Raw genomic sequence first — 57,671 nt, 5'->3', positions numbered from 1 at the left:
CGGCGGAGCACCCGGTCACCGTCACGCTGCAGCACCTGGAGAACTTCCAGGAGACCGGCCGGACCTCCACGGTCCGCGCCAAGTACGTCGTCGGATGCGACGGGTCGCGCAGCGGCGTGCGGTCGGCGATCGGCCGTGAGCTCGTCGGGGACCCGATGAACCAGTCGTGGGGCGTCATGGACGTCCTGGCGGTGACCGACTTCCCGGACATCCGGCTCAAGTCGGCGATCCTGTCGGCGAACCAGGGCAACCTCCTCATCATCCCGCGGGAGGGCGGCTACCTGGTCCGGCTCTACATCGAGCTGGACCAGGTCAGCGACCGGGAGATGCTCGACAACAGGAGCGTCACGCCGGAGAAGCTCGCGGCGGTGGCCAACCGCGTCCTGCACCCGTACACCCTCGAGGTGAAGGACGTCGGGTGGTGGTCGGTGTACGAGATCGGCCAGCGACTGTGCGACAAGTTCGACGACGTGCCGGCCGAGGAGACCGGCTCGCGCGTCCCCCGCGTGTTCATCGCCGGCGATGCCTGCCACACGCACAGCGCCAAGGCCGGCCAGGGCATGAACGTGTCGATGGCCGACGCCTGGAACCTCGGCTGGAAGCTGGGCGCCGTCCTGCGGGGCACCGCCCGGCCGGAACTGCTGGACACCTACTCCGCGGAGCGCCAGGTGATCGCCCAGGAGCTCATCGACTTCGACCGCGAGTTCGCCCGCATGTTCAGCGCCCCGCCGAAGGAGTCCGGTGAGGAGGAGGGCGAGGGCGTCGACCCGGCCGAGTTCCAGCGGTACTTCGCCGCCCAGGGTCGCTTCACCGCCGGCGTCGCCACCAGGTACGCACCGTCGGTCATCACCGCTGGGACCCAGTTCCAGCACCTCGCGGAGGGCTTCCCCGTCGGGATGCGCTTCCACTCGGCCCCGGTCGTGCGGCTGGCCGACGCCAAGCCCGTGCAGCTGGGCCACGCCGCCCGGGCCGACGGCGCCTGGCGCATCTACGTCTTCGCCGACCGGAGCGACCCGACCAGCCTGGACTCCGGAGCCCGCGCACTGTGCGACTTCCTGGGGTCGGAGAAGTCTCCGATCACCCGGCACACCCCGGCCGGGGCCGACCCGGACTCGCTCATCGACGTCCGCGCCGTCTTCCAGCAGAACCACCGGGACCTGGCCGTCGAGGCGATGCCGCCGGTCCTGCTCCCGAGGAAGGGCACGTTCGGGCTGATCGACTACGAGAAGGTCTTCTGCCCCGACCCGGCGGGCGACGACGTCTTCGACCTGCGCGGGATCGACCGGGAGACGGGCTGCATGGTCGTCGTCCGACCGGACCAGTACGTCGCCCACGTGCTCCCCCTGGACGGGCACGAGGAGCTGGCCGACTTCCTGTCCGGCGTCCTGACCGACGCCCGGTAGCGGTCACCCGCGCCCGATCCGCTGCGCGCCACGAGACGGCGAGCGCTCATCCCGGCCTCATCGCCGCCGCCCCCACCCTGCAGCACTGGGACGGCGACACCAGGGCCGGGGCGAGGAGCGCGAGGCCCGCTCACGCGGTCAGCGCGGCGACCACGTCGGGGTAGACACGCTCCGCGATGGTGCGGAGCTCGTCGTCGGTCCGGTCCTGGACCGGGTGGGGCACGAGTACGAACGGGGCGGGGAAGCCGAGCGCCTCGCCCTGCAGCCGCGCGGCCTCGGCGAAGGCCTCGCTGGCGAGGAAGAGGGCCACCACGCCGCGGCGCTCCAGGTCGGCGATGTCGTGCACACTGCACGACGTGCAGGAGCCCTAATCGGCGAGCGCCTCGATGACCACCTCGCACTGCTCGGCGATCTCGTGCCGCAGGTCCACCGGGGCGGGACGGGCGAACGTCGGCTTGCGGTACCGGCGCACGTGAGCACCGTCCGCGGTCAGCAGCTGCTCCAGCCGGTCGAGGACGACGTCGCCGCGGGCCTTGCTGATGTCGAGCAGACCGACGGTGCGCCCTTCCAGCGCGACCGGACGGGGCAGGAGCGCACGGCCGGGTGCCTGCCGCTCCCCGGTGGGGTCCAGCACCGTTCTCATGTGCGCACCTCTCGTGTCACGGGAACGCTGCCCGTCTCCCCGCCGACCCAACCGCCGACGATCGCGCTGAACAAGCCCGCCGGACCGCCGGCGTGAGCCACGAGCAGGCCACCCGGCCGGAACTTGGGTAGCTCTCGGCCCGCCATGGAGTCCGGCACCCCCTCGGCCATGCCACCGGCACCGCGGACCAGCTCGGCAGCGGGCAGCAGGAGCAGGCGCTCCAGCTCGGCCAGGAGACGTCCACGGTCCCACCCGGCCTCGCGGAACACCCTCCCGTGCTCGGGCGAGACGACGAGCAGCGCATCCCAAGCCACCGGCAGCTTGGGGTGTGCGTTCACCCGGAGGCAGGCCGCCAACGTGCGAGCCAGCGACTCCGGGTCGCGGCTGAGCTGGTCCACCACCGGCTGCACCCCCGACCCGGCGACCACCGTGACCGCGTCTCCGGCGACACCGCGGTCGGCCGCGAGCGGCGGGAACGGGCTGTCCTCCTCCCGCTCGGCGAAGCAGAAGGTGTACTTGCCCGGATTGCCCATGGCCGCCCGGTCGACCTCCCCTGGCCGGCCGCCGCCGACGTTGCGCACGACGAGCTGGAGCGCGCGTCCGATCGTCGCGTTCGCGCGGTTGCCCTGGCCGAGGGCGTTCACCCCGCTGTTCATGCCGATCCGCGCCGCGACCGGCCCGTTGACGATGACCACCGGCCCTGCGAAGTGCGTGGTCGCGAGGAGCCCGTGCAGCGCGAACTCCTCCGACGTCGCGGCCTCGAGCGCGGCCAGTACGACAGGCAGGTACTCCGGCAGGCAGCCGGCCATCACCGCGTTGACGGCGACCTTCTCCACGGTGCACTCCACGAGGTCGGGCGGCACGACGGCCACCACCTCCCGCGGGTCCCGCGTCGTCCCGCGCAGCATGCGCAGCACCCGCTCGGGCGTCGGCGGCACCACGGGCAGCCCGTCGGTCCAGCCGCGGTCGAACAGCGCCTCGTGCTCGTCCTCGGCGTCGGCGAGCTCCACTCGCCGGCTGCTCAGCCCGCTGACGCCGTAGCGGGCCTCGAGTCCGTCGATCCGGAACGGGTCGACCGAGAGCGAGCCGCAGCCGGGCCGGTGGTCGGGCAGCGCCGGGCCGAGCCCGGACACGCCGGTGAGCTGCTCCCACTGCTCGCGGCTCCAGCCGACGACCCTCGCGGTCTCCACCCCGGCCCGGACGCGCAGCAGGGTCGGCACCGTCTCGATCCCCAGCCGGTAGGACAGCTCGAGGTTGGTGTCGTCGCCGTCGAACCAGGCCGCGTCGTCCTGGCACCAGACGGCCGCACCGAGCGCCCGCAGGACCGGCTCGACCAGCACGCAGGTAGGACAGTCGCGCTTGACCACCGCGACGAGTCCGTCCGGGAGCCGCACGCAGCCGACGGTAGCCCCCATGCCGCGTGACCGCGTCCTCGACGGCAGGCTCCGTCCGGCGGACGCACGTCCTCGTGCCTCCATCACTCGCCGGACGTGCGCCCGCGATCGGCGCGGCGGACGCGCTGGGCTTCTGCTATCCCACCTCGGCCGCACGCCTCGTGAACGGCAGCACGAGGCGGGAGTGGTGGAGGGCGTCGCGGTAGATCTTGTGGGTGACGGGCCGGCCCACCGGCAGGTGGAAGGCGTCCGGCGGCAGCAGCGCGTTGTGGGCGTCGGCCAGCGGCTCGTCGTTGGACAGCTCCACCACCAGGCGGTGACCCGGCCGGAACGTGCTCGCGAACGGGTAGAGGCGCAGCACGTACTCCTCGATCTTCCCCGGCTCCACCGGCACGGCCCGGGTGTGCGGGTGGTACGGGTTGCCCTCCGTCGTCCGATCGTCCAGCTCCCGGTGCGACGCCTTCAGGTAGCCGGTGGTGATCAGCTGGCGCTTCCCGTTCGGAGCGGCGTCCCACAGCCGGAGGATGAAGTTGGTGTCCGGCTGGTCGATCTCGGCGAACAGGTGCGCGGCACCGGTGCCGATGAGCTCGGTGGCCTCCTCGAACGGCGCGGTGCTCCAGCTGAGGATCTCCACCTTGTCGGTCACCGTCAGCGGCGCCTGGTAGAAGCCCTCCGGCGCGGCGTGCTCGGGGCCCAGCAGCTCCGGCTCCGCGGAGAGCTTGCCGCGCGGACGCAGGTACAGCGACCGGTACTCGACGTCCTTCGGCGGCCACTGCTCGGCGGTGACCACCTCGCGCGAGCCCTCCACGAAGACGCTCACGGCGGGCTCGTCCATGATCCCGTTGTCGACGCCCTTGAGCCAGTACTCGTACCAGCGGAACATCTCGTCGTGCTCCTCGACCCAGGGGCGCGACTGCATCGGGGGGTACGAGCCGATGACCAGCTTCTTGGGGCCGGTGAGGGTCTCGAACAACTCGATGTGACCGTCCACCGTCCAGCCGCGGCCCTGGTCGATCTGGAGGTAGACCGGGATGTCGATGTTCCGGGCGAGGTTGATCGGGTTGCGCTCCTCGTACCACTCGCCGTCGAGGTCGTTGAGGACGATGTCGAACCAGGCCTCGTGGTGCTTCGGGTAGTGGAGCACGTGGACGAGGTTCGGCCAGGCCGCGACGTCCGGGTCCTGCAGGCGTTCGGCGACCCGCTTCTCGACCTCCTCCGCGGAGTACGTCTCGAGCATCCGCGACGTGATGCGGTCGGTGAAGGCCCAGCCGGAGTCGCCACCGCGGCCCTCGCGGGCGGCGCGCGGCATGAACCACATGACGCCGCCGTGGTACGTGGTCTCGTAGAAGTCGAAGTGGCCGCCGGAGACGAAGATCGCCTTCAGAGACGGCGGGCGCTCGGCGGCGGCGAGGACCTGCATCGAGCCGTAGTAGGAGATGCCGATCATGCCGACGTTGCCGTCGCACCAGGGCTGCTCGGCCACCCACTCGATGACGTCGTACGCGTCCTGCCCGAGTGGGACGCCCCCGGCGTTGTAGTTGCCGATGTGCTCACCCTCGGAGGCGCCGGAGCCGCGGAGGTCACCGATGACGTGGACGTAGTCCTCGCCGACCACGCGGGCGATGTCACCGGCCTCGATGCACCCGTCCCACATGGGGCTGGGACGGCGCTGCGGCGGCATGGTCAGGGCGAGGGCCTGCAGCTCCTTCCCGTACGGGCTGAGCGCGACCAGGGCCGGGCGCGGCTTGTCCTCGACGCCGGAGTAGGCGTCGGCGGCCAGGGTGACGCCGTCGCGCATCGGGACCCGCAGGTCCTTGCGGACGGCGATCGTCTGCGTGCCGGCCTGGACCTGGCGGATGTCGGCCATGAAGTGCGGTGCTCCTTCGCGTGGATGGATCAGGACGTCTGGTCGAGCTGCGCGCGGTAGCCGTGCAGCGTCGTGAAGAACGGGGACGGTTCGAGCGTGGGATCGCCCGTGTACCCGAGCTCCTCGGCGACCCGGGCGAACGGCGAGTACGCCGAGTCGGTCTCCTGCAGCCCGTCCCGCAGGTACCGGGTGGCGGCGTCGGCGACGCGGGCCTCGATGTCGAGGCTCTGCTGGAGCGCGTGGCGCGCCTGCTCGCGGTCGAGTTCGACGCCGTAGGGCACGCCGTCGGCCGTCCGGTACGGGTGCCCCAGGTACAGGTGCTGCGGACGGACGACGTCGCGCAGGTGCTCGAGGCTCGCACGGTAGGAGCGCGGGTCCTCGTAGCCGGGGAACCCGTTGGCGGCCCCGTGCACCTGCACGGCATCGCCGACGAACACGTCGTCCTGACCGTCGACGACGTAGGCGACCGACCCGGGCGTGTGGCCCGGGATGCCGTGCACCGAGACGGTGACGTCCCCGCCGAGGGACAGCGTCTCGCCGCCGCGAAGGAGCACGGACGGCTCCATCTCACCGGAGATGGCGCCGGCCGCCATCGCCGCCTGCTTCGCCTCGGCCTCGCGGTCGTGCAGGTAGCGCGCGCGCACGTCCAGGTAGTTCTGCACGTGGGCGCGGCGCGAGCGCAGCAGAGGTGCATCGGCCTCGCCGATCACCACCTGCGCGCGCCGGCCGGTGAGCTCCCACAATGCGTGCGCGCCGCCGACGTGGTCGATGTGCCCGTGGGTCAGGAGGATCCAGCGGACGTCCTCGATGCGGCGACCGAGCGCCGCCAGCGCCGGGGCCATCCCCTCGGCGGGCGACGAGGCCACCCCCGTGTCGACGACGGCGGGCTCCGGCGCGTCGATGAAGAAGCTGTAGAGCCCGAACCGGCCCCAGGGCGAGACCAGGGGGTGGATCTGCACCGCCACCGCGCTCAGCGCCTGTTCAGGAAGGCAGCCGTCTCCTGGAAGGCCCGGTAGTACTCCGGGATCCAGGAGAAGTGCTGCACGAACCCGTGGCCGGCGCCGGCGTACCGGCTGACCGTCGCGTCCACGCCGGCCTCCTGCAGCCGCCGGCCGTAGAGCTCGCCCTCGTCCCGCATCGGGTCGTACTGGCCGGTGATGATCAGCGCCGGGGGCAGGCCGGTCAGGTCCGCGCGCTTGATGGGCGAGACGAGCGGATCTGCGGGGTCGGCGCCGCTGTCGAGGTAGAAGGCGTTGAACGGCTTCAGCCCGGCCGTTTCGAGGCCGTACCCCTCGGCGTTCTCCCGCAGGGAGGCGTACCGGTCGACGTCGAAGTCCAGGTCGAGGGACGGGTAGAACAGCACCTGGTGCGTGATGCGGTCGAATCCGTCGTCATGGGCCATCGCGGCGACCGCGGCGACGAAGGTGCCACCCGAGCTGTCCCCGGCGACCGCGAGGGTCCGGCCGTCCCACCGCAGGTCGTCGCCGAACTCCTGAGCCCACCGGACGACTCCGTAGCAGTCCTGCAGGCCGGCCGGGAACGCCGCCTCGGGCGCCCGACGGAATCCGACGGAGACGACCTTCTTGCCGGTCTCCTTCGCCAGGGACCGCGCGACGTGGTCGTGCGTCTCCAGGCTGCCGAGGAAGAAGGCGCCGCCGTGGAAGTACACGAGCAGCCCGTAGGAGTCGGCCTCGACCGGCGTGTAGATGCGCACCGGCACCTCGCCCGCCGGCGTCTGCGCGGTGGTGTCCTCGACCGCGTGCAACGGCAGCCGCTGCTCGACGGGCGGTACCTGCGCCTCCTCGCCGGCGCGCATGGCGACCGGATCGAGTGAACCCGGGGGCGGCGCGGGCAGATGGGCGAGCGCCTTGGCGATCTCGGGATGCAGTGTCATGCCTCGATCTCCTCGGTCAGTGCGCCGAAGGCTGCTGGGCGGCGGGCTTCTGACCGGGGAAGACGTCCTCGAGCTCGTCCTCGGTCCACCCGTGCCGCGAGATGCGCTGCAGCTCGTCGGTGACCGGCTTGCGGGTCGCCTGGAACAGGGCCAGCGCCGCCGGTACGGAGTCGGCCTCCACCAGCGCGTCGGCGAGGGCGCCGGCGTCCATGATCGCCGAGTTCGCGCCCTGACCCTGGTGGTGCAGCATCGCGTGCGCCGAGTCGCCCATGAGGACCACGGAGTCGGTGTGCCAGGTGTCGACCGGGTCGATGTCGTAGACCGCGCGGACGTTGACCTTGTCCATGTCGAGGTCGCGGGCGATGTTCACGATCCGCTCGTCGAAGCCCTCCACCTTCGCCAGGAGGTCGTCCTTGGTGACCGTCGGGTTCCAGGTGCTGTCCGGGTCGAGAGCGGTGACGTCGAAGGACAACCCGTTGCGGTGGCGCAGCGGGAGCAGGTAGACCTTGGTGCCCCGGCCGATGTACATCCGCAGGTTGTCGTCGGTGACCATCCCGCACGCGTCGTCGGCGGAGATCACCACGCGGTAGGCGTGCTCGCCGGAGAACACCGGCTCCTGCGCGCTGAACAGCTGCTTGCGCACCGTCGACTTGATGCCGTCGGCACCGATCACCAGGTCGGCCTCGACCGTCGCGCCGTTGGTGAAGCGCAGGACGGCGCCGGCCCCGCGGTCCTCGATGCTCTCCAGCTTGTGGCCCAGGCGGACCATGCCCTCGGGCAGCACGCCGGTGAGGGCGTCGATGAAGTCGCCGCGGTGGATGAGGTGGGTGTGGGTCTTCACCTCGAAGTCGTCCATGCCCGGCCACGAATCCTTCGCGATCGGGTCGCCGGTGGCGGTGAGGATCTCGAAGTAGTCGCTCGGCGAGCTCACCTTCGCGATCGCGTCGAAGATGCCCCATCGGCGGAAGAGGTCCATGGTCGACGGGCGCAGGCCGATGCCGGCGCCGACCTCGTGGATCTCGCTCGCCTGCTCGTACACGGTGACGTCGGCGCCCTGAAGGCTGAGGCCCTTGGCCACCGCGGCGCCGCCGTACCCCGCACCCACGACGGCGATCTTCAGGTTCGTGATGTCCATGGCTGTGCTTCTCTCAGTTCGTGGTGAGGGTCAGGAAGTCGGCGGGGTTCTCGACGAAGATCCGGTGGATCGTGGCCTCGTCGATCCCCTCCTGCCGCAGGTCGGGGATCAGCTGCTCGTAGATGTAGTTGACGGTGTGGCCCTTGACGCCGGGCCACCCGAGCGGGCTGCAGTTGGCGTCGGCGGAGGCGAGCACCTGGTCGAGGTGGCCCTCGTGGATCAGGCGGAGGAAGTGCTCGAGGCGCTCGCGGCGGTGCCGGCCCCAGAACGGCGGGTCGGGCAGCTCGAGGTCGTAGCCGAAGGTGTCGAAGCCGATCCGGCCACCCCCGCCGAGGATCGCCTTCTCGTTCACCTTGCCCTGGCTGACGCCGTCGTCGGCGTGCCCGAACAGCACGCGGTCCAGCGGCAGGCCCTCCTCGGCGAAGACGGCGAGCGCCGGCTCCACGTCGACGGCGAGGTGGGTGAAGATCGGCACCCCGGTGAGCAGCGCGGCGCGCGCCGCTGCGCGGTAGATGCGCAGGTCGAGCTCCTTCATGCGGAAGCCGCGGCTCACGCCGACCTTGATGATCCCGGCCTTGCCACCGGTGTTGCCGATGCCGACGGTGATCTCGTGCACGAACTGGCGCATGAGGTAGTCGACGCTGGCCTCGGCGAAGAACCGCAGCGCGGTGTCGCCGCCGACGAAACCGGTGGCCGCGACGATGTGCACCCCGGTCTTCGCCGAGAGCGACTGGTAGTAGTCGACGTCGCGGCCGTTGCAGATGCCGGTGGCGTCGACGAACGTGCAGCCGCCGTAACCCCTGCTGTACTCGGCGAACCGGCGCAGCTTCGGGACGGTCTCCTCGTAGCGCTGCTCGGGGGTCTTCCACCACTGTGTGTCGAGCTCCGAGCCGGGCATGCCGTAACCGATGTGCTCGTGGACGGCGACGAAGCCGAGCTCCGCGGCCGCGACCGGGCCCAGGACGGTGTTGACGCGGGACATGTTCTGCCTCTCTCCTGAGGGCTCAGCGCACAGTGAGCAGGGCGCGCGGATTGGCGACCAGGATCTGCTGGATGTCCCCGTCGGCGACGCCGTGCGAGGCGAGGAGCGGGGCGAATGCGGTCTGCACGTGCGCGTAGGGCAGCTCGTACGCGGGGTGCCCCTTGGCCACGCCGACGGCGTTGCTGGACAGGAGGACCCGGTCGACTTGACCCGCCGCGACGAGCTCGGCCACGAGCGCGGCGCGCTCGGCGTCCCGGATGAAGGCGTCGTCGTCGTTGCGGCCGACGTGGTCGACGGCTACGAAGGCGCCGCGCTCGGCGACGGCCGTGGGCCAGCCGGCTGCGACGGCCTCGGTCCGGTCGAGGTCGCCGACGACGACGCGGTCCGCAGGCAGCCCCTCGTCCAGGACCAGCTGCAGCTCGGTGACGGCGTCGACCCCGTAGCGGATCGAGACCGGGACACCGGTGGCCAGCGCCGCACGGGCGGCCCCGCGGAACAGGCTCTCGTCGGTGGGCGTCATGCCCCCGCGCGTCGCGGTGGTGGCGACCAGGCCGGCGGCTCCACGCCGCTCCACGCGCGGGACCACCATGCCCTCGGTGACCTCCTTGCCGAAGAGGTCGGCGAACCGCTCCGCCGGCCATGGGGTCGGCGGGTTGGTCTGCGGCGTGAGGAAGTAGCCGCCGAGGTTCTCCTCCGGGCCCATGCCGGTCGAGGCGACGATGTGCACGCCGGTCGAGCGGGAGAGCGCCTCGTACAGCCGCAGGTCGCGGCCGTGAAACATGCCCGTGCTGTCGACGATCGTCTGTCCACCGGCGTTGCGGAAGTCGGTCAGCTTCTTCGCCAGGATCTCGAAGATCTCCGCGCGGTCGAGGGTGATGTCGTACGCGTGTTCGGCGCCCGGGACCACGGAGAGCAGGGCCTCGTGGACCGAGACCACCCCCAGGTCGTCGGCGGGCACGGGGCCGAGGACCGTGTTGACGGTCGGGCTCGTGACCTTCATCGGTGCAGAGGTCCTCTCGAGTGTGGAAGGGCCCCGCTGCCCCCCGCCGCTCCCAAGCTCGCGGCGGGACCCTGCAGCGGGGCCGAGCGGGGACGGATCGGTCGTGTTCATGCGCGTGCCTGGGCCGTCGGCCGCAGGAGGCGCTTGAGCTTCGCGGGCGGGGTGTGGTGGTTGAGCGCGATGACGGTGCGCGGCGCGGTGGCGTCGGGCCAGGCCAGCAGGGCCGACCCCTGCTCGAGCGAGCCGTCGAGCACGGTGGGCTCACCCTGCGGGTCGAGGTCGCCGACCAGCTTGACGTCGAGCCCGAACTGCTCGGTCCAGCAGTACTGCGACGGCCGGTACGGCGCGGCCTCGTCCCCGTGCAGCAGCGCCCGGATGGCTGCGCGTGCCTGGTCGACGGCGTTGGTCCAGTGCGGGGAGCGGGTCAGGTCCCCGTTCCCCTGGCTCATCACGGTGACGTCGCCGGCTGCGACGACGTTGGGAGCGACCCGGCAGTGATGGTCGACGACGACCCCGCCGTGCAACTGCACCCCGGAGCCGGCGAGCCACTCGACGTTGGGCACGTCCCCCACCGCCGAGACGACCAGGTCGGCCTCCAGATGCGTGCCGTCGACCAGTTCCACCCCGGTGGGAGTGGGGGCGCCGAGCAGCCGGACGCCGCCGTCGGTCACGACGATGCGGACCCCGGCCTGCGTGGCCACCGACCGCACGCGGCCGCCCACGACGGTGCCCAGCAGCCGGTCCAGCGGCGGGGCGAGGTCGACGACGGTGACGTCCTTGCCCAGAGCGCGGGCGGTGGAGGCGACCTCCATGCCGAGGAACCCGCCGCCCACGATGATCACGGAGGAGGCGGCGGCCAGGTCGTCGCGCAGGCGAACGCAGTCGTCGTGGGAGCGCAGCACCCGCTCGACCTGATCCGGGCCGCCCAGGCGGCGGGCGCGGGCGCCGGTGGCGATGACCAGACCGTCGTAGCGCACGGGCCCGGCGGGGGTGTGCACGACCTGCGCCTCGATGTCCAGCGCCGTCGCGGGCGTCCGCAGGCGCAGGTCGACGTCGTCCGAGAGCGGCGCGAGGACGATGTCGTCGATCGACTCGGTGCCGGCGAGCACCCCCTTCGACAGCGGCACCCGGGTGTACGGCGGCACCTCTTCGTCGCTGAGCACGGTGATCCGGCCGTCGAACTCCTCCATCCGCAGCATCTCCACCGCGGTCAACGCCGCGATGGAGCCACCGACGACGACGACCTGGCGCAGGCTCATGCCTCGACGCTCAGCTGCTCGACACGGAGCGCGGCGACGGGGCACACCCGCGCCCCGGCCTCGGCCTTGCGCTCCAGCTCCGGAGGAACGACCTCGTGGCGGAGGACCACGATGGCGTCGTCATCGAGCTCGTAGACCTCCGGCGCCGTGTCGGCACACAGACCGTGTCCCTCGCACCGGTCCCGGTCCGCGACGATCTTCACGCGGGCACCACCTCGAGGACGGGGAGCTTCTCGATGCTCCGGGTGATGTTGCTCGGCACGCGGACCTCCTCGCCCACGACCAGGCGCTGGACCCTGCCGACGAGTGCCTCGATCACGGCGTGCGCCTCGAGTCGCGCCAGCCCCTGGCCGGCGCAGCCGTGGGGCCCGTAACCGAACGACAGGTGGTCGACGGGGTTGCGCTCGACCAGGAAGGCGTCCGGGTTCTCGTAGTGGCGCGGGTCGCGGTTGCCGGCACCCAGGAGGATCGCGACCTGAGAACCGGCCGGCACCGTGGCGCCGTCGATCTCCACGTCCTTCGTGACGTAGCGACCCCAGGCGTGGATCGGTGCCCAGAAGCGGAGCACCTCGGCGAAGGCGGCCGGCACGAGCGAGGGGTCCTTCCGCACCAGGTCGAACTGCTCGGGGTGCGCCCCGAAGAGGGCGACGATGTTGCCGATCGCGGCGATCGTCGTGTCGACCCCGGCGCCGAGGTACTGGTGGATGATGTGGCCGGCGGTGTTGGGCGGGATGTCGCCGCGTGCCTCGGCATCGAAGATGCCGCGGCCCACCGAGCCGGGCGCGAGGTCCTCGGCAGTGACGCTGGAGCACCAGCCGTAGAGCTCGCCGGCGATGGGGAAGTTCTCGGCGGTCCGCTGGTTCATCGGGCCGATGACCTGCATGGCGGCCTGCCCCCAGCGGAGCATGTTGTCGCGCACGTGCCCGGTGAAGCCGATCAGGTCGGCGACGACCTCGAGCGGGAAGGCGCGGGCGAGCGCGTCGATGGCATCGAAGGAGCCCTGCGCGACCAGTGCGTCGACCAGGGCTGCGGCCTTGGCGTCCATCTGCGTCTTCAGACCCCGCAGCGCCCGGGGGGACAGGTTCTCGGTCAACGTCGCACGGAGCTGGGCGTGGATCGGCGGGTCCGAGGCGAGCGAGGTGCCCTGCAGCGCCTCGTTGACCATCGGGTTGAACCCGATCGATCGCGACGAGAAGGTGTCCGGGTCGCCGAGCGCGTTGCGGATGACGTCGTACCGCGTGAGGGCGTAGACGTCGTTCGCCGGCAGGTGCACGACCCCGCCGAGCTCGCGGAGCTGGGCGTAGTAGGGGTAGGGGTCGAGCAGTACCTCATCGGCGAAGAGGTCGATGTCGGAGGACGGGACGGACATGAGTCACCTCGGTAGTTGGACGTCGTTGTCAGGACTGCCGGTCGTCAGCTCCGATGTCGAGCCGCTCCGGCCGCATTCACTGGTGTTCTGACCCCTCCAGCGCCATGGGCAGATCGGCCTGGCCCTGCTGCAGGAAGCCGCCGCGAGCGCGCGGGCGGTGGCGGGGCAGCGGGGTCCGCCAGCTCGCCGGGCGGCTCGGGGTGCATCGGTCGGTGCTCCTGTGTCACTGGCTCATTCCTCTGCGAACGGGATGCCGTACCGGCCGACGACCGGCGATCGACGGACGTGCTCGTTGTGCTGCGGTGCAGCGCGGTGGCTGCGCTTCCTCCGTCCGAGCTCCGGGAGATCAGCCCTCGGACGCGGCCAATGCGACCGCGCCAACAGGGTGACCGACATCATGTCCGCTCACTTTACGGGCTGTCAATCGGAACGCGGCTTCGATTCTGCACGCCGCCCGGTTTCGATCCGGCGCCCAGGCGCCGGCCCGCCTGCGAGCGCAGGGCCGGACGGGCCGGCTGGCCTATGGTTGACCGGTGACGCTCCGCGAAGCCCAGAAGCGCATGACCCGTGAGCTCCTGCTCAAGGAGAGCCTGGGCCTGTTCGCGAGCAAGGGCTACGCGGCCACGACCATCGACGACATCGCGGCCGCCGCAGGCACCACGCGGCAAACCTTCTACCTGCACTTCCCGTCGAAGGCCCAGCTGCTGAAGGAACTCATCAGCGACGTCAACGCCATGCTGACCTCGGATGACCCGTCCCTCGCCGAGGTGGTGGCCTCGGGCGAGCGCGCCCAGATCCGCGCCTGGCTGGGGCGCAGGATCGACCAGTGGCCGGAGATCCAGCCCTACATCACGGCGGCGCACGAGGGCGCGGCGTCCGACGCCGAGGTCCAGGAAGCGATCGACCACTGGTTCGAGAGCGCCATCGGCGACATCCACGAAGGGCTCGATCGCGCGGACCGCTTCGCCCCGTCGTCCCGCCGGGTCCGCGGGACGCTGGCCTTCGGCCAGCTCGAGTTCGCGTCGCGACGGTGGATGCGCCACGGCTGGGACGTCGACCGCGACGAGACGCTGAACCTGCTCACCGAGTCCTGGTGCACCCTCGTCGCGGACTGACCCACCGGTCGTCCAGGTCCGGGTCGGCCCATTGCAGCGCCGGCGAGGCCCCGCATCCGGCAACCTCACCTTGCCGGTCACGGCCTCGGCCAGCGGGGCCCTACGTCGTTGGCGTCCGCGATCGACGCCCGCCGGCACACGCCCCGACGTCCGGTGCGGCACCCCCGTCGACGAGAGGACGCCGATGAGGCTGCCCCCGCTGGACCCCGCGGCCGGCCCGGAGGTCTTGACCTGGCTGCGCGTCTGCGGATCCGAGCTCCTGCTCGCAGCGGTCGACTCCGTCGTGGAGCCGCGGCGACTGTTCGGGGACAGCGCGCCGGATGGACGGTACGCCATCCTCCTGTCCACGGGCGGCGCACGCGCAGAGACCGCGCTCCAGCGGCGAGACGCTCGCACGGCTCGTCCTGCAGTCGAGCGAGGCCGTCCTGCTGCAGCTGCTCGACCCGGCTCGTGACGCGTGACACCGACCTCGAGCCGCTGTCTCCCGGGCCGTCGGTCACCCGCCCGGCTCGGGCCGGACCAGCTCGGCGGATCGGTCGCAGGCGTCCGGATCGCTGTGCCTGCTCGACCGCGCGTCCAGCCACGCCTGCCACTCCGACCGCCCGTTCTCAGCCGCCCCGGCCGCCAGGACGACGAGAGAGACGACGGCGACGGCGACCAGAAGTGCCACCACGGCCAGGATGACCTCCCAGCCGGCCAGCGGTGGCACGGTCATGCTGCCGGGAAGCGGCGGGCTGGTGGCCTGCGTCATGCGACAAGGGTGCGCGTCGTCGCCGACCCCCGGTCGCCCGGCGCCCGCCGTCTCACCCCCCTGAGCGAGGTTCCGCAGGGCAGCGCCCCGGGCACTGGCCGCCGGATCGGGCGTGCCGCCCTCGCCCCTCCGAGTGACCCACGTCTCGTATCCGGCTCCTGGTGAGTTCCGGCGCCGTAGCGTTCCGGGACCTCGGATCCGAACTGCGTGGGGAGGCAGCTGGCATGAGGGTCGAGGTGCGTACCGACGACGGGGATGCCCCGCCATTGAGCGCATTCGAGGCGGTGGTACTCGGGGTGGAGCGTCTGGACCGCAGGCGCCCCAACGCGTCCGGTGACCTGCCGACCGTCTTCGAGGCCGCTCCGATGTTCCGCCGTGCCGTCGCCGGCTACGACCGCTTCCAGGTCGACACCTACGTCCAGTGGGCGGAGGACGAGCTCGTCGCCGCCGAGCGCGAGCGCGAGCACCTCGTGGCGCGTCACCTGCGCACGCGCGCCGATCTCGAGGACGCCCGAGAGCTGCTCTCCCACTCGTCCGGAGGCGAGGAGATGCTCCGGATGTCACGGCGGATCGGCTCGCTGCTCGCCGCTGCGGCTGATGAAGCCGGCAGCATGAGAGCCGAGGCCGAGGCCACCCGGTCCGCTGCCTCCGCGGAGGCGCAGGCGATGGTCGCCCACGCGGAACGTGTGATCGCCGACGCCGGAGCCGAGGCGGACCGGATGGTGAGCGAGGCGGGCAGGGTGGTCGAGGAGATGACCGCCGAGGCCGGCCGGCTCCTCGACGAGGCCGAGCAAGCGGCCCGGGAGGCCCGCGCGGAGGCGGCGGCGCGGCTGGAGACGGTGCGGGTGATCGAGCGGCGCGCCGCAAAGGATGCCGAGCAGATCCGGCGGCGGGGCGTGCAGGAGGCGTCCGCCGCCCGGCTGCAGGCCCGGGACGAGGTCGTCCGGATGCTGAGCACCGGACGGGAGGAACGGCGGCGGGCGGATGCCGAGGCGGCCGCGACCCGGCAGCGCCTGGACCGGGACGCCGCAACGCGCTCCGCGTCCCTCCTGGCGCGGTGCGACTTCCTCCGGGCACAGCTCGACGCCCTCGAGCACCGGCGATCCGCCCTCCGGGCGGAGGTCGAGCTGCTGGCCGAACAGGTCACCGGTACGACGAGCGGTCCGCTGGGCGGCCTCCTCCGCGCGCTCCTCGGGAGGTCCGGGTGGCGGTCCCGGTCCCTGCGGGCGCCCTGGTGGTCCGCCGGATCGGCGGGCTCGCCCACGCCTGGCGTCAGGGCGGCGCGGCCGGGCGCGGTGATCTGTCGAGCGGCCCGCTGTGACCGGTGAGGGTCAGCCGCGGGGCCAGGAGCGTCGTGCCGGGACGCGCGTCTCGATCAGGGCTGCGCACGCGCCGACCGTTGCTGCGAGACCGAGGACCACTCGAGCGTGATGCCAGCGCGCCCAAGTGCTGAGGAGGGCCGCGGTCTCCGTGTCCGTCAACGTTCCCGACGTGAACCGATGGTTGGCCGGCTCGTTCACCGTGACCGTGATCCCGATGACGCCTGCCGTGGCCAGCGCCGCCGCCGCGGACACCGGGGCACTCCGACGGCCCTCGACCTGCTGCGCGACCGCCGAGGTGACGCCGAGGACGCCGGCGCTCGCCCCCAGCGGCACCATGAGGTTCCGGATCCGGCCGGAGTGAGCCGCGAACCAGTCACGGAAGTCGGCCGGGGGCGCGCTGCGCCAGAACGGGAGGAGCACCACCTCGATCAGAAGCATGCCGCCGGCGAGGAGGCCGGTGAGCACCGCGAAGACGACCGACAGCGGACGTGAGAGCACCGGGCAACTATCCGCGTCCGCTCGCTCCAGCGACAGACGGAACCGAGCCGCAGCAGTGGCCGATCCACCGGACGCGCGTGCGTGTGCAGCGTGTCGCCCCTCGGGCACTCCACCGCCCCGACATTCCTGCAAGCCAGGGAGTCGGGGCGCTTCCTTGTCCGCGCCTGAACGGCCCTCGAGATACTCGCGTGATAATTCGCGCCTCGGATCAGGCTTCGAAGGAGCGCGGTGAAGCGGTCGGCGGTCCGGCGGCCCATATCGGGGTACACGCGCTGGTAGACGGCGAGCATTGATGGTGGCGCTCGGGTAGCCCAGACGCTCTGAGACGACCTCCACCGCGGCACGCAGTCGGCGAGCAGCAGGGTGACGTGGGGCGTGGCCGAGGTATGCAGGCGAATTACGGGCAGGTGCTCCTCCCCCGGCGCTTCACGCACTGGGACGACGTGCCCGACGAAGCGGTGGGGTAACCGCTTCGGGTGCCGGTGTGCCGTCGAGGTCGCTGAGCCCGAGTCCCGAGTCGCGTACGGGGCCATGGCCACACGGCTACCGATGCGTGTTCGACATTCGAATCGCGCGTACCGGCATCCCGCTAGACCATCCCACCAGTCGGCGGAAGCCTCTACGGCCCAGCCGAGGAGGGATCATTTGCCATAAGGTCCTCCTCCGATATGAAGAGTTGTCGAAGTATCGCGATGAGGATGTCCTGGTATATGTGAGCGCTTCGCAGACCCGTCGTCGCCGTCGCGGTGTACCCTCGGCTATTTCGGGCAAGATACAACTGGAATTGCGAAACCGGGACGTTGTCCGGGGGAGTCCACTGAAACGACCTGTAGTAGCCAGGGTGGCCGCCAAACACGTCCACGGGCGCGTAGTGCAGCTGGGTGTAGCCTGGGAACTTCTCACCGAGCAGTTCCCCTTGCTCCCGTGCATACTCTGCAGAGTTGATCGCAGAGTCCAGCGGCTCGCTCGAAGCGATTACATTTGCCTGCCCGTCCGGGGATAAAATCGTAATCGACTCCTTCACGAGCCATCCGTCGGGAACATCGGTTACCAAGGTCGGGCGAAATCGGTACATCGAGGGAGCCTCCCGCTACGACAAGAAGCGAACAGACTGCAGGACGGAGTTGAAGACGGCACTGGAGTTCCTGTAATCGGTAGAATTGTCAGCGAACTCAAAGAAGAAGACCTTCCTGAGGCCCCGGTGGTAGCAGCACACCCACATTTCCGCAACAGGAAGGACCTCCTCGGACTCCGAAAGCATGTCCTCTTCAGCGGCGGTGATGTTCTCCGCCGCCTCTGCACCCTGGTCCATTGCCGCATCCGAGGCCTGCCCCACCGGGGCAGACTCCTCTCCGGTGGACGTACGAGATGCCACGGTGCCTGCGCGCTCCTCGATGAAGCCAGCCAGGTCCCCATACTCGAGCCGACCACTTTCCAGTTCGTCCTGCACTTCCTGCCTGAGCCGAACCTGGAAGTCCTGCCACTGACTGAGTTGATCCCAACCAAGCTTCCCAAACGGAACGCGCCCACCGAGGACCTTGTTCACGCGAGTCGCCACATGGGCTTCAAAGTCCTCGAGTCGCACGATCGAACGGACTCTCTCCTCTTGTCCTGTCAGCAGATTCAGGTGCAACACCGTCTTGACGTAGGTCCGCGCCACGAGCTTGAGGCTGGGAATGGGTGCAGGCTCACCACCGATGCCCACGATCTCCGAGCGATACGGTCCACCACGCGAACCTAGTCCTCGTTCGAATCGCTGCTGCAGCTCGCGGTAGTAGACATCAGGATCAGGGGTTGCAGCGGTTATCGGCTCATAGGAGACCCGGACGTACGGCGGAAAAGTATCACCTTTGCGCAGCAGTCGCTCCGGGCGCTGAAAAGCGAAGACACTGGCCCCGACCGGCTCCCACTCCTTAGGTCGCGACAGAACCAGGCGTTGCCGCTCGTCGACTTCCGTCTCGAACTCTTCGGGCTTCGGTGCGCCGCGGATCAATTTTTGCTCGAGCTCCTTGTTGACTCTTCTGAGCTCCTGATTCTCCATGTCGTACTGCTGGCGAAGCTTCTCCACGCCGGCACTGGAATTCTCCAGTTCGCGGAACAGCCCTCCAGCGAAAGCCGACGCCGCGAGGAACCCGGCGACGGCTCCGCTGAGCGACCAACCCGTCGGGGTCTCCCCAAGGGCCTCGGACCTCAGAAAGCCGAAGCATACGATGGCCGCCACCAAACCGGCGCCCAGGATGGAAAGCACAGCCAGAAGATTGAACCGACTAGATTCTGCGACGTTGGTCGGTCTTCCTCGTGGCTCCGGGGGAGACAACTGCTTAGTCTCGCTCAACACAGCGAACCCCCGATCTCCACCCGCGCATGATCGGCTTCGACCCTGATGGGTCGGCGCGACCGTATACGGAAGTGCTGAGACCGACAAGAGGCACGAACACGCCTTGTGAACTCCGAGAGTGTATGACCGACTACTCGGAGAAAGGCTCTGTCACCGTCATTTGCGAGAGGGCCGGGTGACGCGGGTGATTTCGGGCCGGGGGCGCGCCGGACCTCCTCTGCTCTCCCACCGAACGTTCGAGTCATGCTTCTCCAGGGCCGTCGCCAGGAGGAAGTCGACGGCGACCTGAATCAGCGAGGTCACCACGGCTCACCCCCGGTGCGGCCGCAGTTGTTCTAGCTCCGGGTTATCCCCAGCAGCCTGCTGACCATCCCGCCGAGGCTGGGAGGAGACGAGGAGTTGAGCAATCCAGCGCCTCACCCGTTATGAACCGATGTCACGTCGCCTGCCCGCGGCGACGGTGAACCCTCAGGACCCGCGCGCCGGGGGTCTGCTGGAAAGGGCCGCTCGGGCGGAACACTGCTCAGCCAACACTGCCTAGCCTTGCTGTCGTGCCGTTCACCGTTCCCGACGCGCACCTGCTCGCACTACAGGCGCACGAGGGCCAGGTGGACGAGCGAGGCCGCGACTACTACCTCGCGCACCTGTTGCCGATCGCCGAGGCGCTCCGTCCGTACGGCGCGCACGCGGAGATGGCCGGCGCGCTCCACGACATCATCGAAGACACGCGCGACCACCCCGACCCGGCCCGCCGCTACGACCTCGACCGGCTACGCGCCCTCGACGTCCCCGAGATCGTCGTCGAAGCGATCGATGCAGTCACCCGTCGCCGCGGCGAGCCCTACATGTCCGGCCTGATCCACCGCGCTGCCGCCCACCCGCTCGGCCGCCTGGTGAAGCTGGTGGACAACAAGCACAACCTGGCCGCCACCGACGAACTGGCCACCAGCGACCCGGCGAAGGCGCGCAGCCTCCGGGAAGGCCACTACCGTCCGGCCCGCCGGATCCTGCTCGCCGCCGAAGCCGCCGACCACGTCCACGGCCGCCGCATCCTCGCCTGATCCGCGCCCTGCCACAGCGCACCCGTCGCCGATGCGTCGAGCCCTGGGCGCACGGATCAGGTCGACCCTCCCGGACACCACGTGACCCCAGGGTCCCGGACGGGGAACATCGCGGCGCCGTCTCCGGACCGCCGGTCAGCGGCCCGACGTCCACCGGATCTCGACCGACGTCCAGGTCACCAGGACGTCCGGGCCGGCGCCGGGCGGTGATGGCCTGCGGGCCACCGCCTTCCGCGGCGGCTGCTCCCTCGCGGGCCGGGCCGCGCCGGTGGCGATCCGGATCGCCCTGCCCGCCACCGCAGCAAACACGGCGATCGCGGACGCGCCGAGCAGTGGTCCGGCCGGCAGCATCGCGGCGACGCGCGCAGGACGAGCACGCTCGAGGGTGCGAGCCGCGGCCCTGAGCGCGCCCGGCCGCCGCGCCGGTGGAACAGACGGCTCGCGCCACGGCACGACGGCACTGCGGTCGGCGGATTCGTCGTGGGTCATGGTGTCGTCCTCCCGCGTCCACGCTGCTCCATCGCACCACGTGCGGACGCCGTTCGAGCCGGTCGTGTGCGCAGCGCCCCGGGCCGCGACGAGGTGGGCGGAACCGACTCCTGCCGACGGGGTCCGGTCGAGGGCGCCGCACGCGCCGTGCGCACCGGGAGCCGAGGCAGCCGGCCTGACGGCCTAGCAGTCGATGGTCAGCCGTGGTCTGTCCGGCCGCCCCGCAGCGATGACGGCGAGCGCCGATTCCAATGGGATGCGGGCCGCCGCAGCCAGCGTGCCGAGGTGGGTTCCGTTCTGCTCCAGCAGTTCGGCAGCGGCGCCGAGGACGCTGGGACTCTCCGGGGGACCCAGCGGTCCCGGCTCGGGATGACCCCACTGCTTCAGCTGCTCGTTGGCGCGACGGTACGACAGGTCGGACAGTCGGCCGAGCTTGTGCGCGCGGTAGACGAGGGCGGCGAGGCTGACGCCCCAGTGCCGCTTCAGCGCATGGAAGGTCTCCCAGTCCACCCGCGACGGCAGGCTCGCCTCGATCTCGGCGCGGGGCATCAGGAACTCAGCCGCGAAGGACATCGCCTGCGATTCGATGACTCGTGATCCCGGCTCGACGCCGGCGTGCATCAACAGGTGCCCGAGTTCGTGACTGGCATCGAAGCGGCTCCTGGCCTTGTCGTCCTTCAGCGGGGACATGAGCACGATGGGGCGTCCGGAGGCCGTCTCGGACGACGAGAAGGCGTCCACCCGGGGATCGAAGCCCTCCGTCGGTAGCCGGACGACGAGCACGCCGTGTGCTTCCAGCAGGCGGACGACGTTCGGGACGGGGCCGGTGCCGACCGCCAGGTCGCGCCGGGCCTGAGCCGCGGCGGCCGCGACGTCCTGTTCGGACGGCTCCGGCGGCAGGTCGATCGACGGGAGACGGACGGGGGGAAGATCGACGTACTGCTCCAGCACGTCCAGCACGCCCAGGGCCAGTTCGCCGAAGGCGAGCGCCTGCTCGCGCCTGTTGGCCGGGGTGCTGCGCAGGGAGCGGAAGTGCGCGCTCGACCGGGGCACCTCGGGGATGTCCAGCCCGCGCGAGAAGAACTCCTGCGGCATGCCCAGGGTGAGGCTGACCCGGGCGAGCACGCTCGTGCTGGGCCGGCTGAGACCGCGCTCGTACTGCGTCACGGCGGAAGGGGTCACCTCGATGCGCCGCGCCAGTTCGGAGCGCGGCATGCAGCGCAGGCGACGGGCCACCGCCAGCCGGCGGCCGTCGAAGTCGTGAGCGACCCCCGGCGTGCGGCGGCGTCTGCTGCCGCCCGGCGACGACCCATCGGTCATCGCGCGGTCTCCTCCGGCCGCCGCTTGAGCGCCACGGTGGGCCGGGCTGCCTCCCGCTCGGAGAAGGCGGCGCCCGTGGGGCGGCGGGGCAGGCCACTCGCCGCCCCGTCGCCGTCGGCCACGTCATCCCGCCACAGTGGGGTCACGGCGAGCCACCGTGGCCGACCCAGTCGCGGCAACCCCAGCCAGCCGGCCGTGAGCCCAATGGCATCTCCGGCCCAGACGAAGAACAACTCCCGGAACGCGGGGTGGCCTCCTGCCGGGATGACCTCGAAGTCGAAGGCGAGCTGACCCTCCATCGGAGGCGGCGGCAGGGCGTTCGCCCAGCCGTTGCGTTCAGCGGCGCCACGTCGGGTCGCGCTGCTGTCCCAGAAGAAGTGCGTCCACTCCGGCTCGCGGATCTGCACGCCGGGCGCCTTGACGACGTGGACGGCTAGGTCACCGACCTCGATCAGCAGAGACCCGTGCGGAACGGTCACCCGGACACCACGTGCCCGCCACGGTGAGTACGCCGCCCGGTACTCCGCCAGCATCCGCTCACGCAGGTTCTCCAGGGACAGGGCAGCCACACCACGCGGGGTGTCGAACAGTTGCGAGGGCTCGTAGCGCTCGGCGTTCGGCCGCCACATCGCCCTGGTCGCCTCGCGCAGCCAGCGCACGACGTCCCGCTCCTCGAGGGCCTGCTTGCAGTCGTGAAGGGCATCGGCCGCGGCCGCATCCCAGTCATGCACGACAAAATGTTAAGTAGCCACGCCGGCGCCGCGATAGAGCTTTCATTCTGCTTCACAGATTCGGCTCGGACATTTCAGCGGCCGCGCTGACGCCGATGCGCCGGCGTGCCGGATCCTGTGTGCCTCCGCCTGATCGCGATGGCAGTTCGATCTCCCGTGACGGCGCGCAGCGGCGCGGCAGGCGGGAACGACAGCGGTGGGGTCACACCCGTCCGGGCGGGACGGCCGGGCCACCTCCATCGCCCTCTCCCCCAGCGCCGGGCGTCAGTCCGCCGGGGCGGGTCGGGGGCCGCCCACATCCGTCGCCGAGCCGAACGCTGCGGTGCGGTCAGGCCGGTGGAGGGCCACGGCCAGGGCCGGCAGGACGAGCACGGTCAGCACACCCGCGCCGACCAGTGCCGCCGCGTTCACCCGCAGCATCGTGCCGTTGCGCGTTCCGATCTCGGTCAGCGCCACGAGCGTCGGCAGTGCCGTTGCGGTCACCAGGGCAGTCTGGACGCGTTGCCGCGCGGTCAGTGCTCCTCGGTAGACCAGCAGTGCGGGCAGCCCGCGACAAGCGAGCAGCAGCGCGAAGAACAGCAAGAGCCGCAGCGGTGCCTCGGCGATCGAGGGCAGGTCCAGACTCATGCCCGAGTACACGAAGAACACCGGGATGAAGAACCCGTATGCGATGGCGTCCAGTTTCGGCTCGAGAACTGGTGCGGCCCGGCCCACCCAACGCCGGAGGACGACGCCGGCGACGAAGGCGCCGAGCACCGCATCGAGGTGGAAGCGGTCGGTGACGGCGATCAACGCGACCAGCAACAGCACCGTCCCGCGCAGGGTGATCTGCGCGGTCTCGTGCTGCCCGAGCTCGATGACCGTGGCCAGCCTGCCACCGGGCTGCACCACACGCCGAGCCAGGGCGAGCACGACCGCCAGGACGGCGACGCCTCCGAGTGACGCCAGAGCGGTGAACCGGCTCTGCGTGCCGAGGAACACCGCGATCCCCAAGACCGGGAAGAGCTCCCCCACCGCCCCAGCGGCCAACAGGTAGCGCCCGAGCCGGCCGCTCACCAGGGCCCTCTCCCGCAGCACGGGCAGCAGCGTTCCAAGTGCGGTCGTCGTCAGCCCGAGCGCCACCGGCACGAAGGCGCGGACCAACCCGGCGGCGGCGAGCAGCGCCACGACGCCGAGGGCGAGGGCGAGTGAGGCGAACCAGGCGGCGACCGCCCGGCGGCCCGCGTCCTGGCCGAACAGCCACAGCTCCACCTCGTAGCCGGCCAGCAGGAACACGAACCCGAGCCCGACGTCGGCGAGGATCTGCACGTCGCCGGGCGTGCCGAGACCGAGCACGTGGGGGCCGATCAGCGTTCCGCCGACGAGCAGCAGCACGACCTGCGGCACCGGCAACCGCGGCACCAGCCCGAGGACCAACGGTGCCAGCAGGGCCACGGCGGCGACAGCCACGAGGGAGTCGACCCCGACGGCACCGTCCACGCGGCTCCCCCGTCCTCCCGCGTCGGTTCCGCGGACGTGTCGGCGTGGCTCGGCATTTTGCCCAGCTGCCGCCGCCCGGTCCAGGGTTGCTCGTCCCGCCCGAGGCCCGTCGACATCGGAAGCCACTGACCGGCCTCCCGGGCCGATGCGTGCCGGCCGGCGCCTGCTCGGACGGGCGGCGCCCCGGAGCGTTGACGCTGGTCGGGTGACCGACGTTCAATCGTGCCGCCGTCCGCACCCCGGATCTGCCCTCTCCGGGCACCGGATCCCCTGAGAACGGACAGGTCCCGCGCCGCCCGGTGGATGGCCGAGGAGGAAGGCGATCGCATGGTGCCGACATGAGGACCGGCGGCCTGCGGCAAGCGGCCGACGCGGCACCGATGGACCTGAGGACCGCCGTCCCGGCGGAGTCTGGCGCCGTAGCCGACCCGGGGATCCGATCCCAGGAACTGATCACCGGTTACGTCCGCTCCCCCAGCGACGTGCTGCGCACCGTCGTGTTCACTCTCGCCGCCCTGCTACTGGTCGTCCTCGGCAGCTGGTCGCGCGACGCGGTGCTGTCGCTGGAGATCGACCTCCTCCAGCGGTTGTCCTTCATGACACCGGAGGTCGGACGGATCCTGACCGGGCTCCTGACCCTGCTGCTGCTCGCGTCGGTCGCCGCGGCCTGGCTCACCCCGTTGGTGATCCGGCGCTATCGGCTCGTCGGCTACCTGATCGTCAGCGGCGTGCTCGCGGTGTCGCTCTCGCGGGGGGTCGAGTGGCTGCTCGACCGGGGGACTCCGGACGCCCTGATGCGGGAGGTCGCCCAGCGTGGCGGCGCCGACAGCCCGCTGACCGTGGACGGCATCGCCGTCACGGCGGCCTCGTTCGTGGTCCTCGCGCCACACGTCTCCCGCCGGTGGCGGCGTGCCGGCGCAGTGATGCTGACGCTGGTCTCGCTGCTGCGACTGCTGGTGCCGATCACTCTGCCGGCCACGGTCGCCGTAGCGCTGGTCCTCGGCGTCGCCGCGGGCTCCGGGACGCTGCTCATGTTCGGCCGGCCCAGTGGGCGGCCCACCCGCTGCGCCATCGCCGCCGCGCTGACCAGCAGCGGGCTTCCGGTGGTCGAACTGGAGCCTGCCGCCGTCGACGCCCGCGGCTCGGTTCCCTACTTCGCCACTCTGCAGGACGGCAGCCGGGTGTTCGCCAAGGTGCTCGGTGCCGACCAACGAGCCGCGGACCTGCTGTTCCGGGCCTACCGGTTCATCCGGCTGAAGAACGTCGGTGACGAACGGCCGTTCTCCTCGCTGCGCCGCACCGTGGAGCACGAAGGACTGGTGTCACTGATGGCCCGCGACGTCGCTGCACGCACTCCGCGGCTGCGGGCCGTCGCCACGGTGGGACGTGACTCCATCCTCCTGTCCTACGACCTCGTCGAGGGGACGTCCCTGGATCGGGTCCCCGACGCGGCCGTCACCGAAGAGGTACTGCGCGGGATCTGGCAGCAGGTGGCCATCCTGCGTCGGCACCGCATCGCCCACCGCGACCTGCGCCGGGCCAACATCCTCCTCGACCGGGATGGCTCGCCCTGGCTCATCGACTTCGGGTTCAGCGAGGTCGCCGCCGGCCAGGCACTCCTCGACGCCGATGCCGCCCAGCTCCTCGTCGCGCTGGCACTCCAGGTGGGGGTCGACCCCGTCGTCGACACCGCGATCACCGAACTCGGACCGGAGGCCGTTGCCGCCTCGCTCCCCCGCCTGCAACCCAACACGTTCAGCGGCGCCACGAGGGAGGCGCTGAAGCAGCGGAAGGAGCTGGTCGGGCAGCTCCGCGCAACGGTGGCCACCCGGTGCGGGGTGCCGGAGCCCGAGCTCGTGGCCCTGGACCGGATCGGCCCCAGAACCATCGTCACCGGCGTCATGCTGGTTGCCATCACCTACCTGCTCGTCCCGCAACTCGGCGACGTGGCGGGCATGGTCCAGCGCATCCGCGAGGCCGACTGGGCCTGGTTGCCGCCCATCGTGGCGATGTCCGCGCTCACCTACGTGGGCGCCGCGCTGAGCATCTCGGGAGCCGTTCCGGTGCGGCTGCGCCCGGTGCCCACGTTCGTCACCCAGCTGGCCTCCTCGTTCGCGAGCAAGCTGGCACCGGCCGGCCTCGGCGGCATGGCGCTGAACGTCCGCTACCTGCAGAAGAGCGGCGTGGACCTGGCGGTGGCCACGTCGGGGGTCGGCCTGAACACCATCGGCGGCTTCGTCGTGCACGCCTTCCTGCTCCTCGTCTTCGCCTTCTGGGCCGGCCGGTCGGTCTTCGACTCCATCCGACTGCCCCGCCCGCAGGTCTTCGGATGGGGCGTTCTGGCGGTGCTCGCCCTGACCGCCGTCCTGTTCGCTGTTCCGACCGTCCGTCGGCTCGTCGCCCGGAGGCTGCTCCCGTTGCTGCGCCGGTCCATCGGTGGTGTCGCCCACGCCCTGCGCAGCCCCGGCAAGCTCGCGCTGCTGCTCGGCGGATCGGCCGTGGTCACGCTGAGCTACATCCTCTGCGTCTACCTGTCCACCCGCGCCTTCGGCGGAGACCTGAGCCTCGCGAGCGTGGGTGCCGTCTACCTCCTGGGCTCGGCCATCGCGGCCGCCGCCCCCACCCCCGGCGGCCTCGGCGCTCTGGAGGCTGCCGTCATCGCGGGTCTCGTCGCCGCCGGAATGGACCACACCATCGCCGTCCCGGCCGTCTTCCTCTACCGCCTGGCCACGTTCTGGCTCCCGATCCTTCCGGGCTGGGCGGCCTTCTCCTGGCTGCGCCGAGCGGAGTTCGTCTAGGCGAGCGGGGAGACCGGCCCGGCAGCGACAACGGCAGGAAGACGTATGCGCCCGTTGATCGGCATCACCACCTATCGCGAGCAGGCACGCTGGGGAACCTGGGACGTGGCGGCGATCCTGCTGCCCGCGTCGTACGCGGACGCCGTCGCCGGCGCCGGCGGCGAGCCGGTGCTCCTGCCGACCGGCGCGATCAGCGCCGAGGTGGTCGCACGACTCGACGGACTGATCGTGGCCGGTGGGGCGGATGTCGACCCTGCTCGGTACGGCCAGGCGGCCGGGCCGCGCACCACCGTCGTGCGGCCCGAGCGGGACGAGTCCGAACTCACCGCGCTGCAGGCCGCGCTGGACCGGGATCTGCCGGTCCTGGCTATCTGCCGGGGCATGCAACTGCTCAACGTCGCCCTCGGCGGCGACCTCGTGCAGCACCTCCCCGACGTCGAGGACACCGGCGTCCACGACCCGGGTGCCGGGCTGTACCACCGGCGGGAGGTGCGCACCGAGCCCGGCAGCGCGCTGCACCGCCTGCTCGGCCCGACGGGACCCGTGGCCTGTCATCACCACCAGGCGCTGGCCCGGATCGCTCCGGACCTCACCCCCTCGGCGTGGGCCGAGGACGGCGTGGTGGAGGCGGTGGAGGCCCCCGGCCGGGGCTTCTGCCTCGGAGTGCAGTGGCATCCCGAGGTGGGCGTCGACCGTCGGCTGTTCGCCGCGCACGTGGACGCGGCCAGGTAACGGCCGGGCTCACTGCGAGCACAACTGCTTGTGGACCGTCGACACGCCGCCCTAGGGTCCCAGCCCCGGCCCCCGACTGGGTCAGCGAGCCGCCTGAAGGTAGGACGCGCATGAGCACCAGCGAGCACGCGACCCGCGCCGACGAGCCGGCGAGGCACGACAGCGACACCCACCGGCTCCACCAGCTGGGCTACGCCCAGGAGCTCGCCCGGCACATGTCCGGCTTCTCCAACTTCGCCGTCTCGTTCACGATCATCTCGATCCTGTCCGGCTGCCTGACCCTGTACGGCTTCGGCCTGAACACCGGTGGCCCGGCCGTCATCGTCTGGGGCTGGCCGCTCGTCGGGCTGATGACCCTGTTCGTGGCTCTGGCGATGGCCGAGGTCTGTTCCAGCTTCCCCACGGCAGGTGGTCTCTACTACTGGGCGGCGAAGCTGGCCAAGCGGAACTCCGCGGCGTGGTCCTGGTTCACCGGCTGGTTCAACTTCCTCGGCCAGGTCGCGGTGACCGCCGGCATCGACTTCGGCGCCGCCTTCTTCCTCAACGCGTTCCTCGACCTGCAGTTCGGCTTCGACACCCGGCCGTGGCACACGATCCTGCTCTTCGGGATCATCCTGCTGGTCCACGGGCTGCTCAACCAGTTCGGCGTGCGCGTGGTCGCGCTGCTCAACGACATCAGCGTCTGGTGGCACGTCGTCGGCGTGGCCGTCATCGTCGGCGTGCTGGCCTTCGTGCCCGATGACCACCAGTCCGCGTCCTTCGTGTTCACCGAGTTCGTCAACAACACCGGATGGCAGTCGAGCCTCTACGTCGCGCTGATCGGTCTGCTCCTCGCCCAGTACACGCTCACCGGCTACGACGCCTCGGCGCACATGACCGAGGAGACCAGGTCCGCGTCGGTCGCCGGCCCCCGCGGCATCGTCATGTCGGTCGTCGTGTCCGTGATCGCCGGGTGGGTGCTGCTCATCGGCCTCACCTTCGCGATCCAGAGCTACGACAACGCGCTGGCCGCACCGGACACCGGCGTGCCCCCCGCACAGATCTTCATCGACGCGGTCGGCGTGACCGGCGGCAAGCTCCTGCTGCTCATCGCCATCGGGGCGCAGCTGTTCTGCGGGATGGCGTCGGTGACGGCGAACTCACGGATGATCTTCGCGTTCTCCCGCGACGGCGCACTGCCCGGCTCGTCCTTCTGGCACCGGATCAACGGGCGCACCCGCACGCCGACCAACGCCATCTGGCTGGCCGCGGGGGGCGCCTTCCTGCTCGGACTCCCCTACCTGTGGAACGTCACCGCGTACGCCGCCGTCACCTCGATCGCGGTGATCGGCCTCTACATCGCCTACGTGCTGCCGACCTTCCTCCGGCTGCGCCAGGGCGATTCCTTCGAGGCTGGCCCGTGGAACCTGGGCCGGTGGAGCCGGCCGATCGGCATCGTCGCGGTGGTCTGGGTCGCCTTCATCACGGTGCTGTTCATGCTGCCCCAGGTCAGCCCGGTCACGGCCGAGACGTTCAACTACACGCCGGTCGCGGTGCTCGTCGTCCTCGGGTTCGCGGGCATCTGGTGGCTGGTGTCCGCGCGCCGCTGGTTCACCGGACCCAAGGTGCAGGGCTCCCCGGAGGAGCTGGCCGCGGCGGAGCGGGAGCTGGAAAGCCTTGCCTGAGCGGGAGCACGGCGCCCTCACCGTCGAGGACGTACGTCACCTGGTCGACCACGGCGAGGTGGACACCGTGCTCGTCGCGATCACCGACATGCAGGGGCGGCTGCAGGGCAAGCGCCTGCACGCCCGATACTTCCTGGACGTCGTCCTGGAGCACGCCACCGAGGGGTGCAGCTACCTGCTGGCCGTCGACGTCGACATGAACACGGTCGACGGCTACGCGATGTCGTCGTGGTCGAGCGGCTACGGGGACTTCGTGCTGCAGCCCGATCTGTCGACGCTGCGGCGGGTGCCGTGGCAGCCCGGCACGGTGATGGTGCTGGCCGACCTGCAGTGGGAGGACGGCAGCCCCGTCAGCGCCTCGCCGCGGCAGATACTGGCCCGGCAGACGGCGCGGCTGCACGACGCCGGGATGGCCGCCTACGTCGGGACCGAGCTGGAGTTCCTCGTGTTCCGCGACACCTACGAGCAGGCGTGGAGCGCCGGCTACCGCAACCTCACGCCGGCCAACCAGTACAACGTCGACTACTCCCTGCTGGGCACGGCGCGGATCGAGCCGCTGCTGCGCCGCATCCGCAACGACATGGCCGGCGTGGGCCTGCTCGTCGAGTCCGCCAAGGGCGAGTGCAACCTCGGACAGCACGAGATCACCTTCCGCTACGACGAGGCCTCGAGGGCCTGCGACGGCCACGTGATCTACAAGAACGGGGCCAAGGAGATCGCCGCGCAGGAGGGCATGGCCCTGACCTTCATGGCGAAGTACGACGCGCGCGAGGGCAACTCCTGCCACATCCACTGCAGTGTCCGCGGCACCGACGGCTCCCTCGTGATGACCGAGGCCGGCGACCTGTCCGACCTCGGCAGGTCCTTCGTCGCCGGGCAGCTCCGCTACATGCGCGAGCTGACCCTGTTCCTCGCCCCGAACATCAACTCCTACAAGCGGTACGTCGAAGGATCGTTCGCTCCGACGGCGATGCGCTGGGGCCGCGACAACCGCACCTGCGCATTCCGGCTGGTCGGGCACGGGGCCTCCCTGCGGCTGGAGAACCGCATCCCCGGCGGCGACGTGAACCCCTACCTCGCCACGGCGGCCGTCGTGGCGGCGGGACTGGCGGGGATCGAGGAGAAGCTGGCGCTCGAGCCGGAGTTCCGGGGGAACGCCTACGACGACCCGGACGCCGTCCACGTCCCGGGCAGCCTCGCCGAGGCCCTCGAGCTCTGGCGGGACAGCGACTTCGCGCGCACGACGTTCGGCGACGACGTGGTGGAGCACTACGCGAACATGGCCGCGGTGGAGCTGGCGGCCTTCAGCCGGTCGGTCACCGACTGGGAACGCTTCCGGGGGTTCGAGCGCTTGTGAGCAGCACCCTGTCCCAGGGCGGCCTGTCCTACGACGTCGTCGACCCGGCCACCGAGCAGGTCGTCACGACGGTCCCCCGCACCGACGTCGCCGGGACCGATACCGCCGTGGCGCGGGCCCAGCGGGCCTTCGAGACGTGGCGGCAGGTCGCACCGGCCGACCGCGGACGGCTCCTGCACCGGTTCGCCGAGGCGGTCGACGCCTCCGTCGAGGAGCTCGCCCGGCTGGAGGTGCGCAACGCCGGCCACACGATCGGCAACGCGCGGTGGGAGGCCGGCAACGTCCGGGACGTGCTGACCTACTACAGCGCGGCGCCGGAACGGCTGTTCGGCCGGCAGATCCCGGTGGCCGGCGGCGTCGACATCACCTTCCACGAGCCGCTCGGCGTCGTCGGGGTCATCGTGCCGTGGAACTTCCCGATGCCCATCGCGGGCTGGGCGTTCGCGCCGGCCCTGGCCGCCGGGAACACCGTCGTCCTCAAGCCCGCGGAACTCACGCCGCTGACCGCGCTCCGGCTGGCCGAACTGGCGCTCGACGCAGGGCTGCCCGAGGACGTCCTCACCGTCCTTCCGGGCAAGGGGTCGGTCGTCGGTCAGCGGCTCGTGGAGCATCCGGACGTGCGCAAGATCGTCTTCACCGGGTCGACCGAGGTGGGCAAGAAGGTGATGGCCGGCTGCGCCGACCGGGTCAAGCGGGTGACCTTGGAGCTCGGCGGCAAGAGCGCCAACGTGGTCTTCGCCGACGCCCACCTGGAGAGGGCCGCGGCGAGCGCGCCCTACGCCGTCTTCGACAACGCCGGCCAGGACGGCTGCGCGCGGTCCAGGATCCTGGTGCAGCGGTCGGCCTACGACCGGTTCCTGGAGCTGCTCGAACCGGCGGTGAAGGGCGTGCGGGTCGAGGATCCGGCATCGGAGTCGTCGGAGATGGGACCGCTGATCAGCCGGACGCAGCGGGACCGGGTGGCCGCCTACGTCCCGGACGACGCACCGGTGGCCTTCCGTGGGACCACGCCGGACGGCCCCGGTTTCTGGTTCCCGCCGACGGTTCTCACCCCCGTCGACCCGCAGGACCGCGCGGTGACCGAGGAGATCTTCGGGCCCGTCGTCGCCGTCGTCCCGTTCGAGGACGAGGACGACGCCGTGCGGATCGCCAACCAGGGCGAGTACGGCCTGTCCGGTTCGATCTGGACCCGCGACCTCGGCCGGGCCCTGCGGGTCTCCCGCGGCATCGAGGCGGGCAACCTGTCGGTCAACAGCAACTCGTCGGTGCGCTACTCGACCCCGTTCGGCGGCTTCAAGCAGTCCGGGCTGGGCCGCGAGCTCGGTCCCGACGCGTTGCACTCCTTCACCGACGAGAAGAACGTGTTCCTGGCGGCGGAGTGATGGCGTGAGCGGAGAGGGGCGTGAGCATCGCAGCGAGCGCCAGCGAGCGAGGAGCGGAGCGCCCCGCGGAAGCGAACCGGTGATGCCGTGAGCGGACAGGGGCGTGAGCATCGCAGCGAGCGCCAGCGAGCGAGGAGCGGAGCGCCCCGCGGGAGCGAACCGGTGATGCCGTGAGCGGACAGGGGCGTGAGCATCGCAGCGAGCGCCAGCGAGCGAGGAGCGGAGCGCCCCGCGGGAGCGAACCGGTGATGCCGTGAGCGGACAGGGGCGTGAGCATCGCAGCGAGCGCCAGCGAGCGAGGAGCGGAGCGCCCCGCGGGAGCGAACCGGTGATGCCGTGAGCGGACAGGCAGTGGTGCGCCGGCTGGTCGGCCGCGTGGCCGTGGTGACCGGCGGGGCGAGTGGCATCGGGCTGGCCACCGCCCGCCGGTTCGCGTCGGAGGGCGCACACGTCGTCGTCGGCGACATCGACCCGGTCAGCGGCAAGGCCGCGGCGGAGGAGGTCGGCGGACTGTTCGTCCAGGTCGACGTGACCTCCCCCGAACAGGTCACCGCGCTGTTCGATGCGGCTGTGTCGACCTACGGCGGGCTGGACATCGCGTTCAACAACGCGGGGATCTCCCCTCCGGACGACGACTCCATCCTGGTCACCGGTCTCGACGCCTGGCGCCGCGTGCAGGAGGTGAACCTGACGTCGGTGTACCTGTGCTGCAAGGCTGCGATCCCCCACATGCAGGCGCGCGGGCGGGGTTCGATCATCAACACCGCGTCGTTCGTGGCGCGCATGGGCGCGGCGACGTCGCAGATCTCCTACACGGCGTCCAAGGGCGGCGTGCTGGCGATGTCGCGCGAGCTCGGCGTGCAGTTCGCCCGCGAGGGCATCCGGGTCAACGCGCTGTCGCCGGGGCCGGTGAGCACGCCCCTGCTCCACGAGCTGTTCGCGAAGGATCCCGAGCGTGCCGCCCGGCGACTGGTGCACATCCCGATGGGCCGGTTCGCGCGCGCCGACGAGATCGCCGCGGCCGTCGCGTTCCTGGCCTCGGACGACTCCTCCTTCATCACCGCCTCGGAGTTCCTGGTCGACGGCGGGATCAGCGGCGCCTACGTCACGCCGGTGTGACCCGAGGGCGGGAGACGTGGCCGCGGCCGGCTCTCAGCGGTCCGGTCGGTCGCGGAGGCGGTGGACGTCGTGTGCCTGCCGGCAGGACGTGGCCATTCACCGCCGACATCCCGCCACCAGGACCCGCGGCCGCCTTCGACGTCCGGCTATCCCGCGGCCTCGTCCACCGGGCGCCGCTGCGGCCGGGGAACGAGGCGGGCCGGGGTGTTCTCCCGCAGCGCGTGCCAGGTGCGTCGCCGCCGCCACGGACGCCGGACGACGGAAGGACCCGTGTCCGAGGCAGCCGCCGTCGGGGAGGCACCAGCCAGCGCCGCCAGCAGCACCGCGAGCGCCGCCACCTCGTCGTCGGTGGGTGAGCCCTTCACCACCCGGAACGCCGGGACCCGCGGCTCGAGGTCAGCAGTCATCGTCGCCTCCTGAGGACGTCGTGGGGTCGAACGGCGCCACTGCCTAGAGCGGTGGGTTGCCGTGCTTGCGCTCGGTGAGGTCCATCGCCTTCGCGCGCAGCACGGCCATGCCGTCGATCAGTACGCGTCGGGTGTCCCGCGGGTCGATGACCTCGTCGACCAGCCCGCGCTCGGCAGCGTGGTAGGGGTGCATGAGTTCGCTCCGGTACTCGTCCTCCAGGTCCCGGCGCAGCGCCTCCGGGTCCTCGGCCTCGGCCAGGCGACGGCGGTGGATCACGTTGACGGCGCCCTCCGCGCCCATCACGGCGACCTCGTTGGTCGGCCAGGCGTAGGACAGGTCGGCGCCGATCGAGCGGGAGTCCATGACGATGTACGCGCCGCCGTAGGCCTTGCGCAGGATGACCTGGATGCGGGGAACCGTCGCCTCGCAGTAGGCGTAGAGCAGCTTGGCGCCGTGCCGGATGATCCCGCCGTGCTCCTGGTCGCGGCCGGGGAGGAAGCCGGGGACGTCGACGAGCGTGACCAGGGGGATGTTGAAGGCGTCGCAGGTACGCACGAAGCGAGCCGCCTTCTGCGCCGCCTCGATGTCGAGCACCCCCGCCGACACGAGCGGCTGGTTGCCGACGATCCCGATGACGTGCCCGTCCAGCCGGGCCAGCACGCACACGACGTTCGGCGCCCACGACTCGTGCAGCTCCAGGAACTCGCCGTCGTCCACGACCTCTGTGATCACCGCCCGCACGTCGTACGGCCGGCGGACGTCCGCCGGCACCACGTCGACGAGCCGCTCGCACACCCGGCGGGGGTCGTCCGCCGCCCGGAACCACGGCGGCCGCTCGACGTTGCTGGACGGGAGCATCGAGACGAGGTAGCGGACGTCCTCGAGGCAGCTCTGCTCGTCGTCGTGGACGAACGTGGCCAGCCCGGTGCGCTCGGAGTGCACCCGGGAGCCCCCGAGCTCCTCCTGGCTCAGGATCTCCCCGGTGACCTCCTGCACCACGTCCGGCCCGGTGAGGAACATGCAGGCCGTGTCCCGCACCATGAACACGAAGTCGGTCAGGGCCGGGGAGTAGGAGGCGCCGCCGGCACACGGCCCCACCATCACGCTGATCTGCGGGATCACCCCCGAGGCCGCGACGTTGCGCCGGAAGATGCCGCCGTACCCGGCGAGCGCCGTGACGCCCTCCTGGATGCGGGCGCCGGCGCCGTCGTTCAGGCCGATGAGCGGCGCCCCCACGGACCGGGCGAGGTCCATCACCTTGTGGATCTTCGCCGCGTGGGCCTCGCCCAGCGAGCCACCGAAGATCCGGAAGTCGTGGGCGTACACGAACACCCGCGTGCCGTGGATGGTGCCCCAGCCCGTCACGACGCCGTCCGTGTGCGGCCGGCGGTGCTCCAGGCCGAAACCGGTCGCCCGGTGCCGGCGCATCGACTCCAGCTCGCAGAACGTGCCGTCGTCGAGGAGCAGGTCGATGCGTTCCCGGGCCGTGAGCTTGCCGCCGGCGTGCTGGCGATGCGTCCCGCGGGCGTCGCCGTCGACGACCTCGGAACGCCGACGGGCGAGCTCCTCGACGTGCTCCTGCAGGGAGGCGCCGCGGCCGTGCCGCCGGGGGTCACGACGCAGCGGGGTCACATGTGCGTCGCGGGACCCGGCGTCGGCCGCCCGACGTGGGGCGACGCGGTCCTCTGGTAGGTGGGTCATGGTCGGACCTCCTGGCTGATGGCCGGGTGGAGGCGCCCCCGCGGGGGCGGAGGGAGCCGCAGGACGGGGCGCACCGCCGGCTCAGCAGTGGGGACGGCAGGAACGCCGGCCGATCGCGTCCTCGAAGACGGCGTAGATGTCGTCGCCGGTCTGGGTCACGTAGGTGGAGCCGCCGGTCGCCTCGCTGATCGCTGCCAGCGCCTCCGTGTCGCTCCCCGAACCGAGGCCGATGGTGATCACGGGCACCGGGGTGCCGGGATCGGACTCCTGCCGGAGGGCGGACAGCAGCCCGGGAAGCCCGATACCGCCCTCGTCCTCGTCACGACCGTCGGTCAGGAGCACCACCGAGTTGACCCGGGTCGGGTCCCAGTCCTGGCGCACGGTGCGGACCGCGGCCAGAACGGTGTCGTAGAGCCCGGTGGCACCGCCGGGGACCGCTTGCACCCCGGCGAGCGACCGGCTGAGGAGCTCCCGCCCGAGCCGACCGCCCTCCCGGGCGCCGAGCGGGCCGATCGGCACGAGTTCCTGGTGGTCGCTGTCGGGCGTCAGCCGGCGCGAGAACACCCACAAGCCGATCTGGGCGTCGTCGGAGTACAGCGACATGCCCTGGGCAGCGGCCTCCTTGGTGACCTCCATGCGGGTTGCACCGTCGGCGCCGGGAACCTCCTGGGCCATGGAGCCGGACACGTCGATCACGGCGAGCATGCGGGTGCCCGACGTGATGACCCGCGTGGTGCGGAGCGTCTCCGCCAGCTGCACCGAGGGAACGGGGGCCGGCGGCACGGTGACGTCGACGCCCAGCTCGCGTGCCGTGTCCGGTCGCCCGACCCCGCGGCCGTCCCGGAAGCCCAGCGACAGCAGGGCGTCGTGAACGTCGTCGCCCTGCAGGGCGTGGAGCAGCCGATCAGCGGACCTCGCGTCCGCGGCGTTGTGGGTCAGCACGGTGAAGGGGTAGTCGAGGCTCCCGCCGGAGGACGGGTAGACGGCCACCACCGGGGACGACCCGGTCTGCCGGTTGTTGCCCAGCACGGCCTGCTCGCTGACCGCCGCCGCTCCCGTCCCGGTCGTGGCGGCGAGTACCTCCGCGCGGGAGGTCATCGGGGTCTGCGCGGCGTGGCGCAGCACCTGAGCCAGGACCGAGCGTCCCTCGGGCATCTCGGTCGCCGCCGTCATGAGACCGACCAGGTTCAGGGCTGTGGCCGCATCGGCCACGGGGTCCCGCAGGGCGAGGCGGGTGGACGCGTCCCCCAGCAGTTCGGCGAACGACAACCGGTGCTCCGGCCAACCGGACGCCTCGGCCCGGTCGTGGCTGATCGCGAGCACCGCCGGGGACGTGGCGACGGAGGGACGCTCCGCAGGCAGGGCGACCCCGGCCTCCTGCAGCCGGTCCAGCCACAGCGAGGCGTCCGGGATCCACACGTCGGGACGATCGGGGGGCTGCGCCGTGATCGCGCGGGCGACGTCGGCCGGGTCGGCAGCCACGACGTCCACGTGGACGCACGTGTCACCGGACTCCTCCTCCACGGGGAAGACACCGGCCGCGGCGTCGGCGACCACGGGAGCGAGCTCGGGGGCGACGGCCACGCGGAGCACGTGGGTCGGGGGGCAGGCCTGGGCTGCCCCGTCGTCGCCGGCCATGACCACCGCGCCGCCACCGAGCACACCGGCCGCGGTCAGCGCCGCGATGAGGGGGATGCGCCTCCGGCGGCGGGCCCGAGGGAGCGCTGACTGGGAACTGGTGCTGCCGACGTCCATCTGCCGTGACCTCCGGTGCTGCGGCTCGGGTGTCGCTGCGGCTGTTGCCGGCCGCCTGACCAAAGGAGCGGGGCGCGGGGGGTCTGATACACCCCCGCGCCCCGCGGTACCTCGTCGTGCGCCAGCCGCTCAGTTCCGCTCGGGCACGCCCTGCGACTCCCGCACGTCATCTGCCTCACCGGAGTGGCCGGAGCCGACCAGCATCCTGCGCTCGCCCGGGTCGTCCAAGGGCCCCTCCCGCAGCCTGATCCGGGCGTGCAGCCTCCGCAGCGGCCGCGGTGCCCACCAGTTCGCGTCGCCGGCCAGCCGCATGAACGCCGGTACGAGCACGCCCCGCACGAGGGTCGCGTCCATGACGATGGCCAGCGCTGTGCCCAGCCCCATCAGCTTGATGAAGGTGATGCCCGAGGTCGCGAAGGCGACGAAGACGACGGCGAGCAGCAACGCCGCGGCGGAGACGAGGCGGCCGGTGCTCTCCAATCCCCAGGCGACGGCGTGCCGGTTGTCGCCCGTGACGTCGTACCGCTCCTTGATCCGTGAGAGGAGGAAGACCTCGTAGTCCATCGACAGCCCGAACGCCACGCAGAACATGAGGATCGGCATGTTCGTGTCGAGGGTCCCCGTGGGGGTGAAACCCAGGAGCTCGGAGAGGTGGCCCTCCTGGAACACCCAGACCATGGCCCCGAAGGTCGCCGACAGGCTGAGCAGGTTCAGCACCAGGCCCTTCACCGGCACGAGCAGGCCGCCCGTGAAGAGGAAGAGCACCCCGAAGGTGACGAACGCGATCACGCCGAGCGCGAGGGGGAGGCTGTCGAACAGCGCGTCCTTCGTGTCGACCAGCTGGGCCGATGGCCCGCCCACGAGGCCGGAGAAGGGGGCGGGCAGCGCACGCACCTCCTCGACCAGCCGCTCCCCCTCGGGGGACATCGCCTCGACCGAGGGCACGACGGCGAGCCAGGTCCCGGTCTCGTTGACGAACGCGGCCCCCGCATCCCGGGGCCCCGCCACCTGGCTGCCGTCGACGTAGGAGCCGGTGGCCGCGTCGACCCGCGACACCCCGTCGAGGTCGGAGAGCCGCTCGGCATAGCCCGCCACGTCGGCGGGTGTCGCCGACGTCCACGCGTCCCGGGCGACGACGTACAGGTTGGCGGTCTCCCCCCGGGCGAACTCCTCGTCCACCGTCTCCTGGACGGTTCGGCTCGTCGTCCCCTCCGGCAGCACCCGGTGGTCGGCGAACCCGAACTGCACGCCGAGGAAGGGGGACCCCAGGAAGACGAGCAGCGCGAGGACCGCGCCCCCCATGAGGACCGGGCGGCGCATCACCCTCGTCGCCACCCTGTGCCAGAACCCGGGCGGGGTGAGTTGGTGGCGGGCCCGCGGTGCCCGTCGCCACCGGACCTGCCAGCGGTCCAGCCGGGCCCCGACGACGGCCAGCAGCGCGGGCAGGACCACGATGGCGCCGACGGCCGCCAGCAGCACGACCGGGATGCCGGCGTAGGCGAACGAGCGGAGGAAGACGGTCGGGAACACCAGCAGCGCGCTCAGCGAGGCGGCGACGATCGCGGCGCTGAACATGATCGTCCGGCCGGCCGTCTCCACGGCCCGCACCACCGCGTCCTCGTGGCTGAGACCGCTGCGCCGCTCCTCCCGGAACCGGGCCACGATGAACAGGCTGTAGTCGATCGCCAGGCCCAGCCCGAGGGCGGTGGTGAGGTTGACGGCGAAGATCGACACGTCGGTGAAGAACGCGATCACCTGCAGGACGAAGAAGGTGCCCACCACGGCGACCAGGCCGATGGCGAACGGGAGGGCGCCGGCGACCACACTGCCGAAGACGAGCACGAGCAGCACGATGAGGACCGGGGTGGAGATGATCTCGGCTCGCTCGAGGTCGTGCTGGATCTGCTCCTGCGTCTGCCGCGCGATCTCTGCGCTGCCGCCGACGCTCGTGGAGACGACCGAGTTGTCGATCGTGTACTCCGGCGACAGCTCCTCCACGGCGTGCACGACCTGGTCGTCGTCGCCGCCGATGCGGGCCAGCACCAGGGCTCGCGTGCCGTCGCCGCTCCGGAGCGACTGTGGAGACCCCGGCGAGAAGTAGGACCACACCTGCTCGACACCGGGTTCCCCGGCCATCTGCCGGGTGAGGTCCTCCCCCTCCCTCACCACGTCGGGTGCGTCGACCGTTCCTGCTCTCGGGGTGACCAGGACGACGAGGTTCGGCGCCCCCTCCTCGAACTCCTCGAGGAGCGTGACCCGTGCCCGTTCCGACTCGGACGCCTCGTCGGCGAAGCCGCCCGTCGTCAGCTCGGAGAACACGCCGACGCCGACCACTCCGCCGACGACGACGAGCAGGACGGTCATCGCGAGGACTCGCAGACGGTGGTGGACCGTCAGCCATCCGAGACGGTTGAGCAGCACTACGACCTCCACATGACCGGTGACGGCGGGGACGGTGCATGCAGGGACGGGTCGGCCGGAGCACGTGCGGACCCGCATCCACCGCCCGCCTGCACCACCAGAGAGAGCCCGCCACCGGTCGCTGATACCGGTATCAGGGGTCGGGCCCGATCCCTCCCTCGATCACGAGGGCGCCCGCCCTCCCCCGTCGTCGCCCGGCGGCGGAGCGGACGGAAAGGAACAGGACATGCCTGTGGTCGAGCACGATGTCGTCATCCCGTCGCCACCGGAGACCGTCTTCGAGTACCTCAGCGACCCGGGGAACGCTCCGCGCTGGGACTCCTCGATGGTCAGCGTGGAGCAGGTCGAGCCCGGCCCCCTCGAGGTCGGCACGCACTGGCGCGGAACGACCAAGGTCATGGGGCGACGGTTCGAGTGGACGGCGCAGACCACGCAGCTCGAGCGCCCGGCCCGGATGACCAGCCGCTCGGTGGAGGGACCGATGACCTTCACGGTGTCGTACGACCTGCGACCTGAGAACGGAGGCACCCGCCTGCGCTACCGGCTGGAATCGGAATCCGGTCTCGGCGGGGTGTTCGGGCGCTTCGCGGACTCCGTCGTCGAGCGTGCCCAGTCGAGGACGGTTCGCGCGAACCTGCAGCGCCTGGCCGAGCAGTTCGATGCGGGAGCCGCGGCCTGAGCCACGGCGACGAGCCGTCCGGAGGGGCCCTGCCGGCCCCTCCGGACGGCGTCGTGTCGGGGGTTCGCGGCGACGCAGCCGCCGACGCGATCTGACGACGCGCCAGGACACGGACCCGCCGGCCGCGTATCACCACCCGCGCCGGCGGCTCTTATCGGTGAGCCACCGCCGGAGGCACCTCGCAGCACGTCGCCGCCCCTCCCGGTCCCGCCTCCACGGACGGTGCCGGGAGCGCGGCATCCCCTGCAGGTCCCGGCCCGCGGCACGTTGCCGGGCTCGCCATCTCGATCTCTCCGACGACTTGGAGCTTGCCTTGCCCGGAGTTGTGCTCTTCCCCGGCCAGGGGTCCTACCGGCCGGAGGCCGCTCGCGATCTGGCCCGCGCGTTCCCCCACGTCGCCCCGGTGTACGCCGAGGTCGACCGCGGTGCCGCTGCTGCGGGTGCCGCCGGCGTCAGCGACGTCCTCCTCGCCGACCAGCCACCGTCGTTGGACGACCTCCTCGACCGGGCGCCGCAGACCCTGCAGCTCGCCATCTACGGCCTGTCGGTGGGCGTCCACACCATGCTCGTCGAATCCGGCGCCGTCCCCTCCGTGCTCGCGGGGCACAGCCTCGGCGAGATCGCCGCGCTCGCCGCAGGCGGCGCCTTCAGCATCGAGACCGGCGCCCGGGTGGTCGCGCACCGCAGCGCCGTCCTCGCGGCCGGCGGCTTCGACGGCGGCATGGTGGCGCTCGGCTGCGACGCCCGGCGCGCCGAGCGGATCCTCGCGCTGATCGACGACCCCCAGGCCGCGGTCGCCTGCGAGAACGCGCCGCTGCAGACGATCGTCTCCGGATCGGCCGCGACCCTGGAGGTGGTCGCGGCACTCGGCCGAAGCCTCGGCGTCAGCGTCGTGCCCCTCAGGGCTCCGTACCCCTTCCACAGCCCGTTGCTCGCGGAGGCGAGCTCGACCTTCACCACGCGGCTGCGGGGACTGCCGGCAGGCGAGCCCACCGTCCCCGTCTACTCACCCATCCTCGGCCGCTTCTACGAGGGCGGCGACGACGTCCTCGAACTCCTCGCCTCGCACCTGACCCGCCGCGTCGCCTTCGCGGCGGCGGTGCGGCAACTGCGCGCGGCCGGGAACAGCCTCTTCGTCGAGAGCGGTGCGGGCTCCATCCTGACCGGCCTGGTCCCCCAGTGCGCCGAGCGGGTCGAGGCCGTCAGCGCTCTCATGGCACGCGGCGGGCCGGGCGCCGGCCTGACCGCAGCGGCCGAAGCCCTCGCCGCCGGTGCAGCCACGTCCGCCCCCCGCGGGGCCGCGGACGCCGACGGCGCAGTGACCGCCGAGCCGACGGAGCCGGTGCCGTTCCGGCAGCCGGTCGGCATCCCCGCGCCGCGCGCCGCCGAGCCTGCGCCGCCCACCGTCCCGCCGCCCGCACCCGCCGCCCGGCCCGGGGACCAGCCCACCCGGCCCATCAGCCGCCAGCAGCTGTTCGCCGAGCTCCAGGCCTTCTACGCCGAGGCCCTCGAGTACCCCGCCGAGGTCTTCACCGACGACGTCGAACTCGAAGCCGACCTCGGCGTGGACTCCGTCAAGCAGACCGAGCTGTTCGCCCGCACCGTCGAACGCTACGACCTGCCACCCCGCCGCGAGGGGCTCCGCCTCACCGACTTCGACACCCTCGGCAAGGTCGTCGACCTCGTCTGGTCGCTGCTGCCCACCCGCGTCGAGGTCCCCGCGCCGCGGGTCGCCGAGCCCGCCCCGCCTACCGTCCCGCCGCAGGCACCCGCCGCCCGGGCCGGGGACCAGCCCACCCGGCCCACCAGCCGCCAGCAGCTGTTCGCCGAGCTCCAGGCCTTCTACGCCGAGGCCCTCGAGTACCCCGCCGAGGTCTTCACCGACGACGTCGAACTCGAAGCCGACCTCGGCGTGGACTCCGTCAAGCAGACCGAGCTGTTCGCCCGCACCGTCGAACGCTACGACCTGCCACCCCGCCGCGAGGGGCTCCGCCTCACCGACTTCGACACCCTCGGCAAGGTCGTCGACCTCGTCTGGTCGCTGCTCGTCGAGACCTCCCCCACCCTCATCGATCAGAGGAGTGCCGCGTGAACGACCTCGTCGGCAAGACCGCCCTCGTCACGGGCGCCGGGAAGGGCGTCGGCCGGGAGATCGCCCGCTCCCTCGCCCGACGCGGTGCGGACATCGCCCTGAGCTGCCTCCACTCCTACGAGCAGGCCGAGGAGACCCGGGACCAGCTGGTGCGCGAGACGGGTGTGCGGGTCGAGGTTATCCGCGCCTCGCTGGACGGCCAGGACCAGGTGGACCGCCTCTTCGACGAGGTGGAGTCGCGCTTCGGCGGCCTCGACATCCTGGTGATCGACGCCGCTTCGCACTCGCCCGGCCCGCCGGCGGACGGCACCCCGGAGCACTTCGCGAACGCCCTCGACACGACCCTGGTCGGCAGCTTCCGGTGCGCCCGGCGGGCCGCGCCCCTGATGGCCTCCCGGGGCGGCGGCACGATCGTCAACGTCTCCCCGATCGGGGCCGGGCGCCTCGACGACCAGCTCGTGACGGGCACGGCCCAGGCGGGCGTGGAGGCGCTCACGCGGCACCTGGCTGCCCAGTACGGACCGCTCGGCATCCGCGTGAACACCGCCTCCTGCGGCCTCGCCCGGGGTGACGTCGCCGACCGCGTCCCCCCGGCTGACGAGCCGCGGCAGGGCTTGGCGGCCGGCACCCCCCCGGGCCGGACCGCCGAACCCGCGGATCTCGTGGGCGTGGTGACCTTCCTGACGTCCGACCTGTCCCGCTGGGTGACGGGTCAGGTCGTCCTGGCGGACGGCGGGCTCGGCTCGGCCCACGCCGTGCCGTCGTCGCCCCCCGGGCCGTCGACGCCGCCGGCTCGCACCCTCGACGCCACGCCGGAGAGCCGGACGGCTCAGCCCCCCGACGGCGTAACTCCCGTGTCCGACCCATCGGTGCCCGAGGACGACCCGGTGGTCGTGGTGGGAATGGGGCTGGCCGTGCCCGGGGCGAACAGCCCGGCCGAGTACTGGCAGCAAATGGTGGACGGCGCCGAGCGCTTCGTCGATCCTCCCCAGGACCGCTGGAAGACCAGCGGCTTCGGATCCCCGGACAAGAGCGCGGAGGACAAGTCCTACCAGGCGCGCGCCGGCTTCATCGAGGGCTTCGTGCCGGACCCCGACCTGGCCGAGGAGATCGCGGAGGGGCGGGTCGGGGACGAGTACACGACCCAGTGGCTGCGCCACTCGCTGCACCAGGCTCTGCGCGGCGTCACCCGCCGCGAGGTCGACCGCGTGGTCTTCGCCGTGGGCTACACCGCGGACGGCAGCCAGCACCTCGAGGAGGCGAGCGTGCTGGCCGCCGCCGGTCAGTGCCTCGCGGGCGCAGCGGGTGCCGACCCCGGGGACGACGCTGCGGACACCCCCGAGGCCGAGGTCGAGCGTGTCCTCCGTCAGCACCTGTGGCGAGGCCGCGGCAACGCCGCCGACTACTTCCCGTACGGGGTCGCGCGCAACGCGATGATGGATCTGCTGCCGGAGCAGAGCCGGGTGTACGTGGTCGACACGGCCTGCTCGTCCTCCCTCTACACGATCGACATCGGGCTCAAGAGCCTCCTGCTCGGCGAGTGCGACGTCGCCGTCTGCGGTGGGGCGTTCGCCCTCGCTCCTCGGGGCGGGGTGTTGTTCTCCAAGCTGCACGGGCTGTCGGCGACGGGGGTCGTCCGGTCGCTGGACCGCTCGGCCGACGGCGTCCTGTTCTCCGACGGCGCCGGCGTCGTGGTTCTCAAGCGCCTGAGCCGGGCGCTGGCGGACGGAGACCGCGTGCTGGGGGTCGTCCGCACCGTCGGGACGTCCGCGGACGGCAAGGGCAAGGCCATCTACGCGCCGAACTCGGCCGGGCAGCGCCTGGCCGTCGAGCGCGCCATGGCCGCACCGGGTGCACGGGCGGACCACGTCGACTGGGTCATCGCGCACGCGACCGGCACCCCGGCCGGCGACCTCGCCGAGATCACCACGCTGCGGGAATCCCTCCCCACGGGCCGGCCGATCATGCTGACGTCCAACAAGGCCCTCATCGGCCACACCGGCTGGGCGGCGGGCGTGGTCTCGGTGATCGAGGCGCTGCTGGCCCTCCAGCACTCCACGATCCCCCGGCAGCACCGGTTCGAGCAGGCCCCGCAGGCGTTCGCGCTCGAGGACTCGCAGCTGGTGATCCCGAGGGAGCCGGTGCCCTGGCCCCGCCGATCGGACCGGCCCCGGACCGTGTCCGTCTCGGGCTTCGGCTTCGGCGGCACCAACGCCCACGCGCTGCTGGAGGAGTACGTCGGGCAGCGACGCGAGCCCGTGGTCCTCCCGCACGCGCAGGAACGGGTGGCGGTCGTCGCCTGGTCCGCGCACCTGCCCGGACTGGCCGGCCGGTCCGAGGTGCGGGAGTGGGCGCGTGGGAGCGGCGCGGAACCGCGAGCGGGCTTCGGCGACCACTACCCGCTGCCGTCGTTCCAGCGGGTGCGGATCCCACCGAGCAGCCTGCGGACGGTGGACCGCTGCCAGCTGATGTTGCTGGAGTGCATGTTCGACGTGCGGGAGCAACTGGGGGGCGCCCTGGACGCGCACCGAGAGCTGACCGGCGTCTTCGCCGGTCACATGGGCCCGACCCGCAACGGCGTGCTCTACGCCCTGCGCTGCTACCTGGACCCGCTGCGGGAGCTGCTGGCCACGTCGGCGGGGGACGGTGCGCGCCGGGCGTTCGAAAGGGCGGCCGCCCAGGCGCGTGCACTCGTGCCGCCGGCGAACGAGGACTCGTGCCCGGGGATCATGCCGAACGTCATTCCCGCGCGGGTCACGAACTACATCGGCCTGCAGGGGCTCAACATGACGGTCGACACGGGCCCGGCCGCCACCCTGACGGCGGTCGACACCGCGAGCAAGTACCTCCGCACCGGTGACCTGGACGTCGCGCTCGTCGTCGGGGTGAACGGCAACGCCGGCCCGTACATGGCCGAGATGCTGGACCTCGACCGGCCCGATCCGCTGCGCGAGGGCGCGGTCATGTTCGCCCTGATGCGCGAGGGGACCGCGCGCGAGCACGGCCTGCCGGTACTCGGCTTCGTCACCGGCTATGCCGTCGGTGCGCAGCCCCGGTCGGGTGTCGACGGGGAGGTCGTCGAGGTGGGTCCCGGAGTGCCGGGAGCACCGTCCTACCTCGGGGCCGACGGGGCCGTCGGCCTGCTGCGAGCTCTCGTCTCGGACAGCACGGAGGCGACGGTCCGGTGCACGGACCGCGGCGGGGCCCCGCCCGTCTCCATCCGGCTGGCCAAGCCCGCCTTCGACCCGCGCGAGGCCGCACCGGCCGCGGACCGGGCCGAGGTTCCGGCCGACACCGCGGCACCGGGCCCGGACAGGAGTGAGCCGGAGCCGTCGGCGGCGGCGGTCCGCAGGCACGTCATCACCCTGCAGCCCCAAGCCCTCACCGAGGCGCGCGGCTCCGGGACGGAACTCCCGTTCCTCCCCCCGGACACCCTGGTCCTGACCGACGACGCGAGTCTGGTCGACGCCGTGGACGCCGAGAGCCCACCCATGGTGCTGTCGACCCGCCCGGTCGCGGTGCCCGGGCCGGGGCGGCGGCAGGTCGAGGAGCTGTCCGCGGCGGCGGTCCGGACCGCGCTCGATGCCCTGCCCACCCGTCCCCGGCACGTGCGGGTCCTCACGGATCTGACCGCGCACGCCGACGCGGAGGCGGCGCTCGACGCTCCGGCCGACGGGCTGCTGGCCCTGCACGACCTGGTGTTCCTCGCGCTGCAGGCCCTCGCCGACGACATCGAGGTCCCCGGCGGCTCGGTGGTCGCGTCGCTGCTGGGCGCGGTGACCCGAGGCCAGCTGCATCCGTTCGCCGGATTGTTCACCGGTCTCGTGAAGTCGACGGCGCTCGAGCTGCCCGAGGTCACCGTGTTCACCGTGGCCACCGGCAGCCGCGACCCCCGGTTCGCCGTGCGGCAGGCCGAGCTCGAGTCGCGAGTCCGGCGGCTGCTTCCCCTGGCCGTGTACGACGACGAGGTCCGCAAGGTCATCCATGTCCAGCGCGTCGATCCTCCGACGGCCGTCGCCCGGCTCGACGAGCGTTCCGTGGTGCTCGCCGCCGGCGGATCCCGGGGCATCACGGCGGAGATCCTCAAGGAGCTCGCCCGCCGCTACCGCCCGACCATCTACGTCCTGGGCAGCCAGGCCCCGGGTCCGCAGGTGGAGTCGCTGCCGAGCCGGGTCGACTACCTGCGTCAGTCCCGCGAGCGGAACCCAGACCTGACGGTCGCCGAGGGGAACCGGGCCTACGCCCGCCTGACCAGGGGCCTGGAGGCGCGGCGCAACCTCGACGAGATGGCCCGGCTCACCGGCGGGCGCGTCCACTTCCTCACGTGCGACGTCCGCGACTCCGCGCAGGTCGACGCCGCCGTGCGACAGGTGCTCGAGAGCGAGGACCGCGTGGACCTCGTGGTGAACGCGGCCGGCATCAACCGGGCCAGCCTGCTGCGCACCAAGTCGTTGGAGGACTTCCGGGCGGTGCGCGACCTCAAGGTCGAGGCATACCAGAACCTCCGGCGGGCCTTCGGCGACCGGCGCCCCGCCCTGTGGTGCAACTTCAGCTCGCTGATCGGCTTCCGAGGACAACCAGGGGAGGTGGACTACGCCGCGGCGAACGACTTCCTCGCCACCGCGTCGACGTACTCCTCGGCCCTGGGCCACGAGGAGTTCGCCATCGGGTGGAACCTCTGGCGGGACGTGGGCTTCGGCGCGAGCCCGATCATGCGCTCGCTGCTCTTCCGGCTGAACACGCTGTCGTCGATGAGCACCGAGGAGGGCATCGGGCACTTCATCCGCGAGCTGGACCAGCCGGACCACGCCGCCTTCCCCGTCCTCATGGGTGACGGCGAGCTGGTGATGCTCGGCCTGACACCGGAGCAGGTGCAGCTGCCACCCTCCGCCGCCCTCGCCGGTCCGGCTCCGCGGGTGGAGCCGGCTGCCCCCGTCGGCCGCTTCTACCTCGGGCGAGAGGAGTTCCGGAGCGATCAGGAGCTGGTCGTCGTCCGGGAGTTCGACCTCGAGCGGGATCCGTACCTCGCCCAGCACCTGGCGAAGGGCCAGCCGACCCTGCCGGGAACGTTCGTCACCGAGGCGGCGGCCGAGGCCGCCCGGGTCCTCGTCCCGGACCGGGTCGTCGTCGGCTTCTCCGACCTCACGTTCTCGGCCTTCCTCCGGCTGCACCCCGGACGGCCCGCGACGAAGCGGATCCGGGCACTCGTCATCGGCTCCGACGAGGAGCAGACCCTCGTGCGGGTGACGGTGACGACGGACGTCATCGCCCCGGGCGGACGAGTGATCGCGGTCGACCGCCCGCACTTCAGCGTCGTCGTCCGGCTCCGGGACAGGTTCCCGGCGGCTCCTCGCTGGGAGCGGTGGGACCCGGCGGGCGACGGGCCGCCCACGAGGGATCCCTACCTGGTGCCCAACCCGTGGCTGCGCCTGTCCGGGGTGTTCGACGTCAACGAGGGCGCTCGGCTCCACGAGCACGGTGCCCGGGCCACCTTCGCGCTGCGGGTCCCCGAGGACGACCCGGTCTTCCGGACCTTCCTCGTGCCCACGCTCCTGCTGGACGGGCTGCTCCGGGTGGGCATGCTCTACGACGCCGGGGACGGGTTCCGGGCCCTCGCGGCCCCGACGGGCATCGGCCGGATCGACCTGTACGAACCGGGCAACGACATCGCCTTGAGCACCCGCTACGGGTCGATCGAGCTCCACCACACGCCTCCGGCGCCGGGCGCGTCCGGCGCCGGGACCGGGCGGTGGGTGGCGGCCACTCCTGACGGCCGGGTCCTGGCCCGGATCGAGGGCACCACGGTGGCGACCGTCGGCCTGGTCGACCCGGCCACGGGCGCCCACCGGGACCTGCCGCCGGGGCAGGAGCGGTCGCCCGTCGGGGGACGTCCGGCGCCCGACCGGGTCTGAGGCGGAAGCGGTGCAGCACGACCGTCGGGACGCAGCGGCGGGCGTGGTAGTGGTCGACGTCTGGCTCGCCCGCCTCGACCAGCCACCCGCCCGGGCCGAGGCGCTGGCCCGCTCCTGCTCCCCGGCGGAGCGGGAGCGGGCGGGGCGCCTGCTCGACCCCGGGCGCCGCCGGAACCGGCTGGTGGCGCGGGGGGTCCTCCGGGATGTTCTGGCCGCGCAGCTGGACACCGACCCGGCCCGGCTGGAGATCGCACGGCCGCCCGGTGGGAAGCCGGTCCTGCTGGGGCTCCCGGCACCGCTGCACTTCAGCATCAGCCACAGCCGGGACCTGGCGCTCGTCGCCGTCTCTCGCCACGTCGAGATCGGCGTGGACCTGGAGTCCATCGACCGCTCCGTCGACGTGGACGTCCTCGGGCACCAGGTGCTCCGGCCGGGCGAGCAGGCGACCCTGGCCGTCCTGCCGCCGGGGCCGCGCCACGTGGCCTTCCTCCGTCTGTGGACGGCGAAGGAGGCCTGCCTCAAGGCGACCGGCGTGGGCCTCGGAGCCTCGCCGTACCACGTCGCCGTGTCCCGCGACGGGACGACCGCCTGGTCGCTCTGGCCGCCGGCGGCCAGGCCTCCCGCCGCGTGGTCGCTGGTCGAGCTGCCCGTCCCGGGCGCGCGGGTGGCGACCCTCGCGACGAGAGGCGCGGCGCCGGCACTGCTTCGTCGGCACTCCTGGCGACCGCCGTGACCTCACGACCGACCGACAGGTATCACCGGCCGCCCCACCGCCTCCACAAGTGGTCGGACCGTTCACCTCGCCGAGCCGACCCGGCACGCCCTCCCCCGCACCCGCCCAGCAGCCCCCGAATCCGACGAGGAGCACCTGAGATGCCCACACCTGTACGCGTCGTCTGGTCCGACTTCGGCGGGGTGCTCACCCCGTCTCTCGCGGACACCTTCAGCGAGTTCTCCGGGCGGACCGGCATCTCGGGCTCTCACTTCCTGAGCGCCATGCAGCAGGTGGCCGACGAGCTCGGGATGCCGGTCATGGCTCCCTTGGACACGGGGTACCTGACGGAGGCGGAATGGGGCCGGCGCATGGGCATCGCCCTCGAGGGTCTGTCCGGCCAGAAGTACGACCTCACGCGCTTCAGCGAGCTGTGGTTCCGGGACCGGCCCGTCAACCAGGCCTTCGTCGACTACCTGATCGGCCTGCGCGGCCGCGGCTACCTCGTGGGCATGCTCACGAACAACGTCCGGGAGTGGGAGCCCTACTGGCGCGCGATGCTCCCGGCCGACGACCTCTTCGACGACATCGTGAACTCCTGCGAGGTGGGGCACCGCAAGCCCAGCCCCGAGATCTTCGAGCTGGCCGCCCGGCGGGTGCACGCGGACCCTGCCGAGTGCCTCCTCGTCGACGACCTGCCGGAGAACTGCGCAGGCGCGGAGGCCGCTGGCTGGCGCTCCGTCCTCTTCGAGAGCACGGAGGCGTCCGTCGAGCGCATCGAGGCCCTGCTGGCCGACCAGCCGCTCCGCCCTGCGACGGCAGCACGGTCATGAGCACCGCGCCGGGTCCGTGCGGCCGGCCACAGCCCTCCCAGGAAGGACGAGCATGACGACAGCACCATCGCCGACCGCGACCCACGCCGGGGGGTCACCCGGTGCGCCGGCCGAGGACGAGGTCGCGGTCGCGGTCGCCGCCGCACGCGCCGCCCTGCGGTTCGACGCGCCCGTCCCACGCGGGCTCGCCCACCGCGCCTCCGTCGCGGAGGTGCTGCCCACGGACGTCGCCCCCGTGGGCGCCGACCGGTATCTCGTGGCCGCACAGATCCCGCGGAGCCATGTGCTGTTCAACGACGGTCCCGGACGCTTCCACGACCTCCTCGTCGTCACCGAAGCCGCGCGGCAGGCCGGCACCCTCCTCGCGCACCGCTTCCTCGACGTCCCGCTCGACATGGCGTTCGTCCTCCAGAACGCCGAGGTGCAGATCGTCGATCCCGAAGCCCTCCGCGTCTCCCCCGTCCCCGCGCAGCTGGTCGCCGACATGACGCTGCTGGAGTACGCCAGACGCGACAGTGGCCCCGTCCGCATCGCCGGACAGGGCGAGATGACCATCGACGGGAAGCTGGCGGCCCGCAGCACCGCGTCGATGCTGGCGATGCCCCTCCGTACCTATCGCACCGTCCGACCGGTGTCGCTGAAGGACGGCGGTGGCTCGGGATCGGGAGTGCCTGCACCGCCGGAGCTGGTGGGCCGGCGGAATCCTCGCAACGTCGTGATCACGGCGCGCCGGCCGGGAGCCGACGGTTCCCCGGACACCTTCACCGTCCTCGTCGACACAGGGCACCCGCACTTCTTCGACCACCCGCAGGACCACGTGCCGGGGATGCTCATGATCGAGGCCTGCCGCCAGTCGGCGATCGCCCTGGGATCCCACCTGCTGGCGGTGGAACCCGACGAGCTGCTGACCGTCCGTTGCGCCACCTCCTTCCACACCTACGCCGAGCTGTCCCAGCCGGTGACCGTGGAGGTGGTCCCAGGTGTTCCCGAGCTCCGCCGGGAATCCGGTCTCGTCCTGCCCATGGAGATCACCCTCCGGCAGACGGGCGAGACCGTGGTCACCGCCGAGCTGGACGTCCTGCACGTCCCGTGACCCCGACCCGGCGCATGCCGACGAGCGGGTGACGACCCCGTGAGCGTCGTGGACGGCCTCATCGCCGGCGCCGGGAGTGTCGTCGAGGCCGCCGGCTACGCCGGACTCGCGCTGGTGATGCTGGCTGAGACCGTGCTGCCGATCCCGTCCGAGGTCGTTCTCCCACTCGTCGGCCTGCAGATCACGGCGGGCCAGATGCTGTTCTGGGCCGCCGCCCCGGCCGCCACGGTCGGCTCGGTGCTCGGCGCCTGGATGCTGTACGCGCTGGGGCGACTCGGTGGCCGGCCGATGGCGCTGCGGCTGCCCCGCTTCCTGGGCATCACCGAGAAGCGACTGGCCCGCACGGAGTCGTGGTTCTCCCGGCGGGGAGACCTGATCGTGCTGCTGGGCCGGCTGGTGCCCGGTGTCCGCTGCCTGGTGTCGATCCCGGCCGGAACCCTGCGCATGCCGGTGAGACGCTTCCTCGTTCTCACGGCCCTCGGTTCGCTGGCCTGGAACTCCGCACTGCTCGGCCTCGGTATGTGGCTGGCCGACCGCTGGGAGACCGTGCTGGGCGCCGTCTCGTCCGCCACCCCCTACGCGATGGCAGCCATCGCCGTCGGCGGGCTCCTGACGCTGGCCCTGCGCAGCACCCGCTGCCCGACGCGCGACTGACCGCTGAGCCCGACCGACCACCGGTCGCCCCCCGCCCGCACTGCCGTGCCGCAACCCGCGAAGGAGTTCCCCGATGTTGTACTTCCTGCCGTTGATCCTGTTCGTGGTCCTGGGCGCGTTCCTCCTGATCCGCGATGTCCGGTACGGAGGCCCGGCGACGGCCGGGACCCCGGCCGTCGGCGACCCCGTCGCCGCGACCGCCCGGCAGCGGCGACGGGCCGCTCGGTATGCCACGGACCCGAACGAGGCTGCCCGGCTGTCGGGAAGCTGGGGCTGACGCGGTCCTCGAGGCCCTGCCTCGACGTGCCGGTACGGCTCGATGTCCACCGGGAGACGCCGCGGCCCCGCCGACAGGTCGGCATCCCGGAGCCCCGCCGCCGTTCTGGCCGCTGGACGTATTTCGCCACCCGGCCCGGGGCTCTTGCTGTCGTCGAGAGCGCGGCCGTGGCCGCCTGTCCAAGGCCGCGGCGAGGCCGCGGAGCACGAGAAGGAAGTGAGCATGTCTCTCAGCGACCTTGCCGGTGAGCCCGACCCCCTGACCGTCGTCGACGACGCCCTGGCTCCGGCTTTCGCCACCGCGGACGTCGACGAGCTGCGCAGCAGCGTCCACGGGCCCGTCTACGCTGCCGGTGAGGACGGCCTCGCCGGCGAGGTGGTCTCGTGGAACCTTGCGACGCAGCACACCCCGGCGATCGCGGTCGGTGCCACGTGCGGTGCCGACGTCGCCGCAGCCGTCTCCTGGGCCGCCGCGCACGGCCTGCGGGTCGCCGTCCAGGCCACCGGCCACGGCCCGGTCCCCGCCGGCGCCGATTCGATGCTGATCACCACCCGGCGCATGCAGGGCGTGCGGATCGATCCCGAGCGTCGGATCGCTCGCGTCGAGGCGGGCGTGACGTGGAAGCAGTTGCTGCAGACCGCAGCCGAGTTCGGGCTGGCCGGTCCGTCCGGCTCGTCGTCCGGCGTCGGTGTCGTCGGTTACACCCTGGGCGGTGGCCTCGGCCCCCTCGGCCGGCAGCACGGCTTCGCCGCCGACCTGGTGACCGCCGTGGAGATCGTGACCGCCGACGGCCGGCTGCGCCGGGTCTGCGCCGGATCCGAACCCGAGCTGTTCTGGGCCGTCCGCGGCGCCAAGAGCAGCCTGGGCGTCGTGACGGCGCTGGAGATGGAACTGGTGCCGGTGGCCGACCTCTACGCCGGCGGCATCTTCTTCAGCGGCGCCGACGCCGGTCCGGTGCTGCACGCCTTCCGCTCGTGGGCTCCCACGCTCCCGGAGGAGGTCAGCACCTCGATCGCGATCATTCGCATCCCGGACCTGGAATTCGTGCCGGATCTGCTGCGCGGGCAGACCGCGCTCCACCTGCGCTACACGTACTCGGGGACGGACCTCGCAGAGGGCGAGCGGCTGGTCGCCCCCATGCGAGCGGCCGGCGAGATCCTGCTCGACCTCATCGGCCGCATCCGGAGCACCGACATGGACAGCATCCACATGGACCCGGTCGATCCTCTCGCCACCTGGGAGAAGGGCCTGCTCCTGTCGGACGTCACCGAGGAGACCGTCGAGGCGCTGCTGGCCGCGGCCGGCCCTCAGGTCCACCTTCCTCTCGTGATCGTGGAGCTCCGGCTGATGGGCGGCCAACTGGCCCGCCAGCCCGAGGTGCCGAACGCCGTCCCTGGTCGCGGCGCCGCCTTCGCGATGCTGGTGATCGGCCCGGGCGCTCCCGAGCTGGCCCAGGTCGTCCCCGCCGCAGCGAAGGGCGTGCTGGGCGCGATGCAGCCCTGGAAGGCGCCCGAGGCCCTGCTGAACTTCCTGGGTCGGGTCTCCGGGCCGCAGGAGGTGGCTGCGGCTTATCCACTGAGCACCGTCGAGCGGCTGCGCGCGCTCAAGGCGGCAGTCGACCCGGCGGGCATCTTCTCCTTCGGCCATGCACTCTGAGAACGGCGGCTCCCTCGGGGTCAGGTCCTCCTGAGGTCTGGCGCGCAACCGTCGGTCTCGTCCCGTGCAATGCGGTGCTGCTGGCCTCGCATGCCGGCGCCGGACCGATCCAGGGCGCGGTCGCGGTCATCCGGCGCCTTACCGGAGCTCGACCAGTACCGCTGCGCCAGACCCGACTCCGTGGGCCGCACGTCCTCCAGGACGCCTCCGCAACGCTCGATCGTCTCGCTGAGGCGGTGTTGCCGCCCCCGCAGACGAGCAGCACCCGGTTCAGGCCGAGGACCCGCGCCTGGTCGAGCATCCGGCCCAGCGCCCAGGTCGCCAGTCCGCGCCGGCGAGCCGACTGCCGGATGCCATGACCGATGTGCCGCCGGCGTGCAGCAGGACCGCGTCGAGTTCGTGCCGCCACGCGATCCCGCCGAGCACCCGGTCACCGTGAGGACACGGCGCTGCGGCAGCGGCACGCACGGCCGGGCACGGAGAGGCAGGTACAGCCGCTCGCGGCGGCTGTACCTGCCGTCATCCGCGCTCTTCTCCTCGGGAGCGTCTGGCCGCGACGCTGGCGGTGGGTGTCCGCGGCAGCGTGCCGCCGGATGCGGGCCGGGCCGTTAGGCGTCCCGTTCTCACGCCCTCTCCCCGGCGGCCGGATCGGGTGTGACGTGTTCGGGGCCCGGTCACGGGTGCCGGTCAGGCGGCAGGCGGGTGCACCGGGGTGGCGACAGCGGAGCCACCGGCCACGGCGCCCCCGTTGCCGGTTCCCTCGGTCAGCAGCCGCTGGTGCTGATCGATCCACCTCCGCAGGCTCTCGCGAGCCCGGCTCTCGAGGTCATCGAGCCGAGCGACCTCGGCCTGGAGCTGCTCGAGCCGGACGAGCAGCGCACCGATCTCCTGCTCACGCTGCACGGTCAGGTCGGCGTGCAGGCGGGCGCACTCCGCTCGTGTCTCCGCGAGAGCCTGCTGACGCTCCGCCTGCGCCTGTGCCCGGATCTCCTCGGCCTCGGCCTCCGCGTCCGCGATCATCTGGTCGGCCATCTGCTCGGCCCGGAGCAGGGTGCGCAGCGCTCGGGCCGAGGGGCCCGGCGCCGCCTCGTCGGCGGGCGCGTCGGGGGCGGCCGAGGGGGCCCCGTCCGGGACCGGTCCCGTGCCGGATCCCCTCTCGGCCAACAGGCGGGTGAACTCCTGCTGCATGCGATCGAGAAAGGCGTCCACCTGTTCCACGTCGTAGCCGCGGAACATCACTCGGAACTGCTGGGCCTCGATCTCGTCGGGCGCGATGGTCACGGCCGCTTCTCCTTCGGTCACAGGGTCGCTCAGGTCAGGAAGCGCGGCCCCGCCACGAGCGACACGGCCGGCCGGGCCGGGCTTCGACCGGCTGCAGAGGGTGGGCACTCCGGTCGGCAGGCGCGCCCGCCGACCGCGTCGAGGAACACGTCGCGAGGTCGTACACCGGTATGGAGGCGGCGGCGCCTTCGGTGATACGTCGGCTGCGATCCGACCGGCACCTGCATCACGGCGGGATGCCAGCAGGGTCGCGCGGGGCGCATCACCCGCGCACGAGGCTCACCAGGAACCCGGGCCGTACGGCTGTTCACGCCGCCTCGTCCACCTCTCCCTGGAGGGGATGGGTGCTGCCGGCCGGCATGCCCGAGGGCTCGGTGTAGGTCACGCCGACCTCGCGCGCGGTGACCCGGATGACCCGGACGGTGGACGGCTCGTAGCCGAGCTCGTCGCAGAGGCGGTCGAAGAGGGTGCTGTCCATGGTGGTCTCCCGGCGGGGATCTTTCTGACGGGGGGCCCGACCACGGCCGACATCGACCGGGGTGCCGGCGGCGGGGCTCAGCGCCTTCCCCGCCGGGGGGCGCACGGCCGCCAGCGTCGTCCTCAGTGCAGCGACCGAGCCCAGCGGACCGACGCGTGCGAGGTCGACACCGATGGCCTCGAGGACCGGGGTGACCGTCGCGAGGTGCTCGGGAGCACCGGCGGCGAGCGCGGTCGTCGCAGTGCTTGGCTCGTCGCCGAGGAACCACGCCTCCATGATGTTGAGACCGAGGGAAGCCAGCCGGGCGGCCGCGGACAGGACGAAGACGGGCTCCGTGGCGAAGGTGGCCACGACGAGGCCGTCGTCCGGCAAGGTCTCTCCGACGCCACCGCAGTCGAAGAGGACCTCCTCGGCGGCGCTGTCGTCCGGCAGGTGGACGAAGACGAGGTCGGCCGGCTCCGCCGCATCGGCCGGGATCCGGGCAGCCGTGGCCCCCGCCTCGACCAACGCTGCCATCTTGCAGGCGTCCCGGTCGTGCACGGTGACCTCGAACCCCTGCGCCAGGAGCCGGCGAGCGACGGCACTGCCCGTGTCGCCCAGACCGATGACGCCGATGCTGCCGATTCGCACAGGAACCGCCTCTTTCCGGGTGCCATGAGGCCATCCGCGCCTCCCGACGGTGTCAGGGAGCAGAGGGCGTCCTCGTTGCGCCTGATACCGGACTCCCGGCGTCCCGCCATGGCGAGCGTCTCGTGCGGTCGTCGGCAGGCGCTCCTCGGCGCCACCGTCGCCGCACGGGTGTGTGCACCGGCATCACCCACCCACGACCACGTCGGGCATGCCTTCCGGCCCGTGCGTATCAGGAGCCCTCCACCGGACATCTCATCCGTGGCTGAGCAGGGCCTGCACGTGCCGAGCTGTTCCGCCGTCGACCACGACGATCTCGGCGGATGCGCCTCGACCGCCGTGCCCTCGACCCGGGATCAAGGGAGCGCGCAGTGGAGAATGTGCCGGGCGGGGCGCGGGCACGGCACCGAGAGCAGGTGCGGGCAGAGATCCAGGCTCACGCGTGGGAGCAGATCGCCGCGGCCGGGCCTTCGGCCGTGTCGCTCCGGGCCATCGCCAAGCAGATGGGGATGACGGCGCCGGCGCTGTACCGCTACTTCACGAGCCGCGACGACCTGCTGAGCTCGTTGATCCGCGCCACGCACCAGGAGCTGGCGGAGATCGTCGAGGCCACGGTCTCGACCGACGATCTTCCCGAGGACCGACTGCGGCACATCGCAGCGGTGTTCCGGCGCTGGGCCACGTCCCATCCCGATCGCTACCTGCTCGCCCACGGCACGTTCCTTCCTGGCTACGCCGTCCCGCCAGAGATCACGACCCTCACGCACCGGATCCTGACGCCGGCGCTCTCCGCTTTCCTGGAGCTGGAGGCCCGGCACGCTGCCGCGGCCGCGAGAACGGCTGCCCTCATCGGCAGGCGTCCCGACTGTGACCACTGTGGTCGAGCGCAGCGTGCCAGTCGGGCCCTGCGCCGATCCGTGACGTTCTGGACCCGCTTGCACGGAGTGCTGAGCCGTGAGTTGGCGGGGCACCTGGGCGGGATCGATGTCGACGCCGAACGCCTCTACGAGCAGGAGACCGACTCGGCGATAGGTCGACGCCTGCGTGTGGCGTGACGCCTCGACGAAGAAGCGGTCGAGCAGCCTGGTGCCGCCGGTCAGGCGGCGTCCGTGGCCGGGATCTGCTGGACGTCCACCAGTGGCCGGCCGGACGCCGCCCGAACACCGGAGCCGGCGGCATGCTCCTCGGCAGAGCGGAGGCGCTGCACGACATCGGCGAGGAACACCGGCGACCGCAGGATCGACAAATGCCCCTCCTCCGGGATGTGCACGTTGACGACGCTGCGTGCCGGGCCGGGTAGGACCGCCGACCAGGGACGGACGACGGGATCGAGGTTCGACCAGTACGAAACCCATCGGACGGCGCCATGACACTCGGCCTCGTTGATCGTCCTCAGCAACGGCGACCCGGGCCGCAGAGCCGCCGCGACCGCTCCGCGGCCGAACCGGGCCACGAACGCTCCCGCGTGAGGGGTCGCCACGGTCATCCCCACGTCCAGCCAGGTGCCGAGGCCGAGCATCGTCGCCGCATGGCGGAGCACGACGCCCCCCAGGCTGTGCGCGACGACGTGGACGCGGCCGGAGTTCGTCTCGGCCATCGCGGTCCGGCAGTCGCGAACGAGGCGGGCGGCGATTCCCGGCACGTCGCTGAGCAGCGGGCTGTACCGCATGGCGTAGACGTTCGCGAACCCGGCGCGCCCCAGTGCCGCCTCCACCGGCAGCCAGTTCGACCGGTCACCGCCGTAGCCGTGGACGAGGACCACCGGAGTGGTCGTGACCTCCGGAGCCGGCGCTTCCGGGGCGGCCCAGAGCTTCAGCACGTGAGCGTTCCGGGCCGGCATGATCCCGAGCGGGAACAGCACGGCCGCCGAGCCCAGCGCCGCCAGCTCCCGCACCATCGCGGTGCGCACCGACCACACCTGGCCGAGACCGGACATCGCTCACACCTCCTCCTGCGTCGTCCGACGCGAGACCTTCTGGACTGCCCCTGG

At 72.0% G+C, this 57,671-nt stretch carries 46 protein-coding genes and 1 pseudogene (1 of these 47 cut by a window edge); 21 read left to right on the top strand and 26 right to left on the bottom strand.

Features of this window, described 5'->3' with window-relative positions; translation table 11 throughout:
- Positions 1 to 1,403 carry the 3' portion of an FAD-binding monooxygenase gene (locus tag CHB94_RS01545; RefSeq protein WP_089334798.1) on the top strand. It extends 526 nt beyond the left edge of the window, so only the last 1,403 of its 1,929 coding nucleotides appear in the window; its start codon lies beyond the left edge, outside the window; it ends in the stop codon at positions 1,401 to 1,403.
- Positions 1,404 to 1,533: 130 nt separating this feature from the next.
- Here the strand turns inward: CHB94_RS01545 and CHB94_RS26530 are convergent.
- The 11 genes and pseudogenes from CHB94_RS26530 to CHB94_RS01485 form a co-directional block, all read right to left on the bottom strand.
- Positions 1,534 to 2,046 (bottom strand): annotated as a pseudogene (locus tag CHB94_RS26530) (UGSC family (seleno)protein).
- Entirely contained in the window at positions 2,043 to 3,440 is a 1,398-nt protein-coding gene (locus tag CHB94_RS01530; RefSeq protein WP_089334887.1) for a thioredoxin family protein, read from the bottom strand. The pseudogene CHB94_RS26530 and the gene CHB94_RS01530 overlap by 4 nt, the downstream one beginning before the upstream one ends.
- Before the next feature lie 136 nt (positions 3,441 to 3,576).
- The gene (locus CHB94_RS01525; protein ID WP_089334795.1) at positions 3,577 to 5,307 is read right to left on the bottom strand and encodes a CocE/NonD family hydrolase; all 1,731 of its coding nucleotides are present in this window, start codon (positions 5,305 to 5,307) and stop codon (positions 3,577 to 3,579) included.
- Positions 5,308 to 5,336: 29 nt separating this feature from the next.
- Positions 5,337 to 6,272, bottom strand: coding sequence for an MBL fold metallo-hydrolase (locus CHB94_RS01520; RefSeq protein WP_254920327.1), 936 nt, complete (start codon positions 6,270 to 6,272; stop codon positions 5,337 to 5,339).
- Between the two features lie 5 nt (positions 6,273 to 6,277).
- Entirely contained in the window at positions 6,278 to 7,201 is a 924-nt protein-coding gene (locus tag CHB94_RS01515; protein WP_089334793.1) for an alpha/beta hydrolase, read from the bottom strand.
- A 16-nt stretch (positions 7,202 to 7,217) separates the two neighbouring features.
- Complete coding sequence (locus tag CHB94_RS01510; RefSeq protein WP_089334792.1) at positions 7,218 to 8,336, bottom strand: FAD-dependent oxidoreductase; 1,119 nt, start codon at positions 8,334 to 8,336, stop codon at positions 7,218 to 7,220.
- Between the two features lie 13 nt (positions 8,337 to 8,349).
- On the bottom strand, positions 8,350 to 9,318 hold the full coding sequence (locus tag CHB94_RS01505; RefSeq protein WP_089334791.1) for a phosphotriesterase family protein: 969 nt from the start codon (positions 9,316 to 9,318) through the stop codon (positions 8,350 to 8,352).
- 22 nt (positions 9,319 to 9,340) lie between these two features.
- Positions 9,341 to 10,318: a phosphotriesterase family protein gene (locus tag CHB94_RS01500; protein WP_089334790.1), complete on the bottom strand. Its 978-nt coding sequence runs from the start codon at positions 10,316 to 10,318 to the stop codon at positions 9,341 to 9,343.
- Between the two features lie 107 nt (positions 10,319 to 10,425).
- Positions 10,426 to 11,577: an NAD(P)/FAD-dependent oxidoreductase gene (locus CHB94_RS01495; protein ID WP_089334789.1), complete on the bottom strand. Its 1,152-nt coding sequence runs from the start codon at positions 11,575 to 11,577 to the stop codon at positions 10,426 to 10,428.
- Positions 11,574 to 11,780 (bottom strand): ferredoxin, encoded by a 207-nt coding sequence (locus tag CHB94_RS01490; RefSeq protein WP_089334788.1) that lies wholly within the window; start codon positions 11,778 to 11,780, stop codon positions 11,574 to 11,576. The genes CHB94_RS01495 and CHB94_RS01490 overlap by 4 nt, the downstream gene beginning before the upstream one ends.
- Positions 11,777 to 12,946: a cytochrome P450 gene (locus tag CHB94_RS01485; RefSeq protein WP_089334787.1), complete on the bottom strand. Its 1,170-nt coding sequence runs from the start codon at positions 12,944 to 12,946 to the stop codon at positions 11,777 to 11,779. Before CHB94_RS01485 ends, CHB94_RS01490 begins: the two co-directional genes overlap by 4 nt.
- A 533-nt stretch (positions 12,947 to 13,479) precedes the next feature.
- Between CHB94_RS01485 and CHB94_RS01480 the strand changes: the two genes are divergently transcribed.
- Both CHB94_RS01480 and CHB94_RS24870 read left to right on the top strand, forming a co-directional pair.
- Positions 13,480 to 14,061, top strand: coding sequence for a TetR/AcrR family transcriptional regulator (locus CHB94_RS01480; protein WP_217899115.1), 582 nt, complete (start codon positions 13,480 to 13,482; stop codon positions 14,059 to 14,061).
- Positions 14,062 to 14,381: 320 nt separating this feature from the next.
- Complete coding sequence (locus CHB94_RS24870) at positions 14,382 to 14,522, top strand: hypothetical protein (RefSeq protein ID WP_176445354.1); 141 nt, start codon at positions 14,382 to 14,384, stop codon at positions 14,520 to 14,522.
- A 35-nt stretch (positions 14,523 to 14,557) separates the two neighbouring features.
- Here the strand turns inward: CHB94_RS24870 and CHB94_RS01475 are convergent, their stop codons facing one another.
- Complete coding sequence (locus CHB94_RS01475; RefSeq protein WP_089334786.1) at positions 14,558 to 14,812, bottom strand: hypothetical protein; 255 nt, start codon at positions 14,810 to 14,812, stop codon at positions 14,558 to 14,560.
- Positions 14,813 to 15,036: 224 nt separating this feature from the next.
- Here CHB94_RS01475 and CHB94_RS01470 point away from each other — a divergent pair, with 224 nt between their 5' ends.
- Positions 15,037 to 16,140 carry a hypothetical protein gene (locus CHB94_RS01470; protein ID WP_141137392.1) on the top strand — a complete coding sequence of 368 codons (1,104 nt, stop codon included), beginning with the start codon at positions 15,037 to 15,039 and terminating at the stop codon, positions 16,138 to 16,140.
- 3 nt (positions 16,141 to 16,143) lie between these two features.
- Here CHB94_RS01470 and CHB94_RS01465 read toward each other — a convergent pair whose 3' ends face one another.
- From CHB94_RS01465 to CHB94_RS01455, 3 genes are all read right to left on the bottom strand, one after another.
- The gene (locus CHB94_RS01465; protein ID WP_089334784.1) at positions 16,144 to 16,632 is read right to left on the bottom strand and encodes an anthrone oxygenase family protein; all 489 of its coding nucleotides are present in this window, start codon (positions 16,630 to 16,632) and stop codon (positions 16,144 to 16,146) included.
- Positions 16,633 to 17,251: 619 nt separating this feature from the next.
- Positions 17,252 to 17,656, bottom strand: coding sequence for a DcrB/PsbP domain-containing protein (locus CHB94_RS01460; protein ID WP_176445353.1), 405 nt, complete (start codon positions 17,654 to 17,656; stop codon positions 17,252 to 17,254).
- A 66-nt stretch (positions 17,657 to 17,722) separates the two neighbouring features.
- Positions 17,723 to 18,880 carry a hypothetical protein gene (locus tag CHB94_RS01455; RefSeq protein WP_089334782.1) on the bottom strand — a complete coding sequence of 386 codons (1,158 nt, stop codon included), beginning with the start codon at positions 18,878 to 18,880 and terminating at the stop codon, positions 17,723 to 17,725.
- 641 nt (positions 18,881 to 19,521) lie between these two features.
- On the opposite strand from CHB94_RS01455, the gene CHB94_RS01450 reads away from it, so the two are divergent.
- Positions 19,522 to 20,031, top strand: a complete 510-nt coding sequence (locus CHB94_RS01450) for a phosphohydrolase (protein WP_089334781.1) — start codon at positions 19,522 to 19,524, stop codon at positions 20,029 to 20,031.
- Between the two features lie 135 nt (positions 20,032 to 20,166).
- On the opposite strand, the gene CHB94_RS01445 is transcribed toward CHB94_RS01450, so the two are convergent.
- The 4 genes from CHB94_RS01445 to CHB94_RS01430 all read right to left on the bottom strand — a co-directional run bounded on the left by CHB94_RS01445 (position 20,167) and on the right by CHB94_RS01430 (position 24,050).
- Entirely contained in the window at positions 20,167 to 20,520 is a 354-nt protein-coding gene (locus tag CHB94_RS01445) for a hypothetical protein (RefSeq protein WP_089334780.1), read from the bottom strand.
- 183 nt (positions 20,521 to 20,703) lie between these two features.
- Positions 20,704 to 21,840, bottom strand: coding sequence for a helix-turn-helix domain-containing protein (locus CHB94_RS01440; RefSeq protein ID WP_089334779.1), 1,137 nt, complete (start codon positions 21,838 to 21,840; stop codon positions 20,704 to 20,706).
- A complete protein-coding gene (locus CHB94_RS01435) occupies positions 21,837 to 22,571 on the bottom strand; it encodes a hypothetical protein (RefSeq protein WP_089334778.1) in 735 nt (244 codons plus the stop codon). Before CHB94_RS01435 ends, CHB94_RS01440 begins: the two co-directional genes overlap by 4 nt.
- Positions 22,572 to 22,835: 264 nt before the next feature.
- Complete coding sequence (locus tag CHB94_RS01430) at positions 22,836 to 24,050, bottom strand: cation:proton antiporter (protein WP_089334777.1); 1,215 nt, start codon at positions 24,048 to 24,050, stop codon at positions 22,836 to 22,838.
- A gap of 338 nt (positions 24,051 to 24,388) precedes the next feature.
- Between CHB94_RS01430 and CHB94_RS01425 the strand changes: the two genes are divergently transcribed.
- The 6 genes from CHB94_RS01425 to CHB94_RS01400 all read left to right on the top strand — a co-directional run bounded on the left by CHB94_RS01425 (position 24,389) and on the right by CHB94_RS01400 (position 33,102).
- Positions 24,389 to 26,848 (top strand): lysylphosphatidylglycerol synthase transmembrane domain-containing protein, encoded by a 2,460-nt coding sequence (locus CHB94_RS01425; protein ID WP_089334776.1) that lies wholly within the window; start codon positions 24,389 to 24,391, stop codon positions 26,846 to 26,848.
- 45 nt (positions 26,849 to 26,893) lie between these two features.
- Entirely contained in the window at positions 26,894 to 27,580 is a 687-nt protein-coding gene (locus tag CHB94_RS01420; RefSeq protein ID WP_089334775.1) for a gamma-glutamyl-gamma-aminobutyrate hydrolase family protein, read from the top strand.
- 110 nt (positions 27,581 to 27,690) lie between these two features.
- On the top strand, positions 27,691 to 29,244 hold the full coding sequence (locus tag CHB94_RS01415) for an amino acid permease (RefSeq protein WP_089334774.1): 1,554 nt from the start codon (positions 27,691 to 27,693) through the stop codon (positions 29,242 to 29,244).
- Entirely contained in the window at positions 29,237 to 30,601 is a 1,365-nt protein-coding gene (locus CHB94_RS01410) for a glutamine synthetase family protein (protein ID WP_254920326.1), read from the top strand. The genes CHB94_RS01415 and CHB94_RS01410 overlap by 8 nt, the downstream gene beginning before the upstream one ends.
- Positions 30,598 to 31,983, top strand: a complete 1,386-nt coding sequence (locus CHB94_RS01405) for an aldehyde dehydrogenase family protein (protein ID WP_254920325.1) — start codon at positions 30,598 to 30,600, stop codon at positions 31,981 to 31,983. Before CHB94_RS01410 ends, CHB94_RS01405 begins: the two co-directional genes overlap by 4 nt.
- Before the next feature lie 336 nt (positions 31,984 to 32,319).
- Positions 32,320 to 33,102: a 3-oxoacyl-ACP reductase gene (locus CHB94_RS01400; protein ID WP_089334773.1), complete on the top strand. Its 783-nt coding sequence runs from the start codon at positions 32,320 to 32,322 to the stop codon at positions 33,100 to 33,102.
- Between the two features lie 146 nt (positions 33,103 to 33,248).
- On the opposite strand, the gene CHB94_RS01395 is transcribed toward CHB94_RS01400, so the two are convergent.
- The 4 genes from CHB94_RS01395 to CHB94_RS01380 all read right to left on the bottom strand — a co-directional run bounded on the left by CHB94_RS01395 (position 33,249) and on the right by CHB94_RS01380 (position 39,387).
- Complete coding sequence (locus tag CHB94_RS01395) at positions 33,249 to 33,509, bottom strand: acyl-CoA carboxylase epsilon subunit (protein ID WP_089334772.1); 261 nt, start codon at positions 33,507 to 33,509, stop codon at positions 33,249 to 33,251.
- Positions 33,510 to 33,552: 43 nt separating this feature from the next.
- Positions 33,553 to 35,211 carry an acyl-CoA carboxylase subunit beta gene (locus CHB94_RS01390; RefSeq protein WP_089334771.1) on the bottom strand — a complete coding sequence of 553 codons (1,659 nt, stop codon included), beginning with the start codon at positions 35,209 to 35,211 and terminating at the stop codon, positions 33,553 to 33,555.
- An 81-nt stretch (positions 35,212 to 35,292) separates the two neighbouring features.
- On the bottom strand, positions 35,293 to 36,966 hold the full coding sequence (locus CHB94_RS01385; RefSeq protein WP_089334770.1) for a substrate-binding and VWA domain-containing protein: 1,674 nt from the start codon (positions 36,964 to 36,966) through the stop codon (positions 35,293 to 35,295).
- Positions 36,967 to 37,095: 129 nt separating this feature from the next.
- Positions 37,096 to 39,387 carry an MMPL family transporter gene (locus CHB94_RS01380; RefSeq protein WP_217899114.1) on the bottom strand — a complete coding sequence of 764 codons (2,292 nt, stop codon included), beginning with the start codon at positions 39,385 to 39,387 and terminating at the stop codon, positions 37,096 to 37,098.
- 226 nt (positions 39,388 to 39,613) lie between these two features.
- On the opposite strand from CHB94_RS01380, the gene CHB94_RS01375 reads away from it, so the two are divergent.
- The 9 genes from CHB94_RS01375 to CHB94_RS01335 all read left to right on the top strand — a co-directional run bounded on the left by CHB94_RS01375 (position 39,614) and on the right by CHB94_RS01335 (position 53,295).
- The gene (locus CHB94_RS01375) at positions 39,614 to 40,066 is read left to right on the top strand and encodes an SRPBCC family protein (RefSeq protein WP_089334769.1); all 453 of its coding nucleotides are present in this window, start codon (positions 39,614 to 39,616) and stop codon (positions 40,064 to 40,066) included.
- Between the two features lie 313 nt (positions 40,067 to 40,379).
- Positions 40,380 to 42,158: an acyltransferase domain-containing protein gene (locus CHB94_RS01370; RefSeq protein WP_176445352.1), complete on the top strand. Its 1,779-nt coding sequence runs from the start codon at positions 40,380 to 40,382 to the stop codon at positions 42,156 to 42,158.
- Positions 42,155 to 48,070, top strand: a complete 5,916-nt coding sequence (locus CHB94_RS01365; protein ID WP_176445351.1) for an SDR family oxidoreductase — start codon at positions 42,155 to 42,157, stop codon at positions 48,068 to 48,070. The genes CHB94_RS01370 and CHB94_RS01365 overlap by 4 nt, the downstream gene beginning before the upstream one ends.
- 10 nt (positions 48,071 to 48,080) lie before the next feature.
- Positions 48,081 to 48,803 carry a 4'-phosphopantetheinyl transferase family protein gene (locus CHB94_RS01360; RefSeq protein ID WP_141137391.1) on the top strand — a complete coding sequence of 241 codons (723 nt, stop codon included), beginning with the start codon at positions 48,081 to 48,083 and terminating at the stop codon, positions 48,801 to 48,803.
- Positions 48,804 to 48,943: 140 nt separating this feature from the next.
- Entirely contained in the window at positions 48,944 to 49,615 is a 672-nt protein-coding gene (locus tag CHB94_RS01355) for an HAD family hydrolase (RefSeq protein WP_089334765.1), read from the top strand.
- A 52-nt stretch (positions 49,616 to 49,667) separates the two neighbouring features.
- Positions 49,668 to 50,708 (top strand): ScbA/BarX family gamma-butyrolactone biosynthesis protein, encoded by a 1,041-nt coding sequence (locus CHB94_RS01350; protein ID WP_089334764.1) that lies wholly within the window; start codon positions 49,668 to 49,670, stop codon positions 50,706 to 50,708.
- 39 nt (positions 50,709 to 50,747) lie between these two features.
- Positions 50,748 to 51,362, top strand: a complete 615-nt coding sequence (locus CHB94_RS01345) for a DedA family protein (RefSeq protein ID WP_217899113.1) — start codon at positions 50,748 to 50,750, stop codon at positions 51,360 to 51,362.
- 73 nt (positions 51,363 to 51,435) lie between these two features.
- Positions 51,436 to 51,639: a hypothetical protein gene (locus CHB94_RS01340; RefSeq protein WP_089334763.1), complete on the top strand. Its 204-nt coding sequence runs from the start codon at positions 51,436 to 51,438 to the stop codon at positions 51,637 to 51,639.
- 222 nt (positions 51,640 to 51,861) lie between these two features.
- Positions 51,862 to 53,295: an FAD-binding oxidoreductase gene (locus CHB94_RS01335; protein ID WP_176445350.1), complete on the top strand. Its 1,434-nt coding sequence runs from the start codon at positions 51,862 to 51,864 to the stop codon at positions 53,293 to 53,295.
- A gap of 687 nt (positions 53,296 to 53,982) precedes the next feature.
- Here CHB94_RS01335 and CHB94_RS01330 read toward each other — a convergent pair.
- Both CHB94_RS01330 and CHB94_RS01325 read right to left on the bottom strand, forming a co-directional pair.
- Positions 53,983 to 54,576 carry a DivIVA domain-containing protein gene (locus tag CHB94_RS01330; RefSeq protein WP_089334761.1) on the bottom strand — a complete coding sequence of 198 codons (594 nt, stop codon included), beginning with the start codon at positions 54,574 to 54,576 and terminating at the stop codon, positions 53,983 to 53,985.
- A gap of 307 nt (positions 54,577 to 54,883) precedes the next feature.
- On the bottom strand, positions 54,884 to 55,747 hold the full coding sequence (locus tag CHB94_RS01325) for an NAD(P)-binding domain-containing protein (protein ID WP_254920337.1): 864 nt from the start codon (positions 55,745 to 55,747) through the stop codon (positions 54,884 to 54,886).
- Positions 55,748 to 56,052: 305 nt separating this feature from the next.
- Here CHB94_RS01325 and CHB94_RS01320 point away from each other — a divergent pair, with 305 nt between their 5' ends.
- Positions 56,053 to 56,736, top strand: a complete 684-nt coding sequence (locus CHB94_RS01320; protein ID WP_217899112.1) for a TetR/AcrR family transcriptional regulator — start codon at positions 56,053 to 56,055, stop codon at positions 56,734 to 56,736.
- Positions 56,737 to 56,777: 41 nt separating this feature from the next.
- Here CHB94_RS01320 and CHB94_RS01315 read toward each other — a convergent pair whose 3' ends face one another.
- Positions 56,778 to 57,617 carry an esterase/lipase family protein gene (locus CHB94_RS01315; RefSeq protein ID WP_089334758.1) on the bottom strand — a complete coding sequence of 280 codons (840 nt, stop codon included), beginning with the start codon at positions 57,615 to 57,617 and terminating at the stop codon, positions 56,778 to 56,780.
- Positions 57,618 to 57,671 lie beyond the last annotated feature (54 nt).

This window comes from Blastococcus mobilis (assembly GCF_900188025.1).
In the GTDB taxonomy this organism is placed as follows: Bacteria; Actinomycetota; Actinomycetes; order Mycobacteriales; family Geodermatophilaceae; genus Blastococcus_B; species Blastococcus_B mobilis.
The sequence above is the reverse complement of the archived record's forward strand: the minus strand, read 5'-3'. Positions and strand labels throughout refer to the sequence as shown.

What these genes read in the sequence shown, in the direction of transcription:
- CHB94_RS01525 (WP_089334795.1), bottom strand. Translation starts at nt 5,307, where the DNA reads ATGGCCGACATCCGCCAGGTCCAGGCCGGCACGCAGACGATCGCCGTC.
- CHB94_RS01515 (WP_089334793.1), bottom strand. Translation starts at nt 7,201, where the DNA reads ATGACACTGCATCCCGAGATCGCCAAGGCGCTCGCCCATCTGCCCGCG.
- CHB94_RS01510 (WP_089334792.1), bottom strand. Translation starts at nt 8,336, where the DNA reads ATGGACATCACGAACCTGAAGATCGCCGTCGTGGGTGCGGGGTACGGC.
- CHB94_RS01505 (WP_089334791.1), bottom strand. Translation starts at nt 9,318, where the DNA reads ATGTCCCGCGTCAACACCGTCCTGGGCCCGGTCGCGGCCGCGGAGCTC.
- CHB94_RS01500 (WP_089334790.1), bottom strand. Translation starts at nt 10,318, where the DNA reads ATGAAGGTCACGAGCCCGACCGTCAACACGGTCCTCGGCCCCGTGCCC.
- CHB94_RS01495 (WP_089334789.1), bottom strand. Translation starts at nt 11,577, where the DNA reads ATGAGCCTGCGCCAGGTCGTCGTCGTCGGTGGCTCCATCGCGGCGTTG.
- CHB94_RS01485 (WP_089334787.1), bottom strand. Translation starts at nt 12,946, where the DNA reads ATGTCCGTCCCGTCCTCCGACATCGACCTCTTCGCCGATGAGGTACTG.
- CHB94_RS24870 (WP_176445354.1), top strand. Translation starts at nt 14,382, where the DNA reads ATGGACGGTACGCCATCCTCCTGTCCACGGGCGGCGCACGCGCAGAGA.
- CHB94_RS01475 (WP_089334786.1), bottom strand. Translation starts at nt 14,812, where the DNA reads ATGACGCAGGCCACCAGCCCGCCGCTTCCCGGCAGCATGACCGTGCCA.
- CHB94_RS01470 (WP_141137392.1), top strand. Translation starts at nt 15,037, where the DNA reads ATGAGGGTCGAGGTGCGTACCGACGACGGGGATGCCCCGCCATTGAGC.
- CHB94_RS01445 (WP_089334780.1), bottom strand. Translation starts at nt 20,520, where the DNA reads ATGACCCACGACGAATCCGCCGACCGCAGTGCCGTCGTGCCGTGGCGC.
- CHB94_RS01440 (WP_089334779.1), bottom strand. Translation starts at nt 21,840, where the DNA reads ATGACCGATGGGTCGTCGCCGGGCGGCAGCAGACGCCGCCGCACGCCG.
- CHB94_RS01425 (WP_089334776.1), top strand. Translation starts at nt 24,389, where the DNA reads ATGAGGACCGGCGGCCTGCGGCAAGCGGCCGACGCGGCACCGATGGAC.
- CHB94_RS01420 (WP_089334775.1), top strand. Translation starts at nt 26,894, where the DNA reads ATGCGCCCGTTGATCGGCATCACCACCTATCGCGAGCAGGCACGCTGG.
- CHB94_RS01415 (WP_089334774.1), top strand. Translation starts at nt 27,691, where the DNA reads ATGAGCACCAGCGAGCACGCGACCCGCGCCGACGAGCCGGCGAGGCAC.
- CHB94_RS01395 (WP_089334772.1), bottom strand. Translation starts at nt 33,509, where the DNA reads ATGACTGCTGACCTCGAGCCGCGGGTCCCGGCGTTCCGGGTGGTGAAG.
- CHB94_RS01390 (WP_089334771.1), bottom strand. Translation starts at nt 35,211, where the DNA reads ATGACCCACCTACCAGAGGACCGCGTCGCCCCACGTCGGGCGGCCGAC.
- CHB94_RS01385 (WP_089334770.1), bottom strand. Translation starts at nt 36,966, where the DNA reads ATGGACGTCGGCAGCACCAGTTCCCAGTCAGCGCTCCCTCGGGCCCGC.
- CHB94_RS01375 (WP_089334769.1), top strand. Translation starts at nt 39,614, where the DNA reads ATGCCTGTGGTCGAGCACGATGTCGTCATCCCGTCGCCACCGGAGACC.
- CHB94_RS01355 (WP_089334765.1), top strand. Translation starts at nt 48,944, where the DNA reads ATGCCCACACCTGTACGCGTCGTCTGGTCCGACTTCGGCGGGGTGCTC.
- CHB94_RS01350 (WP_089334764.1), top strand. Translation starts at nt 49,668, where the DNA reads ATGACGACAGCACCATCGCCGACCGCGACCCACGCCGGGGGGTCACCC.
- CHB94_RS01340 (WP_089334763.1), top strand. Translation starts at nt 51,436, where the DNA reads ATGTTGTACTTCCTGCCGTTGATCCTGTTCGTGGTCCTGGGCGCGTTC.
- CHB94_RS01335 (WP_176445350.1), top strand. Translation starts at nt 51,862, where the DNA reads ATGTCTCTCAGCGACCTTGCCGGTGAGCCCGACCCCCTGACCGTCGTC.
- CHB94_RS01315 (WP_089334758.1), bottom strand. Translation starts at nt 57,617, where the DNA reads ATGTCCGGTCTCGGCCAGGTGTGGTCGGTGCGCACCGCGATGGTGCGG.